The sequence below is a fragment of the Arthrobacter sp. 147(2020) genome, assembly GCF_013116715.1.
GTDB lineage: Bacteria > Actinomycetota > Actinomycetes > Actinomycetales > Micrococcaceae > Arthrobacter_D.
Window position 1 is genome coordinate 112,084 of sequence record NZ_JABFOM010000005.1, and the last position, 57,671, is coordinate 169,754.

Sequence of the window (57,671 nt, forward strand, 5' to 3'; positions counted from 1 at the left end):
CGCAACCAGCAAGCGCGAGTGCGGCTACGCACAGCAGGGCAAAGTGTGTGGATTTCTTCATGCCATTTCTCCCATTGTTAGTGGCCACCGTCCCCCAACGGAAGAATGGCAGTATGTGATTGTGGAATGAATATAGCAGACCTTTCGTGAGTCTTCGTCGGTCAGGTGAGGCGCTTTCTACGGTTAGATAGCCTGATGACTAAAGTCTTCAGCAGGATTGCGAAATATGGCACCGTCATCGGGTTTATGGCTGCCGCTTTGATGCTGATCTTTGGCGTGCGGTATTTCTTCGAACGGGATCTCTCGGCGGCTCTTGGCGGTGCAGCTGGAGCAGCTATCGGGCTGGCAGTGGGGCTGCCACTGGCTAGTCATCTGCTTCGAAGGAAAGAGCGGCGCCAGTCCGCTGCCGGAAGGATCGAAGTATCAATGCGCGCGCTCTCCGGTGACGACGGGATAGCCACTCGCTGGAGAACCGGCGAGGTCCTCATCGGCCCCGGCACGTTAGCGTTTCACCGCCATTGGCGGACCTTCGCCATTCGCTCGTCAAAAGAACCTGTCTTGATCCAGATCGTGGGTGAGGTCGGCGGCCCATTGAGGAAACCAGGCAAATGGGAAGCTTTCAACCGTCTGAATGGCAAGGAGGAGGTCCTTGCTCTGGGCACCCCATCGGGTCGGATCGAGGTGGCAGCAACACCGGCCCGGCTCAGGATGATTCAACAGCGGCTTGCGCCGCCTCCTGGTGGTCCCTCAGTACCTCGCTGATCACCCGGTGGGTGGCCGACTCCTCGTCGGAGCCGGTACCGATGCACTCGACAAGGGTGATGAGTGCCTTCCACAGCGCCCATCCCCGGGCACGCGTCCAGGTCCCGTTGTCGAGGCCCACCCGGTCGCGGAACACGCCTCGGCCGGACTGGTCCAGGAGAGTCCAGGCGACCGTCAGGTCACAGGCCGGATCGCCGACGGCGCAGCAGCCAAAGTCGATCACCGCGGCCAACCGACCGTCCCCGTCCACCAGGAGATTTCCGGCCGCCACGTCACCGTGCACCCAGACGGGGCGCCCGGTCCATGGTGCGCCAAGGGCGGCTTCCCAGACTCCGATTGCGGCCTCCCCCGGCAGCACCTGCCCAAGTTCGGCGATCGCTGCCCGGGTCTCCGCGTCGTAGGTGGCCAACGGTCCGCCGCGGTGGAAGTTGTGTTCGCCCGGCGGGGGAGCACCGCCCGGTTCAATCCGGTGCAATGCCCGAAGGAAGTCCGCCAGCGAGGCGGCGCAGTCGGCCAGATCCACCGGGCCGGTGTCGCTCGCTGCCGTGCCGTCGAGCCACCGGTAGACCGACCAGGGCCACGGATAGTGATCGTCGGGGGCGCCCTGCGCCACGGGTTGGGGGATTGGCAACGGAAGCTCCGCGGCCAGCACCGGGAGCCAGCGGTGTTCCTTCATCACCTGGGGGGCGTAACTCGCTGCGCTTGGCAGCCGGACCAGAAACTCCTCACCGAGCCTGAACGTCCGGTTGTCGTTCCCGCCCGGCAGCACCTCGGTCACGGTGAGCCCGCCCCAGCGGGGAAACTGGCTGGCGATCAACCGGGTGACCAGCTCCGCCGACAGCTCGGGCGCGTGATGTGTCATGATTCGTCAGCTGTCCGGGAAGTCGGAGCCGAGACCTGACAACACCCCGAAGGCCTTGGTGCGGACTTCCTCCCACTCATCGGCGGGATCGGAATCAGCGGTGATCGCTCCGCCGACGCCCAGACTCAGCCGGGTACCGCCGTCGTCGTCTTCCAGCACCAGGGTGCGGATGACGACGGCGAGGTCCGCCGCCCCGTTCAGCGAGAAGTACCCAACGGCGCCCGAATACACACCGCGCGGTGCATTCTCCAGCTGGTCGAGGATAGCCATGGTGCTGATCTTAGGTGCTCCGGTCATCGATCCGGCAGGGAACGCCACCGCGACGGCCTCAGCGCGTGACACCCCGGGACGCAATTGGGCGTCAATGGTGCTCACCATCTGATGGACTGTGGCGTAGGTTTCGATCTCGCACAGCCGGCTCACGCTCACACTGCCGGGCACCGCCGCGTGGGATAGGTCGTTACGCAGCAGATCAACGATCATGACGTTCTCGGCACGGTCCTTCAGGGACGTCCGGAGGTCCTCGCGGAGCAGGTGGTCGGTCGAGGGGTCAGGGGAACGACGGCGGGTGCCCTTGATCGGTTCGGCACGCAGGGTACCGGTGGCGCTCAGGCGAAGGAACCGTTCCGGGGAGGTGCTGGCTACAGCGAAACCGGGAAACTGCAGGTAGTGGGCAAAGGGCGCCGGGCTGGCGGTCCGCAGCGACAGGTAGGTGGCCAATGGGTCCACCGGTGCAGCGGTGCGGGCGTGCAACGCGGTGGTCAGGCACACCTCGTAGGTGTTGCCATCACGGATCTCCGCCTGCGCGCGCCGCACCTTGTCCAAGTAGCTGTCCCGGGTGTCCCGGGCACTGAACACGGGGGAGGGTTGACCAGGCTCCACTCCGCTGGAGACCGGGGCCGCCACCGGCCTGGAGGCTTGCACGACTGCCCGGCGCGCTGTACTGGCCCAGCCCCTGGCTTCCTCATGGCTGCCGGGGCCAGCCAGGGTGAGCAGGTAGGTGGCCTCCTGCTCATGGTCGATGACGACGGCCCGCCCGGCGAACAGGAGCGCCGCATCCGGAAGGGAACCGGCGGGGGCCGAGCTGCCGCCGGTCTCGCGTTTGAGCTCGTAGCCGAGGTAGCCGAGCCAGCCGAGGGTGAAGCCACACTGGTAGTCGGCGGGGGTAGGCACTGAGCGTCGGCCCCAGGTCCCGTCCAGCCAGCGAAAGAACGGGCCGGGAACGCGGGCCGTCACCGGGCCGGAAACCACCTCGGTGGTGCCCGCGGTATGCCGGGCCAGCTGACCGAACTGCCCGCCGTCGTCGGCCAAGATACTGAACCGGCTCCGCCCGCCGCCGCCCGCCGTCGAGTCGGAACTGTCCAGCCAGACCGCGCACGCTGAACCGCCGTAGAGCGCGGAGAAGAGGTCGCCACCATCGGGCCGGCCCGGCAGGCGCTCCACCTGCAGCGTCACCGCGCGACGCTGCGCGCGTTCGACGGCGAGCAGCGACCCACACTGCGGCAACCCCGTGAGGGCGAGCCGGACCCGCTGCGGCGCAGCCGGATCCCGGTGGCCGTCCACCACCAGGTCGGCGGTCAGCTGCGGCTGGTCACGGTCAAGCCAGGCCTGCTCCTGCCGTGCCCAGCGCTCCCAGAACGGAGCGAACGTGTCACCGTCGCGGTTGAGCGCACTGGTGCGCCGAACCTCCGCTGGAGCCTCCACCCAAATGCTCACATCAAGCAACTCCAGCGCCGCCCGGCACGCCGCGCCCACCCCTTCAACGATGACGACGTCGGCCGGCTCGGTGCTGTGCTCCGGCCCGTCGTCGTCGGCGGTCCAGTCCCAGGCCCGCCACCGGGCGGTACGACCCGCCGTCAGCGGGGCAAGCACCCCCGCAACGTACCGGTCCATGCCGGCTTCCAAACCGTCCCAGCCCGGGTAGATATCCTCGAGATGGAACAGGCTCACGGTGTGGTGCTCGCGGAGCAGGGCGGCCAGCTCGACGGCGAGGGTGGTCTTGCCAGCCCCCGACCGACCATCGACGGCGATGATCAACGGTACGACGGCGGTCCCGGCTTTGGGTGCCATGGGCGGCGGATCCTTCGAGGTGGCGTCAGGCGACGGCGAGCAGGATGCCCACGGCTACAAACAGTAGGCCAAAGACGCGGTTGAGAACTATCTGGCCCCTCGGATTCTGGGTGAACCGCCTGAACGACTTGGCGGCAGCTGCATAGAAGAACCACATGACGAGCACATCGATGGCCACCACAGTTCCCGCGAGGACACCGTACTGCCCCAGCAGCGGTTCGCTGGGCCTGATGAACTGGGGGATGAACGCGAGGAAAAACACGATCGCCTTCGGGTTGAGCAGGTTCACCCACAGGCCGCGCCGGAACAGGGAGAAGGCACCCTCGGCCCGGCGGACCGCTGCCTGTTCCTCAAGGTCGGGACGCTGGAGCAGTTTCCGGATCCCCAGGTAGACCAGGTAGGCGGCGCCACCGAACCGGATGACGTTGAATGCGACCGGTGAACTCGCGACGAGCAGTCCCACGCCTGCGGCCACCACCGCGATGTGCACCAGAAGGGCCACCTGCTGGCCCAGAATTCCCCACATGGATCGGCGGAATCCCACCGTGAGCGAGTTGCTCATGGTGTTGACGGCTCCCGCGCCGGGGCTGAAGCTGATGAGGGCCTGGGCTCCCAGCAGAGCCAGCCAGACGGAAAAAGTCACCAGACGATTCTACGGCGGTACGCTGCCGTCCGGTGCGGGGGATCCCGGTCACGAAATGTATCGTCATAGGGTGACTAGGCCAGGTATTCGCAGGGCAGCCCTGCTGGTGACCGGTCTGACGGCTGTGTCCACTCTCTTCGGCTTCGTCCGCGACGTCGTCATCGCCGCCGTCTTCGGTGCTGGGGCCGCGCTTGACGCCTACCTGGTGGCGCAGGGGTTGATGAATATTGTCCTGGGCCTGATCGCCTACGCGATGGCCCGGGCCGCGATCCCCGTCACCTCCCGTGAGGCCGCCGAGGAGGTGGATGGCTGCCGGGGGCACCCGGGCTTCGACACTGCGATCACCGTCACCATGATCGTCCTCGGGGTGGGCGGCGTGGTGATGAGCATCTTCGCCGGACCGGTCACCGCGGTGATCGCCCCCGGGTTCGACGGCGCCCAGGCTGAGCTCGCCGAATCGCTCACCCGGATCGTGCTGATCGCCACTGTACTGATCGCCGGCACTGACCTGCTGGCCGCGCTGTCGCAATCGCACGGACGGGTGGCCTGGTCCGCGCTGCAGGGCGTGCCGTTCAACATCATCATGATCGCCGCTGCTGGCCTGTTCGGTCCCACCTACGGGATCGCCGCGCTCGCCGTCGGATTTGTGGTCGGCTCGGGAGCACGCCTGCTGCTGCAGTTGCCACCGCTGTTCTCCTTGGGAACCCGAGTGCGCCCGCGGCTGAACCTGCGCGACCCCGGGTTCCGCGAAATGGCACGTCTGATGCCGCCCATGCTGGTGGGCAGTGCCATCGGCAACATCAACACGCTCGTGGACCGTGCCGTCGGATCCACCCTCGAGGAGGGTGCCATCACTGCACTGTCCTACGGGTGGCGGCTGGTCAATCTCCCCGAAACCCTCATCATCGCTTCCCTGCTGGTCCCCCTCTACCCGGCGCTGAGCGCCTCCTCGAAGAACATTGTTGAGATACGTCGGCTGGTGGGCAGGGGGCTGGCGGTGGCGGTCAGCGTCCTGACACCTTTGTGCGTGGTGATGATCATCGCTGCCCAGCCACTCGCGGAGGTGGCCTTCGGCCGCGGCGCCTTTACCGGTGATGACATCACCGCGACGGCGACAGCCCTCGCCTGGTACGCGCCGGCGCTGCTGGCGCTGGGCTGCCGGCAGGTGGTGGTCAGCACCTCCTACGCGATTGGAGATGCGCGGGCCCCGGTGGTGGTGGCGGTGATTGCGATGGTCATCAACGTGGTCGGCGACATCCTTCTCGCCCCGCTGATGGGGATTGCGGGCATCGCACTGGCGACCACCGCGTCGCTGGTATTTGCTGCCCTCGCGAACAGCTGGCTTCTCCGACGCCGGCACCAGGGCCTCGACCTCCGGGCCGCGGTGGCCCTGTTGGCGCGGGCCCTGCTCCTCGCTGCCGTGGCGGGCGCGGCCGGGGTGGGAGCGCTGGCGCTGATCGAGGGCCAGCCCGCGATCATCACCGGCGGGGTGGCAGCACTGGTGGTGTGCGGTGTCTACCTGCTGGGGCTGATAGTGCTGCGTGCTCCGGAACGGCTTCTCGCCCTGGACATGGTCAAGTCAGTGGCGCGGAAGGGCCGGCGGAACTAGCGGCCACGGCTCAGGTGGTGGCGGGGGCCGGCTTGGGCTTACGATCCACCCGGCGGAGCCGGGCTGAGGCGAGGTGCAGGGTAGGCCCTGGGTCGCGGAGGTTCCACACACTGTGGACGCCCTGGCTGGCCCACCGCAGCGTGTCAACGACGTCGGTGATCCTCCCGCCGCGGCGTTCGACGCTGGCTCGCCGCAGGTCGCCGGCTGTCCAGGCGTAGCGCATGCCTGCTGCCGCGTCGGGCAGGTTGTCGACTTTCTCGCCCAGCACCAGCCGTCCCCACAGGTCGGTCAGTCCTGGCCGGGCAGCATTGGTCAGAGCCATGGATCCGAAGAACCGGCCATTGAGGTCGATCAGGTGATGGGCGCCGTCGTCGTCGATCAGGAACTGCAACTCCACCAGCCCCCACCAGCCGAGGTCCCGAAGCAGGGCCTCCGCCCGGGCCGCTAGATCCTCGTCCACGGGTACCGTCTCGGCCCGGGTGGATACGCCGTTGGGAGTCGGCCAGAGGCGTGAGGTCACCTGCTGCACCCGCCCGTCGAGGTGGCCGTCATGGAAAACACCGATCAGTGCACCGAGATGACCCTTGATGGGTTGCTGGAGGATCGGTTCGGCCCCGGATTTGAGGATCCGTTCGATCTGCGGGCCGGCGGAAACGGCGTCAGGAAAGAGCTTCGCTTCGATCCGGTGAGGGCGGGTCTGGCCGTGTGACCAATGGGTCAGGCATTTGACTACCACCGGCCCGTCCCACTCCGCGATGGCCTGCGCGGTCGCCGGAACGGTTCTGGGCGCGGCAAGACCGGTGCGGTTTGCGCGGTCGGACAGCTCCACCTTGTTCAACGCCGCGTTCACGACGTCGGCCGGCGGGTGGGCCACCCGGGTAGGGATTTCGTCGCGGTAGGTGGCAAGTGCTGCCATCCAGTCATCGCCGCCGCCGAAGACGACGTCGTAGGATCCGACAGCCACCGCGCGGCGTACGCCCTCGATGAACGCGGTGCCGTCCTGCCGCGGCCGGGGTACTACGTGCCGGGCGGAAACGGCGACCGATGCGCACAGCATGCCCCCGCCGTCGGGCGTGCCAACACCCACGATCCAGCCGGACTGACGCAGTGACCGAACTGCTGCGAGCGCGCCCCTGTCCCGGCTGGTGCTGATGACGAGGGCGCGGCGCCCCTCGTGTGTTGTGTCTTTCAAGCTCGCCTCAAGAATTGTGAGCGTCCGCACCGATGCTCCACACCGGTGCGGACGCTCCTGTAGATCAAATCATTGCTTGAGTTCCACTGTACTGTCGGGACCGGCTCTAGCCCCGTTTACCGGGCACTCCCGGCGTTTTTCTCATCAACCTCTCATCCGGCGGGGGCACAATCGGATGAGTCCATGCCGGTGTTGGAGAAAGAGCCAATGCCGTCACCCGACCCTCAAAGGTCGCCAACTTTCCAGGAGCTATCAGCATGACCCATCGTTTCAGCCCGCGCCTCACCGTTGGACTCGCAGCCGTGGCGCTGCTCCTCACCGGCTGCTCGACCGGGGACAACGCCAACGAGATCGTTCCCACTACCGACAGTGCGGCGGAGAGCACCACCGAATCGGCGGCTACCACGCCCGCTTCCCCAAGCGCCGCGTCGACCTCCGAGGTTTCCCCGAGTACCGAAGCCAGCCCGACGGCGGCCGCCGGTGCCGAAGGAACTCCCGTCACCCTCAGCGCCGGGATGGATCACCGGATCACCGAAAGCGGATCCTCCCACACCGTGCAGTGCGACGGCGGCGGCGACGTCGATGTTCGTGCCGATGATGTCACCTTGACGGTGCGCGGCGAGTGCGAAGAGATCGAGATCGATGGATCGGGCAATACGGTGACCGCCGAGAACACCCGCGAGATCGATGTGCAGGGCAACAACAACTCGGTCACCGCCACCGACGTCCGCGACCTGTCCCTGGAAGGAACCGCGAACACCGCCACGCTCACCTCAGTCGAGGAAATCGACGTGGAAGGCCCCGACAACACCGTCACCTACGAGACCGGCACCCCGGAGATCGACGATGAGGGGTCGAACTCCACGATCACCGGCCCCTAGCGCCGGCTGTTAGCGGTCCCATTGTTTGGCAGGCTGCGGCCGTTGGCCCTACTGATCCTCCAGGAGGGCCATGGCCGCGCTGTGGCCGCCCAACCCGCTGACCCCGCCGCCGCGCTGCGATCCTGCCCCGCAGAGCAGCACGCGCGGGTGGTCGGTCGCAACACCCCACCGTTCGGCAGGGGTGTTCAACGGGGCATCGTCCTCGGCGAAGGGCCAGGACAGCGGGCCATGGAAGATGTTGCCACCGGTGAGCCCGAGGGTCTCCTCCAGGTCACGGGTCGTCTTCGTCTCGATGCAGGGACGGCCGTCGCCGTCGCGCAGGACGCAGTCCTCGATCGGTTCGGCCAGCACACTGTTCAGCGACGCCAACACGGCGGCCTGCAGTTCGGCGCGCAGGGCATCATGGTCCGCACCCTGCGTCAGCCGGTGCGGGGTCTGCAGCGAAAAGACGGTCAGGGTCTGGGCGCCCGCCGCGCGGAGCGAGTCCGACAGGATCGAGGGATCCGCCAGCGAGTGGCAGTAGATCTCGATCGGCAGGGGGGAAGGGATCCGGCCCCCCTCTGCTTCGATGTAGGCGGTATCGAGCTGTGAGTACAGCTCATTGATGTGGAAGGTTCCCCCGAATGCCTGCTCCGGTTGCACCGTCGGGTCCTTGAGCCGCGGCAACCGGGACAGCAGGAGGTTGACCTTTACCTGGGCGCCCTCAGCCGCTACAACGGTGGAAGCGAAGCCTTCTGCGCCGGGCCCGCCCATCAGCCGGCCCAGCACCGCGGGTGTGACGTTGGCCAGCACATGCCCGCCCGTAACGGTCAGTACCGATCCCTGACCGCCCGATTCCCGGTAGTGGACGACGCCGTTCGGCGCGACGGCGGTCACCTCAGCCCCGGTGCGGATCACCACCCCCGCGGCGAGCGCCGCACGTTCCAGTGCACCGCTGACGGCGCCCATCCCGCCGACGGGAACGTCCCAGTCCCCGGTCCCGCCGCCGACCACGTGATACAGGAAGCACTTGTTCTGCTGCAGGTCCTCGTCGTGGGCCCGGGCAAAGGTGCTGATCAGTCCGTCAGTGAGCAGTACTCCGCGGGCCAGATCGCTGTCAACTGTCTGCTCGATCACCTGGCCGAGGGGCTGCTCGATGAAGTCCTTCCAGATTCCGTCGTCGCCCACCAGCTCCCGGACCTCGGAGCGCCGCAGGAGTGGCGCGGTGACGGTGGGCCAGAGCTTTTCCGCCAGAACCGCGGTGCGGGTGTAAAAGGTGGTGAACCTGGCTGCGTCGTCGCCGGCACCCACCCGGTGGAAGCTCTCCCGGGTGGCCTGGTCGTCCTCGTTGTCGATCAGCAGCCCCGTCTCGCCCCCGGGTAGCGGGGTGTAGGAGGAATAGCGTCGGCGCACCAGTTTCAGGTCCAGACCCAGATCGTCGATGATCTGTTGCGGGAACAGGCTGACCAGATAGGAATAGCGGGAGATTCGCGCGCCGGTGCCGGGGAAGGGTTCCGCCGAGACGGCAGCACCGCCGACGTGGTCCTGGCGTTCCAAGATCACGACCGACCGGCCCGCTTTTGCCAGATAGGTGGCGGCGACCAGCCCGTTGTGTCCGCCGCCCACCACTACTGCATCGAAGTGCTCATGTCCGCCCTGTGTGTGCTCCATCCACTGAGCGTAGCAACTGCGCCTACTCGGCTGGAGGGCGGACGACGTCATCCCGTGCGGCGATGGTGGAAGCGGTGATCTGGCGCATCATGTCGGCCAGGAGACGCTGCTCCTCCTCGGAGAAATTCTTCAGCGCACCGCCGATATGCCGCGCCAACGGGGCAAAGAGTTGCCCACCGGTGAGCATCGCCTTCTCGGTCATTTCGAGGTGTACCTGGCGCCGGTCGATATCGCTGCGTGAACGTTTGACGTGGCCGGCATTGTCGAGGCGGTCCACCAGGGCCGTCGTTGCGGGGGAGCTGAGGTGGAGTTCGGAACGCAGCATGCCGGGGGTGACGGTCATTCCCGCCCGTGCGGCACCCATCATGACCCCGAGGGCGTTGAGGTCGGTCCGGTACAGCGAGTCGCGCGCGCTGACAGCATCCACGTAGCGGTCCGTTTCCACGGTGAACTGCTGGAGTAGAGCCATCAATTCGGCCTGGGGATTCTCTGCCATGGTTACTTTCACCTCATCGGTCCAACAGTTGCAGCAAAATCAACTCTAGTCCGTCTACCCAACTATCTCCATGATGGATATAGTCTATTTTAGAGATAAGTACTTTGAGAGGCGTTCATCATGCACAGCAAGTGGTTACGGGTCCTGCTCCCCGCCGTCGTCGTCCTGATCTGGTTGATGGGAGCGGCGTTTGGTGGCCCAACGTTCGGCAAGCTGGAGGAGGTCTCCAGCAATGACCAGGCTTCCTTCCTGCCAGCGAGCGCCGAGTCCACCGAGGCGGGCGAGCTGCAGGAGCAGTTCACCGAATCGGATGCGCTGCCGGCGGTGATCGTGGTGGAGTCCGAGACCGAGATTCCACCGACCGAGCTGGGTATCTACGAAGAGCTGACGACATCTCTGGCTGCGGTCGAGGGCCTGGAGCCACCCGAGGAAGGTGCCCCGGCTGTCATCGGCCCGGTCCCGTCCGAGGACACGTTCGCCATCCAGTACATCGCCTTCGTCGCTGACGACGCCGAACTGGGGGACGTCGTCGAGGAACTGCGGGCGGTGCTGACCGCCGAGATCCCGGACGGCACCACCGGTTATGTCACCGGTCCGGCCGGTTTCGCGACTGACCTGGTCAGTGCATTTGGAGGGATCGACGGGCTGCTGCTCGGGGTGGCCCTCGCCGCCGTGTTCGTCATCCTGCTGGCGGTCTACCGGTCGGTGATCCTGCCCTTCCTGGTGCTCCTGACGTCGGTGTTCGCGCTCGCCACCTCGATTCTGCTGGTCTACGCGCTGGCAAGCTGGGGATGGATCCAGCTGAGCGGCCAGAGCCAGGGCATCCTGTCGATTCTGGTGATTGGCGCGGCCACCGACTACGCACTGCTGCTTGTTGCACGGTACCGGGAGGGGCTGAGCGAGTTCGAGTCCAAGTGGGATGCGATGCGGGTGGCCTACCGCGGTTCGTTCGAACCCATCCTGGCGTCTGCTGCGACAGTCATCATTGCGCTCCTGTGCCTGCTGTTCTCCGACCTCAACTCCAACCGCAGCCTGGGCCCGATCGCGGCGATTGGCATCGTGTTCTCCCTCGCGGCTGCCCTGACCTTGCTACCGGCGTTCCTGTTGCTGTTCGGTCGCGCAGCCTTCTGGCCACTGCGGCCCAAGGCCGGTACGCATCATGTTCAGCCCGAGGGAGTCGAGGCGACAGGCCTGGAAGGTCTCCGCGGCATCTGGAAAAGGGTTGCGACCCTCATTTCCCGCCGGCCGCGCACCGTCTGGATTACTTCCTTCCTGGTGCTCGCCGCCGGCTCACTCGGACTGTTCCAGCTGCAGGCCAACGGAGTGCCGCAATCGGCCCTGATCCTCACGGAATCCAATGCCGTGGACGGCCAGGATGCGTTGGCACGACACTTCGACGCCGGATCCGGTAGCCCGGTCTCGGTCATCGCCCCGGAACAGGACCAGGATGCAGTCCTGGAGGTGGTCCAGAACCAGGCCGGCATCACCGACGCGGCACTGACTGTCGAATCACCCGAGCCCGGCAGCGACGTCGTCGTCCGCGACGGCAACGTCCTGATCACCGGAACCCTTGAGGCGCAGGCGGACTCCGAGCAGGCTGAGGATGTGGTGCGCGAACTGCGGACCGCGCTCGACGACGCCAGCCCTGAAGCTCTGGTGGGTGGGGTAACAGCCATTGCCATCGACACCAATGACACCGCGCAAGCAGACCTCGTGAAGATCATTCCGATTGTGCTGGTGGTCATCCTGCTGATCCTCATGCTGCTGCTGCGCTCGGTGGTCGCTCCAGTGCTGCTGATCTTCAGTGTGGTGCTCTCCTACGCCACGGCGCTGGGCGTATCGGCACTGGTCTTCAATAACCTGCTCGGGTTCGAGGGCGCTGATGCATCAGTGCCGCTGTTCGGGTTCGTCTTCCTTGTGGCGCTTGGGGTGGACTACAACATCTTCCTGATGACCCGGGTGCGGGAGGAGTCCCTGCGGATCGGTACCCGGCCGGGGATCCTGCGGGGTCTGGGTGTGACCGGTGGCGTGATTACCTCGGCGGGCGTGGTCCTGGCGGCGACGTTCGCGGCCCTCGGCGTCATCCCGATCCTGTTCCTGGCCCAGATTGCGTTCATTGTGGCCTTCGGCGTCCTGCTCGACACGCTGATTGTCCGGTCGCTGCTGGTGCCCGCGCTTGCCTATGACATTGGGCATCGCATCTGGTGGCCGTCGCGCCTCGGCCGGGCGGCCGGACCGGTGCACCGGGCGGGTTCGCCGTCGGGCGCGACGGGGTCCTCCGCGGGGTCCACTGAGCGTCAGCGCCGGGCCGAGCCAGCTCACCGCGGGTAACCCTTTCATCTCGCCGGGCGGTGAGATCCGGTGGGCCGAGACGATCTCGGCCCGCTCAATCTCACCGCTCGACGGCGGGGTCGCGCGGTCTAGACAGCCCTTTACAGCCGCGGTGACCAAGGCCATAATCTGTGGCATCACAGCCTCCACTGATACAGCGCGCTGCAATCCGCCAGTCGAGGAGCCATCATGAGTGACCCAAAAAATCGAAGTGAAACCGACAAGACCAGTTCGACCGCGTCTGAGCAAGATCAGGCGCTGAAGGCCAGGCATCGGGCCATGTGGGCCCTGGGGGATTACCCTGCGCTGGCCGCTGACATCATCCCTGAACTTGGCACCGTGCTCGTCGAAGCCGCCCGGGTGCAACCCGGGGACAGGGTGCTCGACGTCGCCGCCGGAACCGGCAACGCAGCCATCCCCGCTGTCCTCGCCGGTGCCAGCGTGGTCGCCAGCGACCTCACCCCCGAACTGCTCGCTGCGGGCCGCCGCCTTGCCGAGGAGCGGGGTGCCGACATCGAATGGCTGGAGGCCGACGCCGAAGCGCTGCCGTTCGCAGACAACAGCTTCGACGTCGTGCTTTCGTGCGTCGGTGTGATGTTCGCCCCGCATCATCAGGCAAGTGCTGACGAGTTGGTGCGTGTCTGCCGTTCCGGGGGAACCATCGCCTTGCTCAACTGGACCCCTGAAGGGTTCATTGGGCAGATGTTCGCTGCGATGAAGGAGTATGCGCCGCCACCAGCTCCCGGCGCCCAACCGCCGCCGCTGTGGGGAAACCCGGAGCACGTCAGGAAGCTGCTGGGGGATCGCGTCACCAACATTGAGGAGCGGAAGGCCACTCTGAGGGTGGACCATTTCAGCAACGCTGAAGGGTTTCGTGACTACTTCAAGACGCGGTATGGCCCCACGATCGCCGTGTACCGCAATATCGGGGACGACGCCGCACGCGTGTCCGCCCTGGATCAGGCGCTCGCGGAACTTGCCCGAAAGTATGCGCAGAACAACGGCGACGTTGAATGGGAGTACCTGCTCCTGACAGCCACGGTCCAATGAAGTCGTCGGTGGCGCGCTCGCCTGGATCGCAGTCGCCTGTCTCAGATCGAGCCGCCGCTGTCGAGGGGGTCCTGCCGTACCGGCTGCTGAATAGGTTCTTCACGTCGTCGCAGTACGCCGAACGGCAAAATGAACCGGGTATTTGCGACCTGACGTTCGGCAACCCGCACGAAATGCCGCAGGACGCCTATGTCGAGGCCCTCCAGGAGGCCACCCTTCCGCGTGACGATCAGTGGTTTGCCTACAAACAGAACACGCCTGAGGCCCAGGAGGCTGCGGCGTCGTCTCTTGAGCGTCTTCTGGGGATACCTTTCCGGCCCGAGGATATTCACCTCACTACCGGTGGGTTCGCTGCGATTGCGCTCGCGCTCAAGGCGGTGGCAGATCCTGGGGATGAGGTGATCTACAGTCTCCCGCCCTGGTTCTGTTACGAGCCGATCGTGGTGGAGGCGGGCCTGGTGCCGGTGAAGGTCACAATCAACCTGGAGACCTTTGACCTCGATCTGGACCAGATCGCGGCTGCCATCACCGACCGCACCCGTGCGGTGATCGTTAATTCGCCGAACAACCCGACCGGTCGAATCTATCCTCCGGTTGTCCTGCAGGGCCTCGCAACGATTCTGGAGGAGGCCTCGGCGAGGATCGGGCGCCGCATCTATGTGATCTCGGACGAACCGTACAACCGGATTGTGTACGAGGGCGCCAGCTTCCACAGTCCGGTCGAGTTCTACCCTCACACCCTGTTGGCGTACTCCTATGGGAAGACCCATCTGTCGCCCGGGGAGCGGATCGGGTACCTTGCGCTGCCTCCGACGCTGCCGGAGCGGGAGGGGCTGGTGGGTGCGCTCGCAGCGCTGCAGTTGGCAATGGGGTGGATCTACCCCAATGCGGTGTTGCAGCATGCCCTGCCGAGACTTGAGCAGTTCTCGATCGATGTGGCCTCGCTTCAAGGCAAGCGGGATCGGATGGTCGACGCGTTGCAGGCGATGGGTTATCGGGTCAGTCGTCCGGAAGGGACGTTCTATCTTTTCGTGGGATCGCCTGATCCCGACGACGAGGCGTTCGTCGCGGCCCTGGCCGACCGGGGCGTCTTCGTGATGCCCGGCGCGCTGTTCGAGACCCCGGGTTTCTTCAGGATCTCGTTGACAGCAAATGAGGGGATGCTCGAACGAAGCCTGCCGGTCTTTGCCGCCGCCATTGGCCGGGAACCGAGCACCGCTGACTAGCTGTACGCAGTTAGGCAGCGGGTCGGGCAGTGATCAGCTAGCCAGGCGGGTTGTGCTCGGCCAGCGAGGCAGCCAGTGTGTCTGGGGTGAGTCCGGCAGCGGGGCAGGCGAGCTAGCCAGGGAGTCAGGTGATGATCTGCTAGACCGGCGGGGTGTGCTCGGCTAGCCAGCCAGCGAAGGGAGGGGTAATCAGCGGGTCCTCCTTTCCAGCGAGAGCCACGAGGGCTTTGGGCCGGGCAGCCGGTGAGGCGAGTATCAATCAGCCAGCCAGCTAAGTCCGCGGTATGCCAGGCAGCTATCCACCCAGTGTCCGATTGCTGGCCGCATTATTGATGGGTTGCAAAACTCAGCAAAGGTTGAGCCCGCGCCGCGCTTAGAGGAAGGATGCTGCTTAGAAGGGTGGTGGGTCTTCCTTCAGTGTTGGTGGTGGGTCTGGTCGGGTGAGGTAGGTTTCGCCGGCGGGTGAGATGGCGATGATCATTCCGGGTTCGGGTTGTCGGTAGTGCCAGTAGCCCTCGGATTTGAGCTTGTGGTGCCGTTTACACAGCGCCGCCAAATTGCCGTAGCTGGTTTTCCCGCCGCTGGCCCAGGGTGTGGTGTGGTCGAGTTCGCAGAACACCGCCAACCGGTTACACCCCGGATGCCGACACGTCCGATCCCGCACCCTGACCGCATCCTGGAGGTCCTTCGGTACCCGGTAGGTGGTGGCATCGGCCCCAAGCCTCGCCCCCGTGAACGGGTGGGTAAGAATCCGGGTGAACGATGGCGCGTGCCCGGCGAGCCTCCGGGCGGTGTCGGGGTCAATCGGACCGTACCCTTCGAGTTCACCCGGGGCGTCCCCGCCGAGGAGGGTCATCACGGGGACGGTGACGAATACCTTTGCCTGCACACCCCAGAAGGCACTTGCCCCACCAGCAACACGGCCGACCGGCTCGCCCACGGCGGTCGATCCGCCGTTCCCTGGCATCCCGTCCAGTCCGTTGATCCCGTCCGACGTGGTCGTTCTGTAGGGCTGATCCGGTTCACTGGTCCTCATATGCCCCGTGGCACCGGCGCTCGTGAGGACATCGATCAGGACGTCGGCTCGTAACTGGGTCAGCGTCCGTGGTTCGTCGGGGCCTTGCAACGCACGGGCGGCGGTGTCGACGCGGTGGAAGATCCCGGCAGCCTGATCCACCGGTAGGTAGGCTTCGAGCCAGGCCATCCCGTCGTAGCTGGGGGTCAGGAACACTCCGCGCTCCTTCACCGCTCTCTTACGTCGGGTGGTGATGGTTTCGGGGTGGAGTTCTTCGCGGAGCCGGTTCGCCTGGTGGCGGAACTTCGCCACCGTCGTCAGCGACGCCATCCCGATCAGCTGGCTTTCGAAGTCGGCGGTCACGGTGGGATCAGTGTCGGGGATGCTGGTGGCTTCCTCGACCACAGCCCACGCATGCCGTTTACTGAGCTTCCCGGCCTCCAACGCCCCCAGGGTGGCCGGGCAATACCGGGTCAACAGGGTGCTGTGCTCGACGAGGAACCCCGCCGTCCGTTCGGGTATGTGCAGGGCTGCGCTGATCTCAGTAGCGGTGACGGTTTTCTCGTACCCCCAGTCCCTCGGATCGTGGCGGGCTTGTTCGGTTTGCAGGTCCAAGGCCCGGGTCACGATTTTGGCTTCCTGGGCGTCCAACCAGGACCGTGCTTCGTCGATGTCTTTCAACGCGTCCAACACCTGAGCCGCGTCCAACCCACCCACCGCAGCCATCTGCAGCCGTCCCGACAGTGCGGGAGGTTCGCTACTGGAACGCACCCGTCCATCCGGGTCATCCCCGAAGTAAAAGAGATCCCACGCTTCAGAAAACAACCACTCAGGACCCTGCCCACCCGAATCTGGTTCTGCTGAATCCGGATCCCTTGAGTCCGGCCCTGCTGAATCGGGTCCTGTTGCATCGGGTCCCGTTGATTCTGGCCCTGTTGAGTCCGGCCCTGTTACCTCGGACCCGGCTGAGTCGGACTCAGCTGGGTCTGCATCGTTCCGATCAGCCTCAGCCTCAGCCTCAGCCTCGGTCTCAGCCTCAGCCGGATCCTTATCCGCGGCGGGCTCCGGCGGGTCCCCAACCGGGGCCGTCCACACCGACTCAACACCCAACGGACCAGCCGACCCATACCGAGAAGAACACCCCGTGGAAGCTCCCGCGGACGTGTCCCCGGACGACTCCGCCGCAGTCTCTGCAGGACCCCCTTCGGAAGTATCCGCAACGGCCTCCGAGGACGTATCCGTGGACCACCCCCGGCACGCGTCCGCGACCCCGTTATCGGGAACGGAATTCGCGCCAGATCGGGGAGGAATCACCGGTCCGGTAGAAGAAGCTGCACTGCTTTCCATACCTCTATTCGATCACCCGCTACCGACAAAATAAGGGGCAGATTAGGGGTGCTCAAGAAACTTTTTCAACTAATTTATCGGGTCCAAAATTGTGCTCAGATTGCCGGCATTCAGCGGCCGGTGGTTTGCGTCCGAGGCCGTGGCGGAGCCTCAACACAAGCCCCGACGGAGCCGCTATCCCTCGACAAAACCCTTGCCAAGAGATTGGAAGTCCCCCAGAGGTGAGATCTGGTGGCTCAAAGAAGGCGGAACCCACCAGATCTCACGTCTCGACGGATTGGCGGGGGCACACGAACACACCGCACCGCACCTTCATAAACCCGCAGGCAAACGAAAACACAACGCACGAGCCTTCCGGATTCACCTGCCGAGGGTCGAGGCACGTCGTTCTCTTACGGCTGAACCTCCGGAATCCCACTGAATAAGCGGGCTAAAACCACTGTCCGGCAAGAGTTGAGTCCACCTGACTCAACTTCAATTTGACTCTCCATCCACCGAGAGTACAGTTGAGTGAAGAACGCTCAAGATCCAGCTTTCCGGCGAAAATCCGCCAGGCACCGGATCGAGTGATTCCCCTTATTTACGGGCTGTTGAAAGGAAATACGCATGTCACGTGCAGTAGGTATTGACCTCGGAACCACCAACTCAGTGGTTTCCGTACTCGAAGGTGGCGAGCCCACCGTTATCGCCAACGCTGAAGGCGCACGGACTACGCCCTCGATCGTTGCATTCTCCAAGGGCGGCGAGGTGCTGGTTGGCGAGATCGCCAAGCGCCAGGCCGTCAACAACATTGATCGCACCATTGCCTCCGTCAAGCGCCACATGGGCACTGACTGGAGCGTCAAGGTAGACGACAAGAACTACACCCCACAGGAAATCTCCGCTCGTATCCTTCAGAAGCTGAAGACCGACGCCGAGAGCTACCTGGGTGAAAAGGTAACCGACGCCGTCGTTACCGTTCCTGCCTACTTCAACGACGCCGAGCGCCAGGCAACCAAGGAAGCCGGTGAGATCGCCGGGCTGAACGTCCTGCGTATCGTCAACGAGCCAACTGCTGCAGCACTCGCTTACGGCCTGGACAAGGGCAAGGAAGACGAGCTCATCCTGGTCTTCGACCTGGGCGGCGGCACCTTCGACGTGTCCCTGCTTGAGGTCGGCAAGGATGAAGACGACTTCTCCACCATCCAGGTACGCTCCACCGCCGGTGACAACCGCCTCGGCGGCGACGACTGGGATCAGCGCGTCGTTGACTACCTGCTGTCGCAGGCCAAGGCCAAGGGCGTCGACCTGTCCAAGGACAAGATCGCTCTGCAGCGTCTGAAGGAAGCAGCCGAGCAGGCCAAGAAGGAACTCTCCTCGGCCAGCTCCACTAACATCTCCCTGCAGTACCTTTCGGTCACCCCCGACGGACCTGTGCACCTGGACGAGCACCTGTCCCGCGCCAAGTTCCAGGACCTCACCAAGGACCTGCTGGACCGCACCAAGAAGCCTTTCAACGACGTCATCGCTGAAGCCGGCATCAAGGTAGCTGACATCGACCACATCGTGCTCGTGGGTGGCTCAACCCGCATGCCCGCCGTCGTCGACCTGGTCAAGGAACTGGCCGGTGGCAAGGAGCCCAACAAGGGCGTCAACCCTGATGAGGTAGTCGCCGTCGGCGCCGCCCTCCAGGCTGGCGTGCTGAAGGGCGAGCGCAAGGATGTGCTGCTCATCGACGTCACCCCTCTGTCCCTCGGGATCGAGACCAAGGGCGGCATGATGACCAAGCTGATCGAGCGCAACACGGCTATCCCCACCAAGCGCAGCGAGACCTTCACCACCGCTGACGACAACCAGCCATCGGTTGCCATCCAGGTCTTCCAGGGCGAGCGTGAGTTCACCCGGGACAACAAGCCACTGGGTACCTTCGAACTGACCGGCATCGCGCCGGCTCCCCGTGGCGTGCCGCAGGTCGAGGTCACCTTCGACCTTGACGCCAACGGCATCGTCCACGTGTCCGCCAAGGACAAGGGCACAGGCGCCGAGCAGTCGATGACCATCACCGGCGGCACCGCGCTGTCGAAGGAAGACATCGACCGCATGGTCCGCGAAGCCGAAGAGCACGCAGCCGAGGACAAGGAACGCCGTGAGGCAGCCGACACCCGCAACGGCGCCGAGCAGCTGGCCTACTCGGTCGACAAGCTGATCGCCGACAACGCGGACAAGCTGCCTGAGGACGTCAAGACCGAGGTCCAGGCCGACGTCGACGACCTCAAGAAGGCCCTGGAAGCCAACCCCGAGGAAGCCGGATCGGTTGACGCCGTCAAGGCAGCGTTTGAGAAGCTTCAGGCTTCCCAGACCAAGCTCGGCGAGGCAATCTACGCAGCAGCACAGCAGGACGCCGCCGCACCAGGAGCCGACGCCCCTCAGGATGGGACGACGCCTGACGCCGACTCATCCTCGAGCGACGAGGACATCGTTGACGCCGAGGTAGTCGACGAAGACGACACCAACGAAAAGAAGTAATCATGCCGCACCACGGAAACGAAGAAGAGCACCAGTCCGAACCGGTCAGCTTCCGCGACAAACGGAAGATCGATCCCGAGACAGGTAAGGTCCGTGGGCAGCAGGACGACGACGGCTCACAGGCTGGTCCCAGCGACCAGCCTGTGGCCCCGGACTCTGTTCAGGATCCGGTCGAGGAAACCGACGCCGACGCCGAAGGGAAGGCTGCTGACGGCAGCGACGCCCTGGCCCAGGCCGAAGCAATCCTCAACGGGATTGACGGCGAAGGGTTCACTGAACCCGCCGCCGAATCGGGCTCCAGTCTGGAGAACGAGCTGCGCACCGACCTGCAACGCCTCTCGGCCGAGTACGTCAACTACCGGAAGCGTGTTGAACGTGACCGGGACGTGGCCCGGGACATGGCAGTCATCGGAGTGTTGAACTCCCTGATGCCCGTCCTGGACGACATTGACGCTGCCCGCCAGCACGGCGACCTGGCCGACGGACCCTTCGCCGCGATCTCCACCAAACTGGAGAACGCGCTGAAGACCTACGGTCTGACCCGGATCGACGAGACCGGTGTGGAGTTCGACCCGAACGTCCACGAGGCTCTGATCCAGCAGCCCAGTGCAGACGTGCAGTTCGACAGCGTCAGCCAGATCCTTCGGGCAGGCTACAAGAAGGGCGACCGCGTCCTGCGGGCAGCCCAAGTGATCGTCGCAGTACCCGAGTAGCGCTCGGCAAGCCGGAGCAGTGCCCGACCGGCGGCAACGAAGTTTCCTGGTTCGCAGAGCTTGCTTGAAACATTAAAGCCGCCGGATCGGACACTGCTCCGGCTCCATCACTACTCACCTATGCTTTGAATTCATATACGAAAGGGGACGCCAATTGGCTAGTCAGGATTGGGTCGACAAGGATTTCTACAAAATTCTGGGTGTCCCCAAAGATGCTTCCGCGGCCGACATCAAGAAGTCGTACCGGAAGCTGGCACGCAAGCACCACCCGGACCAGAACCAGGCAACCGGTGGATCCGACAAGATGTTCAAGGACATCTCCGAGGCCTACTCGGTATTGTCGGACCCCGAGGATCGTCAGCAGTATGACGCCATCCGCGCGATGGGTGGCGGCGCACGGTTCACCGCCGGCGGTCCCGGTGGTGGCGCTGGCGGCGCAGGTTTCGAGGACATTTTCGGCAACCTCTTCGGACAGGGTGCTGGCCGCCCCAGCGCCGGCCGCCAGCGCGGCGGCGGCGCCCCCAACTATGGCAACCTGCCACCCGAGTTCGCCGACCTTTTCGGTCAAGGTGGGGGAGGCGGCTTCGGTCAGGGCAGCGGAGGCGGGTTTGGTGGTTACCAGCCCACCCCACGCAAGGGTGCCGACCGGACAGCAACTACCAGTATTTCGTTCGCCGGCTCCATCAACGGCACCACCATCGGACTGCGCGAGCCATCCGGTGAAGTGATCGACGTCCGCGTGCCAGCCGGCATCAAGGACGGACAGAAGGTCCGTGTCCGCGGTAAGGGGCAAGCCGGCGCGGCAGGCAACGGTGACCTGATGGTCAGCGTCAGCGTCAAACCACACCCGTTCTTCCAGCGCGACGGCGACAACATCCGGGTGCACGTTCCGGTGTCCTTCCCCGAGGCCGCCCTCGGCGCACAGATCGACGTTCCCACGCTTACCGGTGACACGGTCAAGGTGAAGGTTCCCGCCGGGACACCATCCGGCCGCACGCTGCGCGTCAAGGGACGAGGGGTTTCCACCGCCAAGGCGACGGGCGACCTGCTGGTGACCATCGACGTCGTCGTCCCCCAGAAGCTGAACAAAGAGGCCGAGGCGGCCGTCGAAGCGTTTGCCGCCGCTACGGCCGACGCCAACCCACGGGCGGGTCTTGCCGCGAAGGCAAAACTCTAAAGCCCAAACTGCCTGAAAGGAGGTCACGATGGCAATTGACGCAACCCTGCCCATCTATGTGATCTCCGTCGCCGCCGAACTGGCGGACATGCATCCGCAGACGCTGCGGCAGTACGACCGGCTGGGGCTGGTGACTCCCAGTCGGGCTCCGGGCCGTGCCCGGCGCTATTCGCAGCGGGATGTCACCACGCTCCGTGAGGTGCAGCGGCTCTCCCAGGAGGGCGTTTCCCTTGAAGGAATCCGCCGCATCCTGCAGCTTGAGAACCAGGTCGCCGCGCTCCAGTACCGGGTGCAGGAACTGACCGATGAACTGGCCTCCCGCCGTCGCCAGCCCGACGGAAGCCGGGTCTTCGCCGCGGGCCTCGCCGGCGACGTCGTCACCCTCTCGCGTGGGCAGCGCCCCCGCCCACGTAGCCAGGCCATGGTCGTGTGGCGACCGTGACGAGTTGATGACAACTCTGCGCCCGGGGCCCCCTCTGCTGGAAACCGCTGCGGTTACGGTGCAGACTGGGAGTATGCCTCAACAGCTCACCGACGCCGGTGACTCCGGTGACTTCATCATGCAGCTCCTCATCTTTGGCGGGGTGACACTCCTGGTTATCGGCCTGGGATTTGCGTTGGCCACGTGGCTGATTGTCCGCCGGCTCCGCCGCTCCGGGGTAGTGCAGCGCAGCTTCTCCAATGGCGTGCTCACTGCCCGGTCCTACGCCGTCGACGACGGCGTCCGACGGATCGCCCGACTGCGCCTTGACCTGCGACGCTCCGGCCAGGCAACCCGCCGGGCCCTCGACGCCGCGGCGGGCAGCGGCGGTCCCATCGGGGAACTTCCGATGGTGGCTGAGGACCTGTTCCGGGCCGAACGTGCTCTGGAGGACCAGCTCCGCCTCGCCGAACGCGAACCCGACCGCCAGCTCAAACGCGATCTGGCGGGCCGCATCGGTGAGCAGGTCCAGTCCTACGGCACCCTGTCGGCAGACCTTCGGCGCTCACTCATGCAGGCCGGACAACCGGCCGGCGGTGCCGAAATTCAACGGGCCAGCACCCACCTGACGCGCGAGATCAATGTGCTTCAGGCGTGGAGCAAGGCCTACGGCACCCGCGACCAGATCCAGTAGAGGCTGAGGGAATCACCATGTCACTAGGCCGCCGCATCTCCCGTATCGTCCGAGCGAACCGCACCGCCGCGAAGGATGCGAAGCAGAAACCCACCGACCCGATCCAGACCGTCGAGCAGGCCCACCGGCAGCAGCTGGACCTGGTGGACAAGGCCCGCCGCAGCGTCGCTGACCTGGCGGCCAACCGGCACCGCCTGGATTTGCTCGCCGGCGAAGCCCGGGCCGAGCTGGACCATCTGGAACGCCAGGCCGCGGATGCGGTGAACGCCGGCGACGACGACGCCGCCCGGGCCGCCCTGCGTCGCGGCCTCGCCGTCACGAAACGGCTCGAAACGCTGAGCCGTCAACGGGACGAACTCGATTCACAGGTACGCCAGCTCGACTCCAACCTGCAGCGGCTGGAAACGCGGGTAGAGGACAACGGCATCCGGTACCAGACGCTCAAGGCCAGGCATGGTGCTGCGCAGGCCGAACTCGGAATGCAGGACGCGCTCACCGGATCAGGGCAGGCCGCTGCGGGGGCCGAGGCTGCGGCACGGCAGGCAGAGCTGGAGGCCCGGCGGGTTCAGGCCCAGGCTGCGGCCCACGACGAACTGTCCTGGACCGATCCCAACTCCCGACGGGTCGAGGAGGCCTTCGAGGAGCTGGAAGCCAGCTCGGCAGCGGACCGGGAACTGGAACGCCTGAAGAACCGGCACCTTCGCGACTAGCCCCCTGGCGGACACCCAGGGGTGGGTAGACTCGGCCACATGACAACTATCAGTGGCAGCCACTTCCTGGTGATCGGAGCGACGGGCGTTCTGGGCGCCGCCGTCGCCAGGCAGCTGACAGGTGCCGGTGCGCGGGTGACTCTCTCCGGCCGGAACGCCGGAAAACTTGAAAGCCTGGCCGCCGAGCTGGGAGATGCGGTGGCGGGAACCGTCGTCGCCGACCTCACTCACCCCAACGCTCCGGCAGAGATCGCCGGGGTCTGTGACGATCTTGACGGGCTGGTGTACGCGGCGGGAGTAGTCGCGTTCGGGCCGGTAGCCGAGCTCGACGACGAAACCCTGGATGAGCTGCTCCTCGTCAACGTCCTGGGCTACATCCGGCTCATCCGTGCGGTGTCAGCCCAGCTGCAGCGCGATTCAGTGGTGGTCCAGATCAGCGCCGTCGTCGCCGAAAGCCCAACCGCCGGGATGGCCGCCTACTCGGCGAGCAAGGCAGCGCTCAGCGCCTTCGGGAAAGCACTGTCGCTGGAAGTCCGCCGGCAGGGCATCCGGGTGCTCGATGTGCGGCCGCCGCACACCGAGACCGGGCTGGTGAACCGAGCCATTGCCGGTGCCGCCCCGCGACTTCCCGCAGGGAAAGACCCGGACGCCGTCGCTGAGCGGGTTGTCCGGGCGATCGCGGACGGCGAGAAGGACCTCCCGGCATCGGCATTCAGCTAGGGTGCCGCAGTGATCCATAGGCCAGCGCCGCGGACCTCCTGAGGTCTATCTAGATTGTTGAGATTGTGAACACTCTGGGCGGGTGAAGCGTGCGCCTAGTATGGCCACTGGACGGAAAGGGCGTAATGACCGTTGAGCAATCGGAGAGCTCACCGCTTCCGCCGGGAATTGACATCGCCTGGGCGCTCGGGCGCCCCGCGTCCCGTGGCATGAAGGCCGAGTTGAGTCCGGCCCGCATCATCGATGCGGCAATCAGAATCGCCGACGCCGCTCATGCGGGACAGGGCCTACGGGCGCCCGGACCTGCACCAGTCGAAACCGCAAGGTGCTGATCATGCGGTCGATGTTCCACCCGTCGACGGTCCTGGTGACTCGGGCGAATCGGGTAATTCAGGCGGCGTCGGCGACTGGCGGTCGGCGGTCGGGGAGTGGGCCCGGGCAGTTGAGACCCAGTATCGCGTGCATCCGTGGGTGTTGGAGTATCGCCTCACCGCGCCACCCGCGACTCCCAACGAGCTGCTGTGGCTGGAAATGCTGCTGCGGGTGCTCGCCACCACGCCGCTTAACTCGTCAGAAAAACTGAGCAGCGCCCTCATGCTCGGAAACCTGGTGCGATCTGTCACGAAACTCGAAATTGATGTTTCCGCCAGCGATTCCCCCGAGGCTCTCGAAGAATATGGATCGTTATTGTTTCGCCTGCTCGATCCGGAAGAATACCGCGAGGTGCTCGGCGTGTTTAGCGACCCCACCCTCACCGTGATGGAAGCAGAGGGGGCTGAATTACAGTTCGTCCTGGAGCGGTTCCTCGATGGGGTGGCAGTCCTGATCGCCAACCGTTCCTGAGGGCACACCCCGTCACAATCCTTCCTCCGGCCGCCCTATCTGAGGAAACGCGCGCCTTTGAGGCAGTTTTGGCTCAGTAACCGGCGCCGGGTCCCTGCGGCAAGCGTATTGGAGAAATTTGGCTCTATGATTTGGGAACATAGGCCGGGGTGCCACGGAGCGGGGCAAAATGCAACAGGTAATTGGAATACATCGCGATCGTTTTGGTATTACCGCGCCCCGAGGTCGCCGTGAGTGGCTTTTGTGGCTTACCGGCGTGCTTCTGGTGGCCTACATGTTCTGTCTCGCGTTAGTCAGCCAAGGGGTCCTCGACCTTCAGGTCGCCACTGTTCTCTGTCTGATCACTGAAGGTGCAGCCGTCGTGCTGTGCTGGGTTGCGGCCCGCGACGCGGGGTTTCGACGGTTGGAGGTGACCCTTGCAGCCTCTGCCGTCACGCTCTACGCCACTGGTGATGCCATCTATTCCTATCTGGCAGTGGGGGAATCAGCGCTCGTCACCGCGTCCGTGGCCGACGCAGCGTACCTGCTGTTCTCCGTATTGGTGATCAGTGCCCTCGGCGTCGTGGTCCACCGGCAACTGCGTCGCTGCCTCTGGCCGGTGCTGCTCGACAGTCTCGTGGGGACGCTCGCCGCCGCGTCGGTGATTTCAATATTCCTGACCCCTAGCCTCACCGCTGCGAGCCTCGGGCCGATAACTCCTGAATCCGCCATTGCGATCGCCTACCCGTTGTTGGACATCGCGGTCATCGCTCTGATCGCGGGCATCCTTGCATCGCAGGGCCTCGACCTGGGTCCCCGCTGGCCCATTCTCCTGGTTGGGTTGGCCCTGTTCACCGCATTCGACATCGGGTACGCGCTGGACCCAGGGACCTACCTGATGGGATCCCTCTATGACGCTGGCTGGACCTCAGGTGTCGTCGCAGTAGCTGTCTGGGTGGACGGCATCGCACAGCCTCTCTCCACCCACCACCGCAGCAACGCGGGTATCCCGGCGCTGGCTGCTCCGATCGTCTCAACGGTTGCGGCGCTGGGGGTGCTGCTCCTCGCCAGTCAGACGCCAGCGCCCGTGCTCGCCGTCGTCCTCGCCGGGTTAACCCTCGCCGCCGCGGCAATCCCGATGAGCTTCCGGCACAGGTTGCAGCGAACGTTGGCCAGGACCGATGACCTCACCGGCCTCACCAACCGCCGCGCCCTTTACACCGACGTGCCCAACCGGCTCCAGCCCGGTCAGCATAGCGCCCTCCTCCTGCTTGACCTGGACCGGTTCAAGGATGTCAACGATGGACTGGGGCACGACGTCGGCGACGGCCTGTTGCTGCGGGTGGGGGAACGGCTGACCGAACAGGTCCGCTCGTCCGACCTGATCTCCCGGATCGGTGGCGACGAGTTCGCCATCTTCCTGGCCGATGTCTCGGAGGAAGCCGCGGTGGAAACTGCGGCCCGCATCTCCATGGCGTTGGAGGAGCCGTTCACGATCGGGGGTGTGATAGTGCAAACCAGTGCAAGCGTGGGGGTGGCTCTTTACCCCGAACACGGACCGGAACTTGAGTCATTACTGCGGAGCGCCGACGTCGCCATGTACCGCGCGAAGGCCGACCACAGCGGGCATCACCTCTACCAGCTGGACTACAACGACCACCGCGAAATCCGCTTTCGCACCGTGCAGGAACTCAGGACCGCAATCGCGGAGCGCCAGTTCGTGATGCATTACCAGCCAAAAATCTGCCCCGGAGGTCCGGAGATCGCCGATGTGGAATCGCTGGTGCGGTGGAATCACCCCACCCGCGGGCTGCTCTACCCCGGTTCCTTCCTCCAACTAGCCGAAGAGGCCGGGCTGATGCCGCAGCTCACCGACGTGATCATGGACCAGGTGCTGGACCAGGCGGTCCGCTGGCGGTCGGAGGGACTTGAGCTGGCGATTGCGGTGAACGTGTCAGCCAGCTGCCTCCGGCAGGACGTGCCACACCGGATCACCCAGATGCTGAGCGTGCGAAACCTGCCACCTTCAGTGATCGTGCTGGAAATCACCGAGGAAGTACTTATGCAGGAGGGTCCGCGCACCGTCGGGGTCCTGCGCGAACTACGCGCGAGGGGCATCGAGATTTCGATCGACGACTTCGGGACGGGCTACAGCTCACTCGCCTACCTGCGCGATCTCCCGGTCGACGAACTGAAGCTGGACCGGTCGTTCATTTCTCCGATGAACGAGGACCGTCGAGCGACCAACCTGGTGGCGTCGATCATCGACCTGGCGCACAGCCTGGGGCTTCGGATCGTTGCCGAGGGTGTCGAGAACGAGGAGGCATACACCGCGCTGGCCCGCCTGAACTGCGACCTCATCCAGGGGTACTACCTGAGCAAACCCATCCCCGCCGGGGAGCTCAGCGCCTGGATGGCCAGGCGACGGGTGGCAGCAGGCCTGGTCTGACCTTCCCGGACCGGCAGCCAGGTCACCTGAACCTTCGCCCTTGATCCCGTCGGTTTGCCCATAACGCCAGGGCCCCCAGGAGGACTGTCCACGCGGTGATCGTCAGCAGCGACAACACCTCGACCGGGCCGCCCGTGAAGACCTGGACAGAAATGTCGCGCGCGGCCCGTGAGGGCAGGAACAGCGAGAGGGCGTTGAGCCAGTCAGGGAACAGGAACGGCGGCAGGAGCATCCCACCGGCGAATGCCAGCGGGAAGAACACCACCTGTGTCACAGCGATGGCCACCTTCGAGGTGCACAGGTAACCGATGAACAGGCCCAGCGCCAAGAAGGGCAACCCGCAGAGCAGCCACACCACCACTGACAGCGGGACCGTCCACCAGGGCAACATTCCGGCGGTGAATGCCTCGGCGGCCGTGGTGAGGGTTGCTCCGAGAACCAGCACCGGGATGAGGGCCAGGAAAGCGAACAGCATCGCTGTCAGCGCGCGGGCGATCGTCGACGGGAGCGGACCCGCGGGAAGCGTGCGGAGGTAGCTGCTCCACGGGTTGGCGCGGTCTTCGGCAACGCCGATGCCGTAGTTGAACAGAAACGCGCTCATAACTCCGAAAAGTGCCAGCTGCGCCACCGCCGTCAACGATGCCATCGGATCCTGCACTGTTGCCTGCTGGGGGATGACGAAAAAGAGCAGCGCCAGCGCCGGGAAAATTGTCGAGGAGATCACCGCGACCGGGATCCGCAGCTGTTCGAGGATGTGCGCCTTGGTGTGCGCGCGGATCAGGGTTGCCTGGGAGGGTGCCGCCGAATGGGGCCCTGCTGAGATTGTCATGACTGCTCCCAATCGATCGTGCGTACTGGATGCTCACCGGTCAACGCCTTGAAAGCTTCCTCAAGGCTCGCCGCATGCACTTCAAGCGAACGCACGGCGAGGTCCTCCAGCACCAGGGCTCTCACCGTCGCGTCGCCGTCTGCCGTGACAATGGTGACGCGGCCGTCGTCGTGCGTTTCAACGCCAACGGTATGGGGCAGGGACCCGAACGACGACGCCGGCAACTCGGTCCGGAATGAGACTTTCGTCAGGGTGACGTGGGAACGGATCTCGTCGACGGTGCCATCGGCGATCACCGATCCCTTGTCCATCACGACCACCCGGCCGGCCAGTGCCTGAATCTCCTCCAGATAGTGGCTGGTGATCAGCAGGGTTCCGCCGGCGTTCCGGTAGGTGCGGAGCAGGCGCCACAGGGTGTCCCGGGCCTCCACGTCCAGGCCGGTGGTGGGTTCGTCGAGGATGACCAGCTCGGGACGGCCGACCAGCGCGAGTGCCACCAGCAGGCGCCGCTGCTGTCCACCCGACAGACCGCCACACTGTTTGGCGGCCATCCCGTCCAGCCCGAAGTCGGACAGGAGTTCAGCCGTGGGGATCGGGTCCGGGTAGTGGGCCGCCACAAAGTCGACGGTCTCGCTGACCCTCAGCGTCTGCGGCACGGAGGTGGCCTGCGGGGTTGATCCGAGCCGTAGCCGGGCTGACGGGTCCAGCGGGTTGCGGCCGAACAGGCGCACTTCACCTGCGTCGGCACGCCGGAGCCCGCACAGCAGGCCGATCAGGGTGGATTTACCGGCACCGTTCGGTCCGAGCAGACCCACCGCCTCACCCGAGTGGATGTTGAGACTGACGCCGTCCACTGCTGTAGCTCCGCCGAAGCGTTTGACGACGTGGGACGCCGAGGCGAGGATCGGCAGATGGTCAGACGGGGTGGGGGTGGTCATGGCAGCTCCGGTCTGGTGGTCAGGAGAGCCCGGCAAGGAGTTCCCGCAGGGCCTTCCGGTAGTCCTCGAAGGCGGCTTTGCCCTTGAGGGTGATGGCGACATAGGTGGCGGGCGTGCGGCCCTCGATGGTCTTGGTGACCTCCACATAGCCTGCGTCTTCAAGCTTGCGAAGGTGGGTGGAGAGATTCCCGGCGGTCATGTCCAGGATCTTGCGGAGCTTGGTGAACGCAATACGGTCCCCTTGGCCCACCTCGTTAAGGGTGGTGATGGCGCGGAGCCGGGATTCGGCATGGATGATGGGGTCGAGTTCAGGCATTGGACCGGGCCTGCTTGCGGCGACGAACGGTCTCCAGCACCGCAGCCACCAGGAACCCCCCAGAGCCGAAGATGAAAAAGACTGTGAGGTAGTGCTGGGACCCGCTGAGAAGGGCGGCCATGTCCACGACCAGGAACCAGACGCCCATGACCGACTGGGTTTTGTCGTTGAAAGTGGTTCCTCCGGTGATGTAGAGGAGGCCGACAATCAGGATGGCGATCCCGTTCATCAGCATGCCGCGAACCCAGAAGTCGTCCACCACACCGACGATCACGCCGCTCAGGGTGCCCATCACCAGGAAGCCCAGTGCCCAGGCCACTCCATACATGGTGCCGGTGAATGAGCTGTGCCCGCGGATTCCCCGGCTGTAGCGGCCGGCCACGACGATGGTGACCACGATCGCGACGAGGATAGCGACGCCGAAGACGGCAAGGGCCGGTTCATGGTCGATCGGCAGCCAACCGAACCGGGAGCCGTGGAGAGTGCCGAAGCCGAGCAGCCAGGCGAGGCCCCACACCAGATACTGCAGTGCCTCGTTGCCGCGTAGCTCCCGCCGGGCGGTATCTTCGGCACTGTTCACCAGCCGGAGGGCGGTATGGAGGTCGAGTGGCCGGTCGTCGTCGAGCGCGTCGTGGGTCATGTGCTTTCCTCTTGCTTTAGCTTCGCAAACCAGTTTGTCAGACAAACCAGTTTGTGCGCAAGGGTGTCAGAAGAAGAGACCTGCAGAAGTGGGAGAGTGCTAGTGGTTGGGGGCACCGCGGAGGGTGCCGACGGCGAGTGCCCCGGCCAGGACGGCGAGCGACGCAGCGTAGAGGGCCACCCCGTTCCACCCGAAGCCGTCGAAGAAGAAGCCACCGGTCCAGCCGATCAGGCTGGATCCGGCGTAGTAGAAGAAGTTGTAGAGGCTTGAGGCCTGGGCACGCCCGACGTCGGTGAGCCGGGGAGTCCAGCCGGCAGCCACCGAGTGGACGGTGAAAAAACCGCCGGTGAAGATGATCAGGCCCACGATGATCAGAGGCAGGGAATCGGCGAGCGTGATGATCAGGCCGAGGACGATCACCGGGATGCCCACGACCATCACCTGGAGCCTCCCGAACCGCACCGCGAGCGTGCCGGCCACCCTCGAACTGACGGTCCCGGCTAGGTAGGCGAGGAAAAGGAGGCTGATGATGGCGACGGGAAGACCGAAGGGCGGTAGCTCAAGGCGGAATCCCAGGTAGTTGTAGACCGCCACGAAGCCGCCCATCAGCAGGAACCCCTGGGAGTACAGGCCAAGCTGCCGCGGCGACCGGAGATTGTGGACAATCCGTTCGGAGAGTTTCGGCCCAATGCCGCGGACCACCGGCACGAACCGTCGGGGTGCTGGCGCCAGCCAGACAAAGGCCACCGCAGCCAAGGCCGCCATCAGGCTGGCCGTGAGAACCCCTGCCCGCCAGTCCAGGAGGTCCGCCACCGGTCCGGCGACCAGCCGGCCCGACAGCCCGCCGATGGTTGTCCCTGCCACGTAGGTGCCAGCGGCGACGGCGGCATGGAGTCGCTGTACTTCCTCGTTGAGATAGACCAGCGCGATGGCCGGAATCCCACCCAGGGCCGCGCCCTCCAGGAAGCGCAGCACCAGCATGAGCTCGAAAGTGGGGGCCAGCGGGACCATCAGCCCGAAGGCGACGGCGGCGCTGATCGCCCAGGTCATGGTCCGCTTCCGGCCCGCCCGGTCGGCCACCCAGGACCAGGGGATGACCGCCAGGGCCAGCCCGATGGTCGCAGCGGACACGGTCAGTGCTGCCTGGGCGGCCGAGATGGAGAAGTCACTGGCGATACTGGTCAGGACGCTCTGCACCGAGTACAGCTGGGAGAAGGTAGCGACCCCGGCGAAGAACAGGGCCCAGAGCATCCGGTTATAGGCGCGGCTGCCTTTCGGGTGGCCCTCCCACGCCTCATGCGGGGTCACCGGCGCTCACCGCGTGCAGGTTTCCCCAGTTTCTCCGGGCCCGGACGGCGTGTCGGCGGCGGCACGCCGCGGTTCGGGCGCGGGTGCTCGGAGATGGTGGGCAAACCTGTCCGCCTAGATCTTGCGGTAGGTCAGGTCGAAGATCATCCTGCCGGCCTCATGGGCCTTGTTCTCGAAGCTGGTGAGGATCCGGCCGTCGAAGCGCGCGGCCCAGCCTCCGCGGGTGTCGATTCCCTCATTGACGCCGGTGTTCCCGGTACTGACCGGGTCCTTGCCCTCACGGACGGGTGCCCCGCCCACCACCAGTTCCACGCCGCTTTCCCACACCTGGGTGAGGGGGCTGTCGGCGCCGGTGCGCTCGCCGTCGTGCACGTTGGTGAAGTGTACCGAACCCGCCAGGACGTCGCGCATCTGCACGGCGTAGTCGGACCAGTCGGTCGCGAGACGCCAGAGCCCACCGTCGGCGAGCACCCGCGCCGCGACCTCGGCGAAGTCATCCTTCACGAGGCGGCGTTTCCGATGGCGGGTCTTGTGCCAGGGATCGGGGAAGAACACCCAGAGTTCGCTGACCGAGCCGGCTGGCAGCATGGTGGCGAGGGCCTCGGCGGCGTTCGCCTGTGCGACGCGGACATTGGTGAGCTGTTTCTGCTCGATCCGCAGCAGGGTCTGCGCGAGGCCCGGCTTGTAGACCTCGAGGGCCAGAAAATTGGTGTCGGGCTGCAGCTCGGCCGCGTGCGTGATGGCCTCGCCCAGGCCTGACCCGACCTCGACGACGAGCGGTGCCTCACGGCCGAACTCGGCACTGGCGTCGAACCGGTAGCCAGGGTCGACGGAGGTATCGGCCATCGTGTTGCGCGGCACCTCGACCACAAACCCGTCGAGTTCCGCCCACGCCTGGCGTCGTCGGCCCTGAAGCCGGGAGCCCCGGCGCACGAAGGACACAGGCTGGGAAAGATGCGGACCGGGGGTCGGTGACGGGGCTGCTGGGTGAGTACTCATTGTTCTAAGGGTATCCAAGCGAACGAAACGCGCCCGCAGCGGGGGGTGGGACGGCCCGCTGTCGCAGACCATCTCCATCCCTCACTACGGGCGCGTTCGTGGGACCGACTTCCAGGGCAGCGCAGAGACTGCCGCCTGGCCCGTCAGAAGGGGGCCTAGTGGTCGGACTCGGCTTCCGCGGCGGCTGCTGCCTTCTCGGCGTCCTTCTGGGCGCGCAGCGCCTCGGCTTCGCCCTGCTCCTCGGCCTTCTCTTGGTGGATGACCTCGGCGAGGAGTTTCTCCATCTCCTTGGCTACCCCAGCTGCTGACGCGGGGTTCTGCCCGGTGACCAGACGCTCGTCGACGATGACCTTCTCTTCGAAGACCCCCGCGGAGACGTGGGTGGCACCCTGCTCCTCCAGGCGGTCAGCCAGGAAGAACGGGACAATCTTGTCCTTGTCGGCGGCGACTTCCTCGTCGTTGGTGAACGCTGCAACGCGCTTGCCCTCGACCAGCCGGAGACCGTTCTCCAGCTCGACGTTTAACAGACCTGCGGGTCCGTGGCACACGGCGCCCACCACGCCACCGGCGTTGTACACGCTGGCGACCAGCTTCTGCAGGCCCTCGCTGTCAGGGAAGTCCCACATGGTGCCGTGCCCGCCCACCAGGTAGACGGCGTCGTACTGGGAGGGGTCCACCACGTCCACGCGCGCCGTGTTGTAGAGGCCGGCTTTGGTGGTCTCATCCTCGGTGAATGCGACCTGGATGGGGTCGGAGGTATCCACTTCGTCCTGGGGTGGGACGCCGCCCTTGATGGAGGCGAAGTCGACGAAGTGACCTGAATCCTTGAAAACCTTCCACGGGTGGGCAGCCTCGGCCACGTTGTAGCCGGTCTTCTCGCCGGTGTCGCCGAGTTCGGAAACGCTGGTCAGTACAAGCAGGACTTTTTTCATGGGGAACTCCTCTAGTCGTTGTTCCCACCCTAGGCGAGGTGCACCGACAGTGCACTCCGGCAGGGGGGACAGGGACGCCCAGTCAGCTCCCGACGGCGGCCAGCTCGGCGATCCGGGACAGGGCCAGCTGTGCGTACAACGCCGCACCGTCGGCCAGCACATTGTCGTCGAAGGTGGCGTACGGGGAGTGGTTGAACGCACTGGTCGCCGGATCGGCGTCCGGGGTTACCGCTGAGAGGAAGATGAAACTGCCCGGGACCGCCGCGAGAATCCGTGAGAAGTCCTCGGAGCCGCTCAGCGGTTGCGCCATCCGCGAGTACCGGCCAGAGCCGAACAGGCCGGCGATGACCGATTCCGCTCGCACTGTCTCAGCGTGGTCGGTGACCGTCAACGGGTACTCGGTCGAGTAGTTGACCGTGACCTCCAGGCCGTGCGCCGCGGCGATTCCCTCCAGCAGCCGCGGCACCACTGCCTGCATCTTTTCCCGGTTCGCCTCCGAAAAGGTCCTCACCGTCGCCTCGAAGACCGCCGACTCAGGGATGACGTTGCGCTTGGTGCCAGCACGCAGCACACCCACCGTCACCACCACCGGATCGAACATGTTGAACTGCCGGGTGATCATCACCTGCAGCGCCGTCACCATTTCCGCTGCCGCAGTGACGGGGTCCTTCGCCAGGTGTGGAGCGGAGCCGTGGCCGCCAGCCCCGTGCACTGTGACATGCAGCCCGTCGGAGGCCGACATCAATGTGCCGGGACGGGTCGCCAGCTGTCCGTTTGGCTGCAGCGCCGACATCACGTGCAGCCCGTACGCGGCGTCGGGGGCCCGTCCGGCTGCCTCCAGTACACCCTCCCGGATCATCACCCCGGCACCGTCGAAGCCTTCCTCGCCGGGCTGGAACATGAGGACGACGTCGCCCGCCAGTCGGTCCCGTCGGTCCGCCAGCAGGGTGGCCGCCCCGGCCAGCATGGCGGTGTGCAGGTCGTGGCCGCACGCGTGCATGGCGCCGTCGATGTGCGATGTGTACTCGACACCGGTCTGTTCCTGTACCGGCAGTGCGTCCATGTCTCCGCGCAGCAGCACGACGGGCCGGGTCGTTGACGTAGCAGCCGGCCCGTGGCTGCCCTGTCCGCGGAGCACAGCGGTGACCGACGTGGTGTCCGTTCCCAGCGTAATTTCGTAGGGCAGACCGTCGAGCGCCTGGAGCACTTTTTCCTGGGTGCGGGGGAGGGACAAGCCGATTTCAGGTTCCTGGTGCAGGCGGTGCCGCAAACGCACCAGGTCGCCGTGGAGGCGTCGCGCGTCGTCGAGCACTGAGTGGTCGAGCACTGAGTCACTGAACGGTGTGTCATCTGGGTGGGTCATGGCGGCCTCCGGGTATGTGGTGTCAGTCACGTTCACCCCCAGTTCACGGCCAAACGGGCCATGGCGCAAGTTAGTAGCCGCCAACGCTGATAGAGTTGAGGGACTTGTCTGCGTGCCAGTCTGGGTGGAAGTACCTCACACCTGCTGGAATCCAGCGCAGCTTGCGTCGATGAACGCATTCTTTTGTCCCGCATTTGAGCTCCCAACATTGTGAGCGCGGTTGACACTGTCTGACTTTTCTTCGGCGAACCCCTCGCGTCAACCGATTCGTGGGGAAGATGAGAAGAAAGTTCGTGTACCTACATGACTACTTTTGCTGCACTCGGTGTGCCCAAGGCCCTGGTCCAAACCCTTACCGCCCAGGGAATCACCGAACCATTTCCCATCCAGGTCAAGACCCTGCCGGACACGCTGGCTGGCCGTGACGTTCTCGGCCGCGGCCGCACCGGCTCCGGCAAGACCCTCGCCTTCGCGCTCCCCATGGTGGCCCGGCTGGCTGAGCAGGAAGCCGCATACCGGCGGAAGCCCGGACGCCCCCTGGCGCTGGTGCTGGCCCCAACCCGCGAGCTGGCCACCCAGATCAACGCGACCATCGAGCCGCTGGCCACCGTGCTCGGCCTGAACACCACTGTCATTTACGGCGGTGTCTCCCAGGCCCGACAGGAGAAGGCACTGCGCGCCGGCGTCGACATCGTCATCGCTTGCCCAGGCCGCCTCGAGGACCTGATGCGCCAGAAGCTCATCACCCTCGACGCTGTCGAGATCACCGTGCTGGACGAGGCCGACCACATGGCCGACCTCGGCTTCCTGCCCGTCGTGAAGAAGCTCCTGGACACCACGCCCAAGGAAGGCCAGCGCCTGCTGTTCTCCGCCACGCTGGACAACGGCGTCGACAAGCTGGTTCAGCGCTACCTGACCAACCCGCTGACCCACTCGGTGGATGACCCCCAGGCGTCAGTGACCACCATGGAGCACCACGTCCTGCTGGTCGGCGACCAGACCCAGAAGAAGCAGCTGATCGTTCAGCTCGCCTCCGGCAGCGGACGCCGCCTGCTCTTCATGCGCACCAAGCACCACGCACGGAAGCTGGCGAAGACCCTCACAGACGCCGGCATCCCCGCCGTTGACCTGCACGGCAACCTGTCGCAGAACGCCCGCGACCGTAACCTCGCAGAGTTCTCCTCCGGCGACGTGCGTGTCCTCGTCGCCACCGACGTCGCCGCCCGCGGCGTGCACGTGGACGACGTCGAATTGGTGGTCCACGTGGATCCCCCCACCGAGCACAAGGCCTACCTGCACCGCTCGGGCCGTACCGCCCGTGCTGGCTCGTCCGGCACCGTCGTGACGATCACCCTCCCGGAACAGAAGTCCGAGGTGCAGAAACTGATGCGCGCCGCGGGCGTCGATGTTGCCTTTGAGAACGTGAAGGCCACCTCGCCGCTGGTCGGCAAGCTGATCGGTGATGTCGCCGAGAAGATCGACCCGCGCACCCGCGCGTCACTGGTTGCCTCACGTGAAGCACAGCGTGGCGGTGGCACCTCCACCGGCGCCAACGCACAGCGGAAGCGCCGTGGCACGGCGCCACCCTCGTCGGGTGGACGTGGCGGCCGTGGCGGTCGCGGGAAGGTTTCCGCCGAGTCGACGGGGAACCGGTCCGATCGTCGTCAGGATCAGCCACGCGGCCCCCGCTTCGGCGCAACGGCCGGTGCCTCGGCCGGTAGCTCCAACGGCGGCGGACGCCGCCGCGACGACGACCGTCCCACCGGCTCGGGAACGGGTGGCGGCAACCGCACCCGGCGTCCGGCCGGTGCACGCGCTGCCGACGTCGCCCCCCAGGGTAAGGCGCCTCACCGCTCCAGCAGCGCGGGCGCCAAGCAGGAGCCGGGCAACCAGCGCAACCACACGCCGTCGGCCGGGGCAGGAAGCCGGTCCAGCGGACCCCGCCGGGCCACCGCGCCCGCGTCGAACGACCGTCGCAGCAACTAGGCTCTGACCACGAAAGTGCCCTTCCCGTTCACGGGGAGGGCACTTTTGCCTTTCCCCGGGGACGAAAGCTGATGATCGGCACACTCAGGGGTGTCCCCCATAGACCGCCGCAGTGCACTCAAGGAAGATGGAAACCATGAACGCAATTCTGAACGTTATCTGGCTGATTTTCGGCGGCATCTGGCTCGCCCTGGGGTATGTCCTGGCGGGAGTGATCTGCTGCCTGCTGATCGTGACGATCCCGTTCGGGATTGCGTCCTTCAGGATTGCCGCTTACGCCATCTGGCCTTTCGGCCGCACGATAGTGGACCGGGGCGGACGAGCTTCGACCTTGTCGAGCATCGGCAACGTCATCTGGCTAATCGTCGCCGGAATCTGGCTGGCCATCGGGCACGTTCTGACGGCAATCCCCATGTTCGTGAGCATCATCGGTATTCCCCTCGGCATTGCGAACCTCAAGATGATCCCGGTATCCCTGACACCCCTCGGCAAGGAAATCGTCGAGACGCGCGGCAGCCGGGTCCCCCAGCTGCGCTAACTGCCGAAGGAGCGGCCAGTACTTCGGAACCAGTTGCCAGCAACGCACCCCTCCGACGACTGACCTGAGAAAGCCACCTTGATCTTGGAGAAGCTCTCTGCGCTCACGGCGACTAAGCGGCAGAAGGAACCCTGGTGAGGGTGGCCGTCACAGAGGTTCCTCCAGTTCCACCCGACACGACCTCAAGGGATCCACCGGCCTCCCGGATCGTGTCACGCATCAGGCGCAACCCGAAGTGGCCCTCACCGGAGCTGGCCTCCGGGTTGAACCCGCGCCCGTCGTCTCGAATGGTCATGACAGTGGAGTCGTCCTGCCTGAGCAGTGAAAGATGAACCGTGTTCGCCTGGGCGTGCTTGACTGTATTCATCAAGACCTCCCGGGCCACCCGGTAGAGCATGACGGCCTGATCCCGGTCAATGTCGCAGCTTTCGGGGATCTGAAGAGCCACAGTGATACCGTGATCCTTCATTGCCGCCGCTAGGCGGCTCAGCGCTTCGGGAAGCCCCAGCTTGTCCACATCAGGGGGGTACAACTCACTGGTCATGGCGCGCAGGGTTCTGACATTCTCCTGGAGGATAGACCTGACCCGTGCAAAGAGGGGACGCTGCTCCACGGCGCCGTGGTCCTCCTCAGCCTCCATGACGTACGAAAGACCAGCAAGATCCTGGATCACCTCGTCGTGCAGGTCGCGGGCGATGCGCCGTCGCTCCAGGTCTGACGCTTCAATGGCGTACTGCAGCAGTTTGCGCCGGGATACTTCCTGCGCCTTGATGCGGCGTGCCAACTGGATGCCAGGAACCAGTTGCGCCAACTGCAGGACCGCGAACGAAAGAAGAAATATTGGCGCGATAGCCAGGAGCACCATGCTCTGTTCATCGCGGACGGCCTCGTCGTCGTAGTAGGCCTCGAAGATCAGGGGCTCCCCGTTTGCCGCAGCTGATTCGACATACACCTCCACCAGTTCGCCGGAACCGGACTCAAACTCGTTCTCCAGTTCATTCTGGTCCTCAAGAGCGGCGTTTCCCCCGGTGCCATCGAGCATCTCAGGGTCTGGAGGCATGAACTGTTGTCCAATAAGAGAGTGCACATCCGAATAAACAATTGTGCCGTCGGCAGTCCAGACCTTGATCCTTAGCACGGCACCGCGTTCCAGCCAGGGTTGAAGGCGCGCATCGAGGTCCTCAATAGCCGCGGGATCCCCCGCCAATAATTGAGTGGTGACCAGCGGGCTGATGGCGTAGTCGGCTAGACGTTGCGTAATGAGCCGGGCATTAACGAGGGCATGATTCTCGGCTTCGGCCCTGATCCAGAAGGCTACGGGTGTGGCGATAAGCACCGTGACAAGCAACCCGGTCCAGAGGAACCGCGCCACGGCCCGTCTGACCTCCGATCGCTCGGCGACGGTTGGGCTCCCAGGCCTCCGTCGCGGGCGGTTCCTCCTAGTCATGTCGGTTGAGGAGTAGCCCCAGTTTGCCAGCAACCGCCACAGCCTCTAGCTGTGAATGTGCGCCCAGCTTCGACAGTATTGACTTCACGTACCCTCGACAGGTGTTCTCGCTGATATTCAGGGCTCTGGCATTTGTCCTCACGTCCTTGCCTGCGGCCATGAGTCGAAGCACCTCCACCTCGCGGTGGGTAAGTGATGCGAAGCTTGCAGCGTGTGCTGGTGCCCTTTTGCGGGCACACAACTGGGTGACCAGTTGGGGATGGACCATCATTCCGCCGTTCCTCGCATGCCGCAGTGTTTCAAGCAGCGTCTTGAGGGAGCCATCTTTGGGGAGGAAAGCACAGATGCCGCTTTCCGCCGCCCGGGTCAACGACTGGGAATTAGCATCCCCAGTCAACATCACTACACGGGTGTCCGGGGCGCGGACCAGAAGTCGTTCAGCTGCACTGATACCGTCGCCATCGGGCAGGTGGTAATCCATCACCACCACATCAGGGCGTAGCCGTCCACACTGCTCCATTGCGGACGCAATGTCGGTAGCGAATCCGACGCAGATAAAGTCGGGTTCACGGACGAGCGCCTGAGCCAGTAGCTCGGCGAAAGTTGCGTGGTCATCGACAATAAGAACGCGAGCCGGGAGCAATTCGACCGGAACGGCGTCGACTGTTGGCGTGGTCACGGCATGTCACCCCTCAATGTCACGCCCCAACAGCTGTGTTGTAGTTAGAGTATGCATCCTTGCTGTGCACCGGGCCAGTGAATCTTGGGAAATCTTGGGAAAATCTTGGAAACTCAGATGGAGCCGACGGTTGCCGGGTATTGACAAGCTTTTTCCAACCCCCAGATGGGACAGTGAGCCACTGTGTGAATCGGTCACGCAGCATTCACCAAAACGGGGTGCCGTATGGAGAGACAACCTAGAGTGGGAAAGCCTGTCCGGCCATGGGAGGCAGGGGGCGGCGGCTTTGCACTGACAGCATTGTGGTATTCCCGGATTATGCCTCTATTCGTCTTCCAGACGCCGATGACCATTAACCCAGTCGTGGTTCGTCTCCGGGTGGCCTCGGGGGCACTAGCCGCTGGAGGGTGTACTCAGTCTTCGCCTGCGGAACGCTGCCGCTGGAACAACCAATCCAGGCACCATTTGGGGTGAATCCATTGAGGGGCCTTGCTGGTCCCAACGCGCTAGCCAATAAATAGACTGTCCGACCGAATGTGGGCCCCATCGCCCAGTGGGGCCCACATTCTTGTCCCTGGGTCCCGAAGTGTTGAAAGGCCACGAAGAGGCGCTGCAACCAGGAGAAGTGCCTGCAATGGGGTCCGAACAAGCCACTTCCTAACCCTAGCCGGCGGCGCCGCTCAGGAAGGCGTCCATCAGCGGGCCACCGGAGGTGGACCCCAGTTCGCCCTCCTCAACAAACACTGCGACCGCCAGGTCACCCTGCAGCGCCACAATCCACGCGTGAGTCCGCGGCGGGTCCTCATCGCCGAATTCTGCGGTGCCGGTCTTCGCCAGCACCGGGTCCCCGGGCACGTCGGCGAGCACCGTGGCTCCACCTTCGGCGACGACGGCGGCCATGAGGGTCCGCAGCGTTCCCGCTTCGTCGACGGTTAGCGCGCTCGGCGTACCTGCCGGCGACGGTGACGGGTCGGATTCGCCCGCCGGGGCGCTCGCGGTATCGCCGGCCGGATCTGCTGCGAGGAGGGTGGGGGTGACCCGTTCACCGGCACCGACACTCGCGGTCATCACGGCGAGGGCCAGCGGGGACACCAGCACCTCGCCCTGCCCGATCATCGAGGCCGCATGCGCAGTGCCTTCGGCGGTCTCGGGTACCGACCCGAAGAAGGCCGGGATCCCAATGGAGGCTTCGACTCCCACGCCCAGGTCGGCGGCGGCACCGGCCAGCTCTTCCTGGGATACGACATCGCGGGTGGCGATGAACCCGGTGTTGCAGGACTGGGCGAAGGTCTGCAGAAGGGGAATTTCGCCAAGGAACGCTGCCGGATAGGTGCTGGCGTTGTTGAAGGATCTACCGTCCACAACGAGTTCCTCGGTGCACTGGGTGGTGGATTCGGGGGTGAATCCCTCCCGCAGCAGGGCCAGGGAGGTGGCTACTTTGAAGGTTGAGCCCGGTGGGTACTGGCCCAGCAGGGCGGTCTGCAGGCCGGCGCTGCCGGGGCCGTTCGCGACGGTCAGGATTTCTCCAGTGGACGGGCGTAACGCCACGATTGACGACGCCGACGGCTCATCCTCAAGCACACCCTCGGCGAGGGACTGAAGCGTCTGGTCGACGGTGATGCTCAGCGGGTCCCCTGGTACCGGATCCTTCTCGAACAGCACCACCGGCTCGGTGGCCGCCTCGGTTTGCTCGGCGGGAACTGCCGAGACAACCAGCCCGGGTGTGCCCGCGAGCTGAACGTTGTGCTGCAGTTGCAGTCCCGACAGGCCGGTGACGTCGCCAGCCGCCAGTTCGCCGTCGGACTGCTCAATCATTTCCGCACTGGCCAGGCCCACCGAGCCCAGCAGCTCGCGGGCGAAGGTCCGGGTGGGTGCCAGAGCCAGCTCGTCGGGAACGGCTAGCGCCCCCGGAACGGCTGCCAGCTCCGCGTCGGTTACGGGGCGGGAGTCGTCATCGCGCAACACGATCGCCTCGACAAAAGCTTCCGGCCCCGCTCCCTCTACCTGGGCGGTGAAGGCGGTCGGGTCAACCCCCACCAGCTCCGCCAGGGCCCCAGCTGATCCGCCTAACTGGTCAGCCTCAAGCTGGGTCTTGTCGATCCCCACGCGGAGCACCGGGCGGTCAGTCACCAGGACCTCACCGTCTGCGCCGAGGATGTCCCCGCGCTCCGCCGGGCTCGAGAACATCGTCAGGACCTGGCCAGGCTCCAATCCATCCACGGCAACCGCCGGATCCCAGTCCACCTGCCAGACGTCATCGACGAGCGAGAGGTCCACGGTGGTCGTGTACGCCCAGTCGTCGTCGCTGTCGTCCAGGTCCCACACATGGTTCAGCTGCACAGTGGCGGCGTCCTCGGATGCGGTTTCCACCGCTCCGACGGAGACGGCGGGGGTGAGCGGATCAAGTGCCTCGGTGATCGCTGCCAGTTCCTCGTTGACCTCTGCTGCCGAACCGGAAGTGAACGTGGAACCAGTGACGTCCTGGGCGGTGAGTCCTTCGGCGAAGGTGGCAGCGGCATCCTCAGCTGTCGGGCCGGTATCTGTGCAGGCGGTGAGAGCGAGCACGAGCGCTGCGATGGTTGCCACTGATGTTGTGCGTCGAAGATTCCCCATGGGGTCATTATTACCCACCGATGTCGGCGGTCGCCGGAACCACCGGTCTTCAGCCACGGCGGGTGCAGAGTAAGGGCGAGGGCGGCGGGCAGGTCATATGGGTATCGAATCGGTGACATGTTGGTGGTTGGACCCGGTTCCTGGACCGCGAGACGTTACAGTGGCAGAAAGTTATAGAGGCACGATAGTGCACTGCAGGATCACCTGGTGGATGAGCGCTCGGTAGGTCGCTACCGGGCCTCCGAAAGGATCCAAGTGAGCACTCTCGCCCTTGAACCACCGGGTTCAACCATGCGTTGGCGGAACGGACTCTGGTGGCTCGTCGCCGGTGGGCTTGCGCTGGTCATGCTGATCGGCGGCTACCTGACGGCGAACAGCGGCACCCCAATGGCCCAGAACATTGGCAACCTCAGCCTCCTGGCGTTCAGCCTCGCCGCTGCGATCAGCTGTGCGGCTGGTGCGCGGCGCGATCAGGAATCTGCCAGGGCCTGGTGGTTGTTGGCTACGGCGATGCTCGTCTGGTTCAGCGGGATTCTGGCGTGGACCTACTTCGGCATCACCCGCGATCACCTCTACCCTTTCCCCTCAATTGCCGACCTCGGGTTCGTGGGCTACGCCATCCCGGCTACCGCCGCACTCTTCCTGTTCCCCCGCCCGCCAGCAACCCTCGTGTCGCGCCTCCATACACTGCTCGACGGCGGGGTGATCGCCGCGACTGTGCTGTTCATCAGCTGGGCGACGGTTCTTGGACCCGCTTACCGGTCCTCCGACCAGGAGTTCATCGGACAGCTCACCGGCACCTCGTATCCGGTGGTCGATGTGATCATCATTTCCCTGGTGCTCGTGCTGGGTATCCGGCGTCCGGTGGGAGACCGGCTGCGCTGGTTCTGCATGGGAGGCGGGCTGCTTCTCCTTGCCATCACTGACAGCGTCTACGTTCGCTTGGTCTTTGAGGGCGCGACGGGGTCCACAGGATCTCCGCTCGCCATCGGCTGGATGCTCGCCTTTGGGCTCATCGCGATCGCCCCGTTTGTGCCACGCTCTCCGAAGGAGGAGGGTGACCGCCACCGATATGCAGTGGGACTGGAGCTTCTGCCCTATGCGCCGGTGGTGGTCGCGATCCTGGTATCGGGCTACATCGTGGTTGACGGCACCTACCCGGTCCAGCTGGGGATCGGGTTGGTGGCCCTGGTGCTGCTGGTGGCCCGCCAGGTCCTGATCGTCATCGAGAATGTGACGCTGACCCGTGGGCTGGCGGACCAGGTGGCGGCGCGCACGGCTGAGCTCGAGGGTCTCGGCGCGATTGTTACTTCGTCCTCCGACGCGATCATCGGCTGCACGTCAGACGGGAAGATTGTCAGCTGGAACCCCGGGGCAGAACGGATTTTCGGGTATCCAGCGGCGGACGCGATCGGCCGGGACCAAGGCTTCTTCGTCCCGGCGTCGGCGCGTGAAGCGAACGACGCCGCGCTCGCCCTGGTGGAATCCACCGGCGAAGGTCATAGTTTCGAAACGGAGCGCGAGCGCAGCGACGGATCAGTGGTGCAGGTCGCGATGACCATGTCCCCGGTGTTCACTGACGGAGTGATGCGCGGCATCGCCACCATTGCCCAGGACATCAGCGAGCGGCGCGCGGCGGAGACCGAGTTGCGCAACGCCAGGGAAGCGGCCCTGGAAGCGACCCGGCTGAAATCCGAGTTCCTGGCAACCATGAGTCACGAGATCCGGACCCCCATGAACGGGGTGATCGGGTTGACGGGGCTCCTCCTGGACACACCCCTGGATTCGACCCAGCGGCAGTACGCCCAGGGCGTCAAGGGCGCCGGAGAATCACTGCTCCTGCTGATCAATGACATCCTCGACTTCTCGAAGCTCGAAGCTGGCCGGATCAACCTGGAGATGGAATCCTTCGACCCGCGCAGCCTCATCGATGAGGTGGCCGGCCTCCTCGCGGAGGGTGCTCGGCGGAAGAACCTGGAACTGATTGCCTATTGCCTCCCCGAGGTGCCCCAGCAACTGGTCGGTGATGCCGGGCGGATTCGGCAGGTGCTGCTCAATCTGCTGTCGAACGCAGTGAAGTTCACAGCGGCCGGTGAGATCGCCATCCGGGTGCATAGCGTGGATGTCGCCGACCCCCAGGGCGACCAGCGGTCGATGATCCGCTTCGAGGTGCAGGACACCGGCATCGGGGTGGAGGCAACCGATCATGAGCGGTTGTTTGAATCGTTCGCGCAGGCGGATGCGTCAACTACCCGCAGGTACGGCGGAACGGGGTTGGGGCTCGCCATCTCCCGTCGCCTGACCGAGGCGATGGGCGGGACCATCGGGGTAGCGAGCACCCCGGGGGCCGGCAGCACCTTCTGGTTCACCCTCCCACTCGCCGGGTCGCAGGGTGTCGCGGCGCCTGAATCCAGTCTTCTCGATGACCTGCGGGTTTTGGTGGTCGATGACAATGCGACCAACCGGCTGGTGCTTGAATCCCAGTTGGGCTCCTGGCGGATGAACACTGTCGCTGTTGAGACCGGCGATGTCGCGCTGGAGCGGCTCCTGGCCGCAGCCGACGCAGGGGAACCTTTCGACATCGCTGTCCTCGACATGTGTATGCCGGATATCAATGGGATCGACCTGGCCGAGGCAATCAGCAACCACCCGAACCTGGCAGGCACCCGCCTGATCCTGCTCACGTCGATCGGGCGCATCGACCGTGACCGGTTGGCCGCCGCCGGGGTGTCGGAATGGTTGACCAAACCGGTCCGCAGCTCGGCGCTCTACGACCGCCTGATGCACCTGATGACTGACACTGACGCCGAACCGGTGCCGGAAACCGTACACTCGCGCACGGTCCAGTTGCAGGATGCCCAGTATGGGCCGAACCCCCGCATCCTCGTGGTGGAGGACAACGCGGTCAACCAGCTGGTCGCCGAATCGATGCTGCTGAAGCTGGGCTATCGGGTGGACCTGGTCGGGGACGGCGCCGAAGCAGTCAAGGCCACCTCCCACGAAACGTACGCGGCCGTGCTGATGGACTGCCACATGCCGGTGATGGACGGGTTTGAAGCCACCCGGGCTATCAGGGGTCGCGGGGGCGCGCATCTGCCGATCATTGCCATGACCGCTGGCGCGCTGAGCGAGGACCGCGAACGCTGCCGCGCCGCCGGGATGGACGATTACCTTGCCAAACCGGTTGACCTCTCGCAGCTCCAGACCACCCTGCTCCGGTGGGTGGGTACCCCTTCAGCGAGCACACCTGCCGATGTGGTGCCGGCGGAGTCCTCTGCCACTACGGCAGTCCCGGCTGTTCCAGCGGCGCCCGCACCCGGGGCCGTCGTCGTACGGCACGCCGAACCCCGGGAGGTCGTGGACCCTGCGCGGCTGGAGTTGCTCCGCGGGCTGGGTGCCGACGATGGGTGGGGCGTGTTGCCCGCTGCGGTCGCCGCCTTCCTCGGCGCTGTCCCCGGTGATCTTGCGGAGCTTCGCGAGGCAGTCAAGCGGGGCGCAGGATTGGGCGACGCCGCCCACAAGCTCCGGGGCGCTGCCGCGAATATCGGCGCTGACGGAGTTGCTGCGTTGTGCGCCGAGCTTGAGGACGCCTCGCGCACCGACACCGTGGTGCACCCGGAAAGACTGGCGGAGCTGGAAGCGGAACTGGAACTGGTATCCGTCGCGCTCGCCGAATCATTGATTGGAGCGCCGTGAAGGTCCTGGTAGTGGACGATGACCCGGGTTCGCTGATGGTAGCGAAAGCGGTGGTGGAACAGGCTGGCTACGAGTGTCTGTCGGCGGCCGACGGCGACGCCGCGTGGGAGCTGTTCCAGCTGCACCAGCCGCAGGTCGTGGTCACCGACTGGGTGATGCCGGGTATGAACGGTCTGGAGCTGTGTGAGGCGATCCGGAGGGTTGCCGATGACTCCTACACCTATCTGGTCCTGCTGACCTCCTTCGGCTCGCAGGACGATGTGCTCGCCGGGATGGAGGCCGGCGCCGATGACTACGTCACCAAGCCGTTGGACCCCTTCACCCTGCGTACCCGGCTTCTGGTCGCCCTGCGGGTGACTGCCCTGCATTCACAGTTGGGAAAGTACCGGCAGGAACTCACCCGGCAGGCGAGAACCGACCCGCTCACCAACGTCGACAACCGGCTGAAACTCACTGAGGACCTGGAGCTGCTCCATGGCCGCAGTCAGCGCTACGGCAACCGTTACTCGCTGGCCCTCTGCGATGTCGACCACTTCAAAAGTTTCAACGACCTGCAGGGGCATCCGGCGGGCGATGAGGCGTTGAAAGCGGTGGCCAGAAGCCTCACCCTGCTTTCACGGGATACCGATGGCGTCTACCGCTACGGTGGAGAGGAATTTCTGCTGATCCTGCCGGACCAGGGAGCAGCCGACGCTGAAGCCGCTGTCGAACGGATCAGGTCAGGTATAGAGGCACTAGCCATCACCCACTATGGCAACCCGCGTCAGGTGCTCACGATCAGTGCCGGCATCTCGACCTTCACCGCCGACCACCCAGTGAGCAGCGGGCAACTGCTCAAGGAGGCCGACGACGCCCTGTACGCGGCCAAGGCAGCGGGTCGGAACCGGGTCTCGAGTTTCGTCAGGGCCGGGTAGAAAAACCGGCCCTGACGAACCCCGGAGTGCCTAGTCGGCCCGGGCCTGTTTGATCAGGTCGGCGCAGCGCTCACCGATCATCATGGTGGTGATGTTGGGGTTCACGGTGGTCAGCTCGGGCATGACAGAGGCGTCAGCGACGCGCAGACCCGTCACCCCTTTCACCCGCAACTGGGGGTCCAACGGCGACAGGTCGTCGGTGGGCGCTCCCATCCGTACCGTGCCGGCCGGGTGATAGACCGTGTTGTGGGTCCGGCGGATGTAGTCGGAAATTTCCTCATCCGTCTGCACGTCCTGGCCGGGATACAGCTCACGACCGGCCCATTCCGCCATGGCTGGCTGGGCGACAATTTCCCGTGCCTTCCTGATTCCCGCAATCATGACCCGCATGTCATGGGGGTCGGTAAAGTAGCGCGGATCCACCATCGGCTTGTCGCGGTAGTCCCGGCTGCGCAGTCGCACCGTCCCGCGTGAGCGCGCGTGGGTGACGTTCGGGGTGAGGCAGAACCCGTTGTCGGTGGTGGGGTACCCCTGCCGCAGCGTATGCATGTCGAAGGGCACCGATCCGTAGTGGAACATCAGGTCCGGCCGGTCCAGGCCCTCCTCGGTGGTGGCGAAAATCCCGATCTCCCACCACTGCGTCGAGGTTTCGGGCATCGGCTGCTTGGCTTCCCACTGGATGACACCCTCCGGGTGGTCCTGCAGGTGCTCGCCGACGCCCGGGGAGTCCACGCGGACGGCAATGCCGTGTTCGGCCAGCTGGGCGGCCGGGCCGATCCCGGAGAGCATGAGCAGTTTGGGCGAATCGATCGCGCCGGCTGATAGCACCACTTCCGACCGTGCGGTGAGGGTGTGCGTCCTCCCGAAGGAGGAATCGACGACGTCGACCCCGGTGCACCGGTTACCGCCGTCGAACCTCAGTTCCCGCGCCCGGAGGCCGGTGAGCAGGGTGAAGTTGGACCGTTCCATGATCGGGTGGATGTAGGACACCGACGACGACGCGCGGGTGCCGTCCGCTTGCCGGTTGATCTGGAAGAAGCTGGCCCCGTTGATCACGGTGGCCCCGGTGTTGAAATGGACCCGGGGGATGCCCGCCTGCTCGCACGCGTCCAGCAGTGCCTTGCCGGACGGGTCCCACGCCGGGATGTTCATCAGGTGCACCGGTCCTGAATCGCCGTGGTGAGGAGCATCAGGTCCGGCGTCTTCGTTCGTTTCCAGCCGCTGGTACAGCGCGTAGGCGGTGTCGGAGTTCCACCCCTCCGCCCCAAACCGGGTCTCCCACTCGTCGATGTCCTCCCGTGGCGCCCAGAACGCGATGCAGGAGTTGTGGCTGGAGCAGCCGCCCATCACCTTGGCGCGGGCGTGGCGCATGAAGGAGTTCCCGTTCTCCTGCGGTTCGATGGGATAGTCCCAGTCGTAGCCCGATTCAAGGAGTTCCATCCACCGGTCGAGGCGGAGGATCTGGTCCACGCCGCGGTCGTCGGGCCCGGCCTCGACCAGTGCCACCTCTACGGCAGGATCTTCGCTGAGGCGTGCCGCGACGGCTGCACCGGCGGAGCCGCCACCCACCACGATGTAGTCGAAGTCGGTCTTCTCGAAGTTCTCTGTTGTCTGGTCCGGCACCGTCACTGCTCCTCTTTGTGATCCGCAAACCAGCCAGTGACCTTCGGATCGATGTTGTGGTAAATGTGCTTGGCTTCCTGGTACTCGGCCAGGCCGGTTGGCCCGAGCTCGCGGCCCACGCCCGACTGGCCGAAACCGCCCCACTCGGCCTGCGGCAGGTAGGGGTGGAAGTCGTTGATCCAGATGGTGCCGTGGCGCAGCCGCCGGGCAACCCGCTGGGACTTCCCGGCGTCCTGGCTCCAGACCGCACCGGCGAGACCGTAGTGGGTGTCGTTGCCGATCGCCACCGCCTCGTCCTCCCCGTTGAACGTCTCGACGGTGACTACCGGGCCGAACGCCTCATCGACCACCACCGACATGCCCCGTTCCACCTGGTCGAGGACGGTGGGGGTGTAGTAGAAGCCCTGTTCCAGGTCGCCAGTGCCCCAGGTACCGCCGCAGCGCAGCCTGGCTCCCTCGGCGACTCCCTTATCCACGTAACTGGTCACCTTGTCACGGTGGGCTGCGGAGATCAGTGGCCCGGTTTCGGCGTCCTCGTCGAACGGTCCACCCAGCCGGATCAGCTGTGCTCGCCGCACCAGCTCATCGGTGAAGCGTTCGGCGATCGGTTCCTCGACAATCAGTCGCGCACCAGCAGAGCAGACCTGCCCTGAGTGAACAAACGCCGCATTGAGTGCGTTGTCGACCGCGGCGTCGAAATCGGCGTCCGCGAAGACAATGTTGGGATTTTTCCCTCCCAGCTCCAGCGCCACCTTCTTGACGGTGGCCGATGCTGCTGCGGCGATCCTCTTACCGGTCTCTAGGCCGCCGGTAAAGGACACCAGGTCGACGTCGACGTGCTCGGACAGCGGTGCGCCGACGGTCGCCCCGGCGCCGAGCACCAGGTTCGCGACCCCCTTCGGCAACCCCAGCTCATCCAGCACGTCCATCATGAGCATGCAGGTGTGCGGTGTGAGCTCGCTGGGCTTCAGTACGAAGGTACAGCCGGCCGCCAGAGCGGGTGCGATCTTCCAGGCTGACTGGAGCAGCGGGTAGTTCCAGGGCGAGATCAGCGCGCACACGCCGACCGGCTCGTATTCAATCCGGCTGACCACCGAGGCGTTGCCGGGGTCGACGAGTCGTCCCTGGTTCTGGCCGGCGAGCTTCCCGAAGTAGGTGAAGCAGCCGATGATGTCATCCATGTCGATCTCGCTCTCGACCAGGCGCTTGCCCGTGTCGAGGGTTTCGGCGCGGGCAAACTCGGCCTTGCGTTCCTGCAGTCGGGCGGCGACCTTCAGCAGGAAGTCGCCGCGTTCAGGGGCGGGCACAGCGGCCCACCCGCCCCCGTCGAACGCCCGCCGGGCTGCGGCGATGGCGGCCACGGCGTCGTCAGCGGTCCCCTCCGAGACCGTTCCCACTGCGGTGCCGTCGGCGGGGCAGCGGATCTCCCGGGTGCCGCCGTCCGAGGCTGGCACCCAGCTGCCATCAATGAACAGTGTTGCGGTACTCATGAGCGCTCCTCAGGGTTGGTGAAGTCGGCTTCCCAGTTGTCGGAGGCCAGATGGTCGTCGGTGATCGCCGTCGTGCCCGGTGTTGCACGGTTGCTGTGCAGGAATTCGAGGTGTGTCTCGTAGTGGTCCAGCACGTCGGTGATGACCTGTTCCTTGGTGTAGCCGAGCAGGTCGTAGCCGTTGCTGCCTTCGAGAGAGAAGACCTCCATCCGGTAGTACTTGTCGGTGGTGGGGGCACTCTTCACTGCGTACGACGGCGTGTCGTACTGCACGGGGTACACCTGGTACTTGAACGAACGTTCGCTGTCCAGGTTGACCGTCAGGTCCACGTGGCCAACCCCACCCGGGCCGGCGCTGCCGGAGGTAATTGTCACGTCGGCTCCCTGGGCGGCGAGTTCGTCGTGGACTTCCTGGAGTGCGGGCCGGGCGACCTCGTCGATGAACCGCTGGGCCTGTTTACGGCCAGGGTAGGTCAGGACATGGGTGAGCCGCTGGCGCCAGGTGCGGCCGCCGCGGGCCTCGGAACCGGACCGGCTGGAGATGATCCCGGGCAGCGAGGAGCGGTAGCTGTCCATCCGGGAGCTTTCTACCCGCAACGCCTTGTACAGCCCGTACATGATGAACAGCAGCAGGATCGAGAGCGGCAGGCCCATCACTACTGTGGCGTTCTGGAGCGTGAGCACCCCGCCGACCGACAGCATCGCCAGGGTCAGGGCGCCGGTCACGAGCGCCCAGAACACCCGGAGCCACTTGGGGCCATCGGAGTTGGCGTCCTTGAGGTGGGAGGTGAAGTTGGCCATCACGAGCGCGCCTGAGTCGGCGCTGGTGGCGTAGAAGAGCAGCCCGGTGAAAGTGGCGATCGCAATGATCAGTGGGGCCAGTGGATACTGCTCCAGGAGCCCATAGAAGGCCCGCTCCGGGTTGTTCATTCCTACCTCACCGAACTCGGCGTTGCCGCCCATCACAATGTCGAGGGCGCTGTTACCGAAGATCGAGATCCACAGGAGGATGAAGGTAAACGGCACGATCATGACGCCCAGGACGAACTGCCTGATGGTGCGGCCGCGGGAGATGCGTGCCAGGAAGAGCCCGACGAAGGGGGCCCAGGCGATCCACCAGGCCCAGAAGAACAGCGTCCACCCGCTCAACCAGGCATCGGGCCGGTCATAGGCGAAGGTGTCCATGGTCATGCCGGGGAACTGGCTGAGCACGTCACCGGTGTTCTGGATGATCCCGTCGAGCAGGAAGCTGGTCTTGCCAGCGATCAGGATGAAGAGCATGAGAGCAGCGGCCAGCAGGACGTTCAGCTCGGACAGGCGTCTGATCCCTTTTTCAACACCCGACACGGTCGAGACGACTGCCATCAGAACGGCGACGGTGATCAGGCCGATCTGGACCGCGAGGTTTTCCGGCAGGCCGAACATGAGGGTGAGCCCGTAGTTGAGCTGGACGACTCCGATGCCCAGCGAGGTGGCAATGCCGAAGATGGTGCCCAGCAGGGCGGCGATATCCACCGTGTGTCCGATGGGGCCCTCGACCTTCTTGCCGAAGATGGGGTACAGCGCGGATCGGATACTCAGGGGCAGGTTGTGGCGGTAGGCGAAGAAACCGAGGGCCAGGCCCATCAGGGCGTATAGGGCCCAGCCGGTGATTCCGTAGTGGAAGAGGGTCCAGACCATCGCCTGGCGGGCGGCCTCGACTGTCTCGCCGGCGCCCTGGGGAGGTGCAAGGTACTGGGTGATGGGCTCAGCCACCGAGAAGAACATCAGGTCGATGCCGATGCCAGCGGCAAACAGCATCGATGCCCAGGTGAACATGCTGAACTGGGGCTTGGAGTGGTCGGGTCCGAGCCGGACCTTCCCTACCCGGGAGAGCGCCGCGACCAGGACAAAAACGACCACCAGGGTGACGATCAGAAAGTAGTACCAGCCCATATTGACTGAGACCCAGGTGACCAGGGTGCCGATGACGGCTTCAGCATTGGCCGGGGCGATGATGGCCCAGAAAGTGATTGCCAGAATGCCAACGGCCGAGCCGATAAAGACCGTCTTGTTTACAGTGGTTCGTTGCACTGGGTTGGGTTCTGAACTCGGCTCGCCGGGGGAGTCCGGTCGATTCTTGATCGTTTGACTCATCATTCGCCTCACAGTTGTTTGTTGCCACGCCTGAGCTGCTGCACCCCACAAATTAAGTGGGCGGTTATAGGTATGACGGGCGACTCAACGCTATCAAGTGGGTTCCTGCGCCCCAAGCGAGGTCCTGACTGGGCTGCGATTGTGACCAATCTGCAACCCGCTCTTGATTCCCCCGGAACAAGGGTTAAGGGTGGGATCATGACTATTTCCCGAATCGAACTTGCCCCCGGCTTCACCGTCAGTGCCCAGGGTTTTGGCGGTATGGCGCTCACCGACGTCTATGGCGGATCACCCAGTGACGAGGCGCTGGCAACCCTGAATCATGCGGTGGATATCGGGGTGACCCTGATTGACACGGCGGACGTCTACGGGGCTGGCAGCAATGAGGAACTGATTTCCCGGTTGCTTCGGCACCGGCGCGGCGAGGTGGAACTGGCCACCAAATTCGGGATCATCGGCAGCCCCGCGCAGGGCTATTCGGGGGTCCGCGGTGACGCTGCCTACGTCCGTGAAGCCGCCGAAGCAAGCCTCGGCCGGCTTGATACCGAGGTGATCGACCTGTACTACATGCATCGGAGGGATACCAGCGTGCCCATTGAGGAAACCGTGGGGGCAATGGCTGACCTGGTGACCGCTGGCAAGGTGCGCCACCTGGGCCTGTCCGAGGTGACCGCCGACGAGCTCCAGGCGGCCTGCGCGGTCCACCCGATTGCCGCAGTCCAGAGCGAGTGGTCCATCTGGAGCCGTGACGTGGAGGCTCTAGTGGTCCCGGCTGCGGCGCAGCTGGGCGTGGGCTTTGTCCCGTATTCGCCGCTGGGCCGGGGTTTCCTGACCGGTACCGTTCAGGCAACCTCACTGGGGGAGGGGGACTTCCGCCACCGGGTGCCCCGCTTCGGCGCCGAGGCCATGGCGGCCAATGCTGCGGTTGTTGAGGCCATCCAGGGCGTTGCTGCCGACGTCGGTGCTACCGCAGCCCAGGTGGCCCTTGCCTGGTTGGCTGCGCAGGGCAAGCGGTTCGGCCTGCCGGTGGTTCCTATTCCTGGAACCCGGAAGCAACAGCGGATCGATGAGAACGCTGGCGCCACGTCAGTGGTCCTCACCCAGGCTCACCTGGATGTGCTCGACGGTGCGGCCGCCCAGGTAGTGGGAGACCGCAGCGCCGACCGGGGCTGGGTCTCGCAGGGAAGAGAGGCTTAGGGCCCTACCCCAGAAACGGGTGGAGTGCTCTACTGGGAGCCGGTGCGGTGGGGTTTGCTGTCAGCGAACCGTGCCCTACGCCGCGCCCGCGGTGAAGTTGAGCGAGGTAGACTCAACTTAAGGTCTAGTCGTTCGAAAGGTAAGAGTCATGGACGCCAAGTTCACCACCAAAAGCCAGGAAGCCCTCTCCGCTGCGGCAATGAATGCGTCGACCGCGGGGAACCCCCAGGTCGAGCCGGCGCACCTGTTGAAGGCGCTGATGGATCAGCGCGACGGTGTGGCAGTGGCACTGCTGAAGGCATCGGGTGCAGACCCCGACGCCGTGAGCGTCCGGGCGAGCACCGCGATCAAGGCCCTGCCGTCGTCGTCGGGCTCAACCACGGCGCAGGCACAGTTCTCCCGTGACACCCTGCAGGCCATCAAGGCCGCTCAGCAGGAGGCAGAGGGGCTCGGCGACAGCTTCATTTCCACCGAGCACCTGCTCCTGGGCGTGGCGGCCGGGGTCGGGCCAACAGCCACCATCCTGCGGGGAGCAGGAGCGAGTAGGGAGGCCCTCGCTGCCGCACTGCCTGGCATTCGCGGCGACCGCAGGGTGACCACTCCGGACCCGGAGAACACCTTCCAGGCGCTGGAGAAGTTCGGCGTCGACCTGACCGAGGTGGCCCGGTCCGGAAAGCTCGACCCCGTGATCGGGCGGGACAGCGAGATCCGGCGGGTCATCCAGGTGTTGTCACGCCGCACCAAGAACAACCCGGTGCTGATCGGCGAGCCCGGCGTCGGCAAGACCGCTGTGGTGGAAGGACTTGCCCAGCGGATCGTCGCCGGGGACGTTCCCGAATCGCTGCGGGACAAGACTTTGATCAGCCTCGATCTGGGGTCGATGATCGCTGGCGCCAAGTACCGGGGCGAGTTCGAGGAACGGCTCAAGGCTGTCCTTGAGGAGATCAAGTCCGCCAACGGCCAGGTGGTGACCTTCATCGATGAACTGCACACGGTGGTGGGCGCCGGCGCCTCCGAAGGGTCGATGGATGCGGGCAATATGCTCAAGCCGATGCTCGCCCGTGGTGAGCTCCGACTGATCGGGGCGACCACGCTCGACGAATATCGCAAGAACGTCGAGAAGGACGCGGCCCTGGAGCGCAGGTTCCAGCAGGTCTACGTCGGCGAGCCCAGCGTTGAGGACACCATCGGGATTCTCCGTGGCCTGAAGGAACGTTATGAGGCCCACCACAAGGTCACCATCGCCGACTCCGCACTGGTGGCTGCAGCCACATTGTCCAACCGGTACATTTCCGGCCGCAAGCTCCCGGACAAGGCGATCGACCTGGTGGATGAGGCTGCGTCCCGGCTGCGGATGGAGATCGATTCAGCCCCGGAGGAGATTGACCAGCTGCGTCGTTCGGTGGACCGCCTGACCATGGAAGAACTGGCGCTCGCAGGCGAGAACGACGACGCATCCCAGGACCGGCTTCATGCCCTGCGTGCCGACATGGCCGACCAGAAGGAGAAACTTGCGGCACTGAACGCCCGTTGGGAAGCGGAAAAGGCTGGCCTGAACCGGATGGGCGACCTCAAGGCGTCCCTCGAGGATCTACGCTCTCAGGCCGAGCGTGCCCAGCGCGACGGTGACCTCGAGCATGCCTCGCGGCTGCTGTACGGGGAGATTCCCGCGCTGCAGCGCGAACTCGACGCAGCGCAGGAGGCCGAGCCGGAGGACACCCCGCTGCCCATGGTCGCCGAGGACGTGACGGCCGCCGACATTGCCGAGGTGATCTCAGCCTGGACCGGTATTCCTGCCGGGCGCATGCTGCAGGGGGAAAGCCAGAAGCTGCTGCATATGGAACAGGTCATCGGTTCCCGGCTGATCGGACAGACCAAGGCCGTGTCCACAGTCTCGGATGCCGTTCGGCGCGCCCGCGCGGGCATCTCCGATCCCGACCGTCCCACCGGGTCCTTCCTGTTCCTGGGCCCCACCGGCGTCGGGAAGACCGAGCTCGCGAAGGCGCTCGCCGACTTCCTGTTCGACGACGAACACGCAATGGTCCGGATCGACATGTCCGAGTACTCCGAGAAGCACTCGGTCTCCCGGCTGGTGGGTGCCCCTCCCGGCTACGTCGGCTACGAGGAGGGCGGCCAGCTCACCGAAGCAGTCCGCCGCCGGCCCTACAGCGTCCTGCTGCTGGACGAGGTGGAGAAGGCGCACCCGGAGGTCTTCGACATTCTCCTGCAGGTGCTCGACGACGGACGGCTCACCGACGGGCAGGGTCGGACGGTCGACTTCCGGAACGTCATCCTGGTCCTGACGTCGAACCTGGGGTCCCAGTTCCTCGTTGATCCAGCACTGTCAGATTCGGCGAAGCGCGACGCCGTGATGGCTGTGGTGAACGCGAGCTTCAAACCGGAATTCCTGAACCGGTTGGACGATGTGGTGCTCTTCGATGCGCTGAGTCTTGAGGAGCTGTCCCGCATTGTGGACCTGCAGGTCCAGTCGCTCGCCTCCCGGCTCCACGAGCGCCGTCTCAACCTCTCGGTGACCGATGCCGCGCGCGAATGGCTGGCGTTGACCGGATTCGACCCTGCCTATGGTGCGAGGCCGTTGCGTCGACTGGTTCAGCGGGAGATCGGGGACCGGCTGGCCCGCGGCATCCTCGCGGGAACCATCAACGACGGCGATACGGTGCTGGTGGACCGCACCAGCGACGCCGATGGTCTCAACGTCGCCGCTCTGGAGGTTTCCGGGGAGGTTTCTGCCTAGCCGGGGGTTCTGTCTGGAGGAGACGCTGCGGCGGCCTGCGTGCCCGACTACTCGCTGATCAGCGTGTCGTTGATGATGTTGCCCTCGCTGCTGGTCACCAGGCAGTCCACCCGACGGTCGCCGTCGGACCAGGAGCCCTGACGCGGCGTGACGCGGAGGAGTTCGAGGTTTTCGTAGCGCGCGGCGGTGCCCTCATCGAGGTCGACGCCGTCGCACACCTCCTGCGCGCGAAGGGCCAGCGCGGCATCCCCGGGGAACTCGTCGGCCTCGGCATAGAACGCCGTAGCCAGGAGCTGGGCGTTGTGCGGGGTTGAGCAGGTGACCACTGTCGACTCGCTGTTGATGTCGACAAAGTCGCGGAGGCACTGGCCTTCCTCGATATCGAGGGGCAGCACGTTCTCGGCGATGATGCCGTCGGCGCCGGGGGTGCTGTTGACCACTGGCTCGCGGTCAGGAGAGGCTGTGAGCCCGCCGATTAGGGTGATCAGCCCCCAGATCAGCAGTCCCAGGGCCAGCACGCCGAGCAGCGCCCCACCGATGAGGAGGTTGCGGTTGCGAGGGGTCTTGCCGGATTCCTCACGCCCCTCACGACGGGTGGGGTGCGTGCCAGCCGGAGGGAGGCCATAGGGGCCTCCGGAGGGCTCGGGCTGCGGCCCGTCGGGTGCCTCCGGATAACCGCTGGCGGTACCGGCCGCTACCGGGCTTTCCGCGCCTGGACCTTTCGTTGCAGCGTTGGACGTTACCGCGTTGGACGGTGCCGAGCCGGACGGTTCTGTGCCGGACGGTGCCGTCTCGGCGGGTGCTGTATTGGACGGTTCTGTATGGGACGGTGCTGCGTCGGACGGTTCACCGCCGGTAGATTCAGGACCGGTGCCAACGTCAGCCGTGGCAGTGCCGGGTTCAGCTGTGTCGGCCGAATCCTGGGTGGCTCCAGCCTGGGCGAGGTTCTCGGTCTCGTCGAAGAGGCTGTCCCATCGCTGTTCATCTGTTGCTGCGGGGGTCCACTGTGGCGCCTTAGCGTCGGCGGCGAAGCTCGGAAGTGAGCGGGTGGCGTCGTTGCTGTCCAGAGGGCGCTCGATCTGGTCGGCACTGTCCTCAGCAGGATCAGGTGCGCCTTCAGCGCCAGCGGGCGCGTCGGCGGCCGGGGCGGCAACCTCTGCGGCCTCGTCAACTTCTGCGGCCTCGTCCGCCGTGCTGGGCGTCTCCTCGCCAGTATCACCTGCGGCGCCGCCGGCAGGAGCAGTGCCTGCCGGTGCCACCTGGGAAGCCGGGTCGGAGGAGGGGACGGTTCCGGCGACGAGCTGTCCGGCGTCGAGCGCTTCTTGCTCAACCCGGCGGGCCTCGGCCGCGGTCTCCTCCAGCGATGCGGCACGAGCTGTGTCCTCGCTGATTTTTGCCGGGTTCAGGGATGGTTCGACCAGTTGGACGTCGTCGGCGGAGACTGACAATTCAGGCTCGACGGTTTCCGGGGAGACTTGGGCGTCGGCAAGCTCCACGGTGTCGGGATCAATCAGCTGGGGTTCGTCCACGTGAAACGGGTCAACCTGCGGTGGCTGCGCGTCGTTGTGGTTCGGCTCAGCTTCGGAGTCCCGAGGGGTGTGCTCCTGATCGCTCATGGTGTCCCGCCCTGCCTTAGATATTCTCTCGCGTCCGCCCAGCGTATAGGCTCTTTAAGTACGACTTTAGCCAAGTTTTGGCTGCGTCATGCGGGGGCCGGGGATTCCAGATGCCGCGACGTGGTTTCAACGATTGGTGGGTGGCCGCGGCGGCGCACGCGGCGGTCGCGAAAGCATGTAATCTATAGGTACGACAAACTGACCAAATACTCCGGGGCCTCGCTGCAGCCTTGGGCCGATAGGGCCCCAGTGACCACCTCCGGATCGACGCAAAAGGGGGTCACGCCATGGGGCGCGGCCGTCAAAAGGCAA

The 57,671-nt window shown here is 65.2% G+C and carries 45 protein-coding genes (2 of these 45 only partly in view); 22 read left to right on the forward strand and 23 right to left on the reverse strand.

Annotation, left to right across the window (positions count from 1 at the left end; genetic code table 11):
• A protein-coding gene (locus HMI58_RS05805) for a hypothetical protein (RefSeq protein ID WP_171618454.1) crosses the window boundary here: on the reverse strand, positions 1-61 show its start. It extends 716 nt beyond the left edge of the window; 61 of the gene's 777 nt are visible here — the first part of the coding sequence; it begins with the start codon at positions 59-61; its stop codon lies off the left edge, out of view.
• Between the two features lie 134 nt (positions 62-195).
• On the opposite strand from HMI58_RS05805, the gene HMI58_RS05810 reads away from it, so the two are divergent.
• Positions 196-762 (forward strand): hypothetical protein, encoded by a 567-nt coding sequence (locus tag HMI58_RS05810; protein ID WP_171618455.1) that lies wholly within the window; start codon positions 196-198, stop codon positions 760-762.
• On the opposite strand, the gene HMI58_RS05815 is transcribed toward HMI58_RS05810, so the two are convergent.
• From HMI58_RS05815 to HMI58_RS05825, 3 genes are read right to left on the reverse strand one after another with little or no spacing between them, the layout of a single operon-like run.
• Positions 704-1,624: an aminoglycoside phosphotransferase family protein gene (locus HMI58_RS05815; protein WP_171618456.1), complete on the reverse strand. Its 921-nt coding sequence runs from the start codon at positions 1,622-1,624 to the stop codon at positions 704-706. The two genes, HMI58_RS05810 and HMI58_RS05815, sit on opposite strands and share 59 nt — an antisense overlap.
• 6 nt (positions 1,625-1,630) lie before the next feature.
• On the reverse strand, positions 1,631-3,694 hold the full coding sequence (gene pabB, locus HMI58_RS05820; protein ID WP_171618457.1) for an aminodeoxychorismate synthase component I: 2,064 nt from the start codon (positions 3,692-3,694) through the stop codon (positions 1,631-1,633).
• 25 nt (positions 3,695-3,719) lie between these two features.
• Positions 3,720-4,337, reverse strand: coding sequence for a LysE family transporter (locus HMI58_RS05825; protein WP_171618458.1), 618 nt, complete (start codon positions 4,335-4,337; stop codon positions 3,720-3,722).
• Positions 4,338-4,407: 70 nt separating this feature from the next.
• On the opposite strand from HMI58_RS05825, the gene murJ reads away from it, so the two are divergent.
• A complete protein-coding gene (gene murJ / locus HMI58_RS05830) occupies positions 4,408-5,946 on the forward strand; it encodes a murein biosynthesis integral membrane protein MurJ (protein ID WP_318779140.1) in 1,539 nt (512 codons plus the stop codon).
• 10 nt (positions 5,947-5,956) lie between these two features.
• On the opposite strand, the gene HMI58_RS05835 is transcribed toward murJ, so the two are convergent.
• The gene (locus tag HMI58_RS05835) at positions 5,957-7,138 is read right to left on the reverse strand and encodes a hypothetical protein (RefSeq protein ID WP_171618459.1); all 1,182 of its coding nucleotides are present in this window, start codon (positions 7,136-7,138) and stop codon (positions 5,957-5,959) included.
• 257 nt (positions 7,139-7,395) lie between these two features.
• Between HMI58_RS05835 and HMI58_RS05840 the strand changes: the two genes are divergently transcribed.
• On the forward strand, positions 7,396-8,019 hold the full coding sequence (locus HMI58_RS05840; RefSeq protein ID WP_171618460.1) for a DUF3060 domain-containing protein: 624 nt from the start codon (positions 7,396-7,398) through the stop codon (positions 8,017-8,019).
• Positions 8,020-8,067: 48 nt separating this feature from the next.
• On the opposite strand, the gene HMI58_RS05845 is transcribed toward HMI58_RS05840, so the two are convergent.
• Positions 8,068-9,669, reverse strand: a complete 1,602-nt coding sequence (locus tag HMI58_RS05845; protein ID WP_171618461.1) for an NAD(P)/FAD-dependent oxidoreductase — start codon at positions 9,667-9,669, stop codon at positions 8,068-8,070.
• A 22-nt stretch (positions 9,670-9,691) separates the two neighbouring features.
• Positions 9,692-10,165 (reverse strand): MarR family transcriptional regulator, encoded by a 474-nt coding sequence (locus tag HMI58_RS05850; RefSeq protein ID WP_171618462.1) that lies wholly within the window; start codon positions 10,163-10,165, stop codon positions 9,692-9,694.
• Between the two features lie 120 nt (positions 10,166-10,285).
• On the opposite strand from HMI58_RS05850, the gene HMI58_RS05855 reads away from it, so the two are divergent.
• The 3 genes from HMI58_RS05855 to HMI58_RS05865 all read left to right on the forward strand — a co-directional run bounded on the left by HMI58_RS05855 (position 10,286) and on the right by HMI58_RS05865 (position 14,772).
• Positions 10,286-12,496 carry an efflux RND transporter permease subunit gene (locus HMI58_RS05855; protein WP_171618463.1) on the forward strand — a complete coding sequence of 737 codons (2,211 nt, stop codon included), beginning with the start codon at positions 10,286-10,288 and terminating at the stop codon, positions 12,494-12,496.
• A 189-nt stretch (positions 12,497-12,685) separates the two neighbouring features.
• Positions 12,686-13,546, forward strand: coding sequence for a class I SAM-dependent methyltransferase (locus HMI58_RS05860; RefSeq protein ID WP_171618464.1), 861 nt, complete (start codon positions 12,686-12,688; stop codon positions 13,544-13,546).
• A gap of 8 nt (positions 13,547-13,554) precedes the next feature.
• Positions 13,555-14,772, forward strand: coding sequence for an aminotransferase class I/II-fold pyridoxal phosphate-dependent enzyme (locus tag HMI58_RS05865; RefSeq protein WP_318779139.1), 1,218 nt, complete (start codon positions 13,555-13,557; stop codon positions 14,770-14,772).
• A 391-nt stretch (positions 14,773-15,163) separates the two neighbouring features.
• Here HMI58_RS05865 and HMI58_RS05870 read toward each other — a convergent pair whose 3' ends face one another.
• Positions 15,164-16,558, reverse strand: a complete 1,395-nt coding sequence (locus HMI58_RS05870) for a DUF222 domain-containing protein (protein ID WP_318779137.1) — start codon at positions 16,556-16,558, stop codon at positions 15,164-15,166.
• Positions 16,559-17,740: 1,182 nt separating this feature from the next.
• Here HMI58_RS05870 and dnaK point away from each other — a divergent pair.
• The 9 genes from dnaK (at position 17,741) to HMI58_RS05915 (ending at position 27,345) form a co-directional block, all read left to right on the forward strand.
• The gene (dnaK, locus tag HMI58_RS05875; protein ID WP_171585689.1) at positions 17,741-19,639 is read left to right on the forward strand and encodes a molecular chaperone DnaK; all 1,899 of its coding nucleotides are present in this window, start codon (positions 17,741-17,743) and stop codon (positions 19,637-19,639) included.
• A gap of 2 nt (positions 19,640-19,641) precedes the next feature.
• Positions 19,642-20,352 carry a nucleotide exchange factor GrpE gene (grpE, locus tag HMI58_RS05880; RefSeq protein ID WP_171585690.1) on the forward strand — a complete coding sequence of 237 codons (711 nt, stop codon included), beginning with the start codon at positions 19,642-19,644 and terminating at the stop codon, positions 20,350-20,352.
• Positions 20,353-20,506: 154 nt separating this feature from the next.
• Positions 20,507-21,529, forward strand: a complete 1,023-nt coding sequence (locus tag HMI58_RS05885) for a DnaJ C-terminal domain-containing protein (protein ID WP_171585691.1) — start codon at positions 20,507-20,509, stop codon at positions 21,527-21,529.
• A gap of 28 nt (positions 21,530-21,557) precedes the next feature.
• Complete coding sequence (locus HMI58_RS05890; protein WP_171618466.1) at positions 21,558-21,971, forward strand: helix-turn-helix transcriptional regulator; 414 nt, start codon at positions 21,558-21,560, stop codon at positions 21,969-21,971.
• A 73-nt stretch (positions 21,972-22,044) separates the two neighbouring features.
• The gene (locus HMI58_RS05895; RefSeq protein WP_171585693.1) at positions 22,045-22,644 is read left to right on the forward strand and encodes a hypothetical protein; all 600 of its coding nucleotides are present in this window, start codon (positions 22,045-22,047) and stop codon (positions 22,642-22,644) included.
• A gap of 17 nt (positions 22,645-22,661) precedes the next feature.
• The gene (locus HMI58_RS05900; protein ID WP_171618467.1) at positions 22,662-23,354 is read left to right on the forward strand and encodes a PspA/IM30 family protein; all 693 of its coding nucleotides are present in this window, start codon (positions 22,662-22,664) and stop codon (positions 23,352-23,354) included.
• Between the two features lie 39 nt (positions 23,355-23,393).
• Positions 23,394-24,074 carry an SDR family NAD(P)-dependent oxidoreductase gene (locus tag HMI58_RS05905; protein WP_171618468.1) on the forward strand — a complete coding sequence of 227 codons (681 nt, stop codon included), beginning with the start codon at positions 23,394-23,396 and terminating at the stop codon, positions 24,072-24,074.
• A 243-nt stretch (positions 24,075-24,317) separates the two neighbouring features.
• Entirely contained in the window at positions 24,318-24,917 is a 600-nt protein-coding gene (locus HMI58_RS05910; protein WP_171618469.1) for a TetR/AcrR family transcriptional regulator C-terminal domain-containing protein, read from the forward strand.
• Between the two features lie 274 nt (positions 24,918-25,191).
• Positions 25,192-27,345 (forward strand): EAL domain-containing protein, encoded by a 2,154-nt coding sequence (locus tag HMI58_RS05915; RefSeq protein WP_171618470.1) that lies wholly within the window; start codon positions 25,192-25,194, stop codon positions 27,343-27,345.
• Positions 27,346-27,367: 22 nt separating this feature from the next.
• Here HMI58_RS05915 and HMI58_RS05920 read toward each other — a convergent pair whose 3' ends face one another.
• The 8 genes from HMI58_RS05920 to HMI58_RS05955 all read right to left on the reverse strand — a co-directional run bounded on the left by HMI58_RS05920 (position 27,368) and on the right by HMI58_RS05955 (position 34,670).
• Positions 27,368-28,174 (reverse strand): ABC transporter permease, encoded by an 807-nt coding sequence (locus HMI58_RS05920; protein WP_171618471.1) that lies wholly within the window; start codon positions 28,172-28,174, stop codon positions 27,368-27,370.
• The gene (locus tag HMI58_RS05925; protein ID WP_171618472.1) at positions 28,171-29,112 is read right to left on the reverse strand and encodes an ABC transporter ATP-binding protein; all 942 of its coding nucleotides are present in this window, start codon (positions 29,110-29,112) and stop codon (positions 28,171-28,173) included. The genes HMI58_RS05920 and HMI58_RS05925 overlap by 4 nt, the downstream gene beginning before the upstream one ends.
• A 19-nt stretch (positions 29,113-29,131) precedes the next feature.
• Positions 29,132-29,428 (reverse strand): transcriptional regulator, encoded by a 297-nt coding sequence (locus tag HMI58_RS05930; RefSeq protein ID WP_171618473.1) that lies wholly within the window; start codon positions 29,426-29,428, stop codon positions 29,132-29,134.
• Positions 29,421-30,068 (reverse strand): hypothetical protein, encoded by a 648-nt coding sequence (locus HMI58_RS05935; protein WP_171618474.1) that lies wholly within the window; start codon positions 30,066-30,068, stop codon positions 29,421-29,423. The genes HMI58_RS05930 and HMI58_RS05935 overlap by 8 nt, the downstream gene beginning before the upstream one ends.
• Before the next feature lie 99 nt (positions 30,069-30,167).
• Entirely contained in the window at positions 30,168-31,376 is a 1,209-nt protein-coding gene (locus HMI58_RS05940; protein WP_171618475.1) for an MFS transporter, read from the reverse strand.
• A 114-nt stretch (positions 31,377-31,490) separates the two neighbouring features.
• Complete coding sequence (gene trmB, locus HMI58_RS05945) at positions 31,491-32,375, reverse strand: tRNA (guanosine(46)-N7)-methyltransferase TrmB (protein ID WP_171618476.1); 885 nt, start codon at positions 32,373-32,375, stop codon at positions 31,491-31,493.
• Between the two features lie 155 nt (positions 32,376-32,530).
• Positions 32,531-33,307: a type 1 glutamine amidotransferase domain-containing protein gene (locus HMI58_RS05950; RefSeq protein ID WP_171585704.1), complete on the reverse strand. Its 777-nt coding sequence runs from the start codon at positions 33,305-33,307 to the stop codon at positions 32,531-32,533.
• Positions 33,308-33,389: 82 nt separating this feature from the next.
• A complete protein-coding gene (locus tag HMI58_RS05955; protein ID WP_171618508.1) occupies positions 33,390-34,670 on the reverse strand; it encodes a M20 family metallopeptidase in 1,281 nt (426 codons plus the stop codon).
• A 303-nt stretch (positions 34,671-34,973) separates the two neighbouring features.
• Between HMI58_RS05955 and HMI58_RS05960 the strand changes: the two genes are divergently transcribed.
• Both HMI58_RS05960 and HMI58_RS05965 read left to right on the forward strand, forming a co-directional pair.
• Positions 34,974-36,656, forward strand: coding sequence for a DEAD/DEAH box helicase (locus tag HMI58_RS05960; protein ID WP_171618477.1), 1,683 nt, complete (start codon positions 34,974-34,976; stop codon positions 36,654-36,656).
• A gap of 136 nt (positions 36,657-36,792) precedes the next feature.
• Positions 36,793-37,194, forward strand: a complete 402-nt coding sequence (locus HMI58_RS05965) for a YccF domain-containing protein (RefSeq protein ID WP_171585706.1) — start codon at positions 36,793-36,795, stop codon at positions 37,192-37,194.
• Between the two features lie 112 nt (positions 37,195-37,306).
• Here the strand turns inward: HMI58_RS05965 and HMI58_RS05970 are convergent, their stop codons facing one another.
• The 3 genes from HMI58_RS05970 to HMI58_RS05980 form a co-directional block, all read right to left on the reverse strand.
• Positions 37,307-38,566: a sensor histidine kinase gene (locus tag HMI58_RS05970; RefSeq protein ID WP_171618478.1), complete on the reverse strand. Its 1,260-nt coding sequence runs from the start codon at positions 38,564-38,566 to the stop codon at positions 37,307-37,309.
• A gap of 67 nt (positions 38,567-38,633) precedes the next feature.
• On the reverse strand, positions 38,634-39,320 hold the full coding sequence (locus tag HMI58_RS05975; RefSeq protein ID WP_205207934.1) for a response regulator transcription factor: 687 nt from the start codon (positions 39,318-39,320) through the stop codon (positions 38,634-38,636).
• A 663-nt stretch (positions 39,321-39,983) separates the two neighbouring features.
• Positions 39,984-41,933: a penicillin-binding transpeptidase domain-containing protein gene (locus HMI58_RS05980; protein ID WP_171618479.1), complete on the reverse strand. Its 1,950-nt coding sequence runs from the start codon at positions 41,931-41,933 to the stop codon at positions 39,984-39,986.
• 255 nt (positions 41,934-42,188) lie between these two features.
• Between HMI58_RS05980 and HMI58_RS05985 the strand changes: the two genes are divergently transcribed.
• Together HMI58_RS05985 and HMI58_RS05990 are read left to right on the forward strand one after the other, a co-directional pair.
• Positions 42,189-45,629, forward strand: coding sequence for a response regulator (locus tag HMI58_RS05985; RefSeq protein WP_318779136.1), 3,441 nt, complete (start codon positions 42,189-42,191; stop codon positions 45,627-45,629).
• The gene (locus HMI58_RS05990) at positions 45,626-46,543 is read left to right on the forward strand and encodes a diguanylate cyclase (protein ID WP_171618480.1); all 918 of its coding nucleotides are present in this window, start codon (positions 45,626-45,628) and stop codon (positions 46,541-46,543) included. The genes HMI58_RS05985 and HMI58_RS05990 overlap by 4 nt, the downstream gene beginning before the upstream one ends.
• Before the next feature lie 30 nt (positions 46,544-46,573).
• On the opposite strand, the gene HMI58_RS05995 is transcribed toward HMI58_RS05990, so the two are convergent.
• From HMI58_RS05995 to betT, 3 genes are read right to left on the reverse strand one after another with little or no spacing between them, the layout of a single operon-like run.
• Entirely contained in the window at positions 46,574-48,166 is a 1,593-nt protein-coding gene (locus HMI58_RS05995; protein WP_171618481.1) for a GMC oxidoreductase, read from the reverse strand.
• A 2-nt stretch (positions 48,167-48,168) separates the two neighbouring features.
• Positions 48,169-49,656, reverse strand: a complete 1,488-nt coding sequence (locus tag HMI58_RS06000) for an aldehyde dehydrogenase family protein (RefSeq protein WP_171618482.1) — start codon at positions 49,654-49,656, stop codon at positions 48,169-48,171.
• Positions 49,653-51,794: a choline BCCT transporter BetT gene (gene betT, locus HMI58_RS06005; RefSeq protein WP_205207935.1), complete on the reverse strand. Its 2,142-nt coding sequence runs from the start codon at positions 51,792-51,794 to the stop codon at positions 49,653-49,655. The genes HMI58_RS06000 and betT overlap by 4 nt, the downstream gene beginning before the upstream one ends.
• Before the next feature lie 195 nt (positions 51,795-51,989).
• Between betT and HMI58_RS06010 the strand changes: the two genes are divergently transcribed.
• The gene (locus tag HMI58_RS06010; protein WP_171618483.1) at positions 51,990-52,988 is read left to right on the forward strand and encodes an aldo/keto reductase; all 999 of its coding nucleotides are present in this window, start codon (positions 51,990-51,992) and stop codon (positions 52,986-52,988) included.
• Positions 52,989-53,136: 148 nt separating this feature from the next.
• Positions 53,137-55,743 (forward strand): ATP-dependent chaperone ClpB, encoded by a 2,607-nt coding sequence (gene clpB / locus HMI58_RS06015; RefSeq protein WP_171618484.1) that lies wholly within the window; start codon positions 53,137-53,139, stop codon positions 55,741-55,743.
• A 47-nt stretch (positions 55,744-55,790) separates the two neighbouring features.
• On the opposite strand, the gene HMI58_RS06020 is transcribed toward clpB, so the two are convergent.
• The gene (locus HMI58_RS06020) at positions 55,791-57,359 is read right to left on the reverse strand and encodes a hypothetical protein (protein WP_171618485.1); all 1,569 of its coding nucleotides are present in this window, start codon (positions 57,357-57,359) and stop codon (positions 55,791-55,793) included.
• 287 nt (positions 57,360-57,646) lie between these two features.
• On the opposite strand from HMI58_RS06020, the gene HMI58_RS06025 reads away from it, so the two are divergent.
• Positions 57,647-57,671, forward strand: partial view of a DUF3073 domain-containing protein gene (locus HMI58_RS06025; RefSeq protein WP_171585716.1) — the 5' portion only. 215 nt of this gene lie beyond the right edge of the window; only the first 25 of its 240 coding nucleotides appear in the window; the start codon lies at positions 57,647-57,649; its stop codon lies beyond the right edge, outside the window.

Excerpts from the sequence above, each read along its gene's own strand:
- HMI58_RS05810 (WP_171618455.1), top strand. The coding sequence starts at position 196 with ATGACTAAAGTCTTCAGCAGGATTGCGAAATATGGCACCGTCATCGGG.
- HMI58_RS05815 (WP_171618456.1), bottom strand. The coding sequence starts at position 1,624 with ATGACACATCACGCGCCCGAGCTGTCGGCGGAGCTGGTCACCCGGTTG.
- pabB (WP_171618457.1), bottom strand. The coding sequence starts at position 3,694 with ATGGCACCCAAAGCCGGGACCGCCGTCGTACCGTTGATCATCGCCGTC.
- HMI58_RS05840 (WP_171618460.1), top strand. The coding sequence starts at position 7,396 with ATGACCCATCGTTTCAGCCCGCGCCTCACCGTTGGACTCGCAGCCGTG.
- HMI58_RS05845 (WP_171618461.1), bottom strand. The coding sequence starts at position 9,669 with ATGGAGCACACACAGGGCGGACATGAGCACTTCGATGCAGTAGTGGTG.
- HMI58_RS05850 (WP_171618462.1), bottom strand. The coding sequence starts at position 10,165 with ATGGCAGAGAATCCCCAGGCCGAATTGATGGCTCTACTCCAGCAGTTC.
- HMI58_RS05855 (WP_171618463.1), top strand. The coding sequence starts at position 10,286 with ATGCACAGCAAGTGGTTACGGGTCCTGCTCCCCGCCGTCGTCGTCCTG.
- HMI58_RS05860 (WP_171618464.1), top strand. The coding sequence starts at position 12,686 with ATGAGTGACCCAAAAAATCGAAGTGAAACCGACAAGACCAGTTCGACC.
- dnaK (WP_171585689.1), top strand. The coding sequence starts at position 17,741 with ATGTCACGTGCAGTAGGTATTGACCTCGGAACCACCAACTCAGTGGTT.
- grpE (WP_171585690.1), top strand. The coding sequence starts at position 19,642 with ATGCCGCACCACGGAAACGAAGAAGAGCACCAGTCCGAACCGGTCAGC.
- HMI58_RS05890 (WP_171618466.1), top strand. The coding sequence starts at position 21,558 with ATGGCAATTGACGCAACCCTGCCCATCTATGTGATCTCCGTCGCCGCC.
- HMI58_RS05895 (WP_171585693.1), top strand. The coding sequence starts at position 22,045 with ATGCCTCAACAGCTCACCGACGCCGGTGACTCCGGTGACTTCATCATG.
- HMI58_RS05900 (WP_171618467.1), top strand. The coding sequence starts at position 22,662 with ATGTCACTAGGCCGCCGCATCTCCCGTATCGTCCGAGCGAACCGCACC.
- HMI58_RS05905 (WP_171618468.1), top strand. The coding sequence starts at position 23,394 with ATGACAACTATCAGTGGCAGCCACTTCCTGGTGATCGGAGCGACGGGC.
- HMI58_RS05910 (WP_171618469.1), top strand. The coding sequence starts at position 24,318 with ATGCGGCAATCAGAATCGCCGACGCCGCTCATGCGGGACAGGGCCTAC.
- HMI58_RS05915 (WP_171618470.1), top strand. The coding sequence starts at position 25,192 with ATGTTCTGTCTCGCGTTAGTCAGCCAAGGGGTCCTCGACCTTCAGGTC.
- HMI58_RS05920 (WP_171618471.1), bottom strand. The coding sequence starts at position 28,174 with ATGACAATCTCAGCAGGGCCCCATTCGGCGGCACCCTCCCAGGCAACC.
- HMI58_RS05925 (WP_171618472.1), bottom strand. The coding sequence starts at position 29,112 with ATGACCACCCCCACCCCGTCTGACCATCTGCCGATCCTCGCCTCGGCG.
- HMI58_RS05930 (WP_171618473.1), bottom strand. The coding sequence starts at position 29,428 with ATGCCTGAACTCGACCCCATCATCCATGCCGAATCCCGGCTCCGCGCC.
- HMI58_RS05935 (WP_171618474.1), bottom strand. The coding sequence starts at position 30,068 with ATGACCCACGACGCGCTCGACGACGACCGGCCACTCGACCTCCATACC.
- trmB (WP_171618476.1), bottom strand. The coding sequence starts at position 32,375 with ATGAGTACTCACCCAGCAGCCCCGTCACCGACCCCCGGTCCGCATCTT.
- HMI58_RS05950 (WP_171585704.1), bottom strand. The coding sequence starts at position 33,307 with ATGAAAAAAGTCCTGCTTGTACTGACCAGCGTTTCCGAACTCGGCGAC.
- HMI58_RS05955 (WP_171618508.1), bottom strand. The coding sequence starts at position 34,670 with ATGACCCACCCAGATGACACACCGTTCAGTGACTCAGTGCTCGACCAC.
- HMI58_RS05960 (WP_171618477.1), top strand. The coding sequence starts at position 34,974 with ATGACTACTTTTGCTGCACTCGGTGTGCCCAAGGCCCTGGTCCAAACC.
- HMI58_RS05965 (WP_171585706.1), top strand. The coding sequence starts at position 36,793 with ATGAACGCAATTCTGAACGTTATCTGGCTGATTTTCGGCGGCATCTGG.
- HMI58_RS05980 (WP_171618479.1), bottom strand. The coding sequence starts at position 41,933 with ATGGGGAATCTTCGACGCACAACATCAGTGGCAACCATCGCAGCGCTC.
- HMI58_RS06000 (WP_171618482.1), bottom strand. The coding sequence starts at position 49,656 with ATGAGTACCGCAACACTGTTCATTGATGGCAGCTGGGTGCCAGCCTCG.
- betT (WP_205207935.1), bottom strand. The coding sequence starts at position 51,794 with ATGATGAGTCAAACGATCAAGAATCGACCGGACTCCCCCGGCGAGCCG.
- HMI58_RS06010 (WP_171618483.1), top strand. The coding sequence starts at position 51,990 with ATGACTATTTCCCGAATCGAACTTGCCCCCGGCTTCACCGTCAGTGCC.
- clpB (WP_171618484.1), top strand. The coding sequence starts at position 53,137 with ATGGACGCCAAGTTCACCACCAAAAGCCAGGAAGCCCTCTCCGCTGCG.
- HMI58_RS06020 (WP_171618485.1), bottom strand. The coding sequence starts at position 57,359 with ATGAGCGATCAGGAGCACACCCCTCGGGACTCCGAAGCTGAGCCGAAC.